The sequence below is a fragment of the Microbacterium lacusdiani genome, assembly GCF_054779895.1.
Genome location: NZ_BAAGXJ010000029.1, coordinates 111395 through 166940, shown reverse-complemented (window position 1 = coordinate 166940; position 55546 = coordinate 111395). Strand labels below are relative to the sequence as shown.

Annotated in this window: 54 protein-coding genes and 3 pseudogenes (2 of these 57 cut by a window edge); 17 read left to right on the top strand and 40 right to left on the bottom strand. The window is 71.5% G+C overall.

Features of this window, described 5'->3' with window-relative positions; all coding sequences use genetic code 11:
- Positions 1–86: the start of a cell division protein PerM gene (locus ACYVGN_RS13175; protein ID WP_460791292.1), read on the bottom strand. It extends 1198 nt beyond the left edge of the window; only the first 86 of its 1284 coding nucleotides appear in the window; it begins with the start codon at positions 84–86; its stop codon lies beyond the left edge, outside the window.
- A 140-nt stretch (positions 87–226) separates the two neighbouring features.
- The gene (locus ACYVGN_RS13170) at positions 227–667 is read right to left on the bottom strand and encodes a nitroreductase family deazaflavin-dependent oxidoreductase (protein WP_055992402.1); all 441 of its coding nucleotides are present in this window, start codon (positions 665–667) and stop codon (positions 227–229) included.
- A 76-nt stretch (positions 668–743) separates the two neighbouring features.
- Here ACYVGN_RS13170 and ACYVGN_RS13165 point away from each other — a divergent pair, with 76 nt between their 5' ends.
- Positions 744–1181 carry a nitroreductase family deazaflavin-dependent oxidoreductase gene (locus ACYVGN_RS13165; RefSeq protein ID WP_055992399.1) on the top strand — a complete coding sequence of 146 codons (438 nt, stop codon included), beginning with the start codon at positions 744–746 and terminating at the stop codon, positions 1179–1181.
- Positions 1182–1314: 133 nt separating this feature from the next.
- Here the strand turns inward: ACYVGN_RS13165 and sucD are convergent, their stop codons facing one another.
- The 3 genes from sucD to ACYVGN_RS13150 form a co-directional block, all read right to left on the bottom strand.
- On the bottom strand, positions 1315–2217 hold the full coding sequence (gene sucD, locus ACYVGN_RS13160; RefSeq protein ID WP_055992396.1) for a succinate--CoA ligase subunit alpha: 903 nt from the start codon (positions 2215–2217) through the stop codon (positions 1315–1317).
- Between the two features lie 27 nt (positions 2218–2244).
- Positions 2245–3411 (bottom strand): ADP-forming succinate--CoA ligase subunit beta, encoded by a 1167-nt coding sequence (gene sucC / locus ACYVGN_RS13155; RefSeq protein ID WP_055992393.1) that lies wholly within the window; start codon positions 3409–3411, stop codon positions 2245–2247.
- Between the two features lie 191 nt (positions 3412–3602).
- Positions 3603–3761, bottom strand: coding sequence for a hypothetical protein (locus tag ACYVGN_RS13150; protein ID WP_156377179.1), 159 nt, complete (start codon positions 3759–3761; stop codon positions 3603–3605).
- 135 nt (positions 3762–3896) lie between these two features.
- Here ACYVGN_RS13150 and ACYVGN_RS13145 point away from each other — a divergent pair, with 135 nt between their 5' ends.
- The gene (locus tag ACYVGN_RS13145) at positions 3897–5126 is read left to right on the top strand and encodes an acyl-CoA dehydrogenase family protein (protein WP_460791288.1); all 1230 of its coding nucleotides are present in this window, start codon (positions 3897–3899) and stop codon (positions 5124–5126) included.
- Positions 5127–5378: 252 nt separating this feature from the next.
- Positions 5379–6830 carry a phytoene desaturase family protein gene (locus tag ACYVGN_RS13140; RefSeq protein WP_460791286.1) on the top strand — a complete coding sequence of 484 codons (1452 nt, stop codon included), beginning with the start codon at positions 5379–5381 and terminating at the stop codon, positions 6828–6830.
- A 322-nt stretch (positions 6831–7152) separates the two neighbouring features.
- Here the strand turns inward: ACYVGN_RS13140 and ACYVGN_RS13135 are convergent, their stop codons facing one another.
- From ACYVGN_RS13135 to ACYVGN_RS13110, 6 genes are all read right to left on the bottom strand, one after another.
- On the bottom strand, positions 7153–8052 hold the full coding sequence (locus ACYVGN_RS13135; RefSeq protein WP_460791284.1) for a F510_1955 family glycosylhydrolase: 900 nt from the start codon (positions 8050–8052) through the stop codon (positions 7153–7155).
- Between the two features lie 76 nt (positions 8053–8128).
- A complete protein-coding gene (locus tag ACYVGN_RS13130) occupies positions 8129–8737 on the bottom strand; it encodes a DUF305 domain-containing protein (RefSeq protein ID WP_460791282.1) in 609 nt (202 codons plus the stop codon).
- Positions 8738–8806: 69 nt separating this feature from the next.
- Complete coding sequence (locus ACYVGN_RS13125) at positions 8807–9268, bottom strand: DUF6153 family protein (protein WP_067027609.1); 462 nt, start codon at positions 9266–9268, stop codon at positions 8807–8809.
- Between the two features lie 43 nt (positions 9269–9311).
- Entirely contained in the window at positions 9312–11447 is a 2136-nt protein-coding gene (locus ACYVGN_RS13120) for a heavy metal translocating P-type ATPase (RefSeq protein WP_083991031.1), read from the bottom strand.
- 172 nt (positions 11448–11619) lie between these two features.
- Positions 11620–11943: a heavy-metal-associated domain-containing protein gene (locus tag ACYVGN_RS13115; protein ID WP_067027614.1), complete on the bottom strand. Its 324-nt coding sequence runs from the start codon at positions 11941–11943 to the stop codon at positions 11620–11622.
- A gap of 25 nt (positions 11944–11968) precedes the next feature.
- Complete coding sequence (locus ACYVGN_RS13110; RefSeq protein ID WP_406917399.1) at positions 11969–12250, bottom strand: metal-sensitive transcriptional regulator; 282 nt, start codon at positions 12248–12250, stop codon at positions 11969–11971.
- Between the two features lie 113 nt (positions 12251–12363).
- Here ACYVGN_RS13110 and ACYVGN_RS13105 point away from each other — a divergent pair, with 113 nt between their 5' ends.
- Both ACYVGN_RS13105 and ACYVGN_RS13100 read left to right on the top strand, forming a co-directional pair.
- On the top strand, positions 12364–12768 hold the full coding sequence (locus tag ACYVGN_RS13105) for a four-helix bundle copper-binding protein (protein ID WP_067027657.1): 405 nt from the start codon (positions 12364–12366) through the stop codon (positions 12766–12768).
- On the top strand, positions 12765–13286 hold the full coding sequence (locus ACYVGN_RS13100; protein ID WP_460791279.1) for a DUF305 domain-containing protein: 522 nt from the start codon (positions 12765–12767) through the stop codon (positions 13284–13286). Before ACYVGN_RS13105 ends, ACYVGN_RS13100 begins: the two co-directional genes overlap by 4 nt.
- On the opposite strand, the pseudogene ACYVGN_RS13095 reads toward ACYVGN_RS13100, so the two are convergent.
- Positions 13276–14356 (bottom strand): annotated as a pseudogene (locus tag ACYVGN_RS13095) (ATP-dependent DNA ligase). The gene ACYVGN_RS13100 and the pseudogene ACYVGN_RS13095 sit on opposite strands and share 11 nt — an antisense overlap.
- A 362-nt stretch (positions 14357–14718) precedes the next feature.
- On the opposite strand from ACYVGN_RS13095, the pseudogene ACYVGN_RS13090 reads away from it, so the two are divergent.
- Positions 14719–15114 (top strand): annotated as a pseudogene (locus ACYVGN_RS13090) (transposase family protein); the annotation flags it as partial.
- An 8-nt stretch (positions 15115–15122) separates the two neighbouring features.
- A pseudogene (locus ACYVGN_RS13085) lies at positions 15123–16082 on the top strand (ATP-dependent DNA ligase); the annotation flags it as partial.
- A gap of 321 nt (positions 16083–16403) precedes the next feature.
- Here ACYVGN_RS13085 and rimK read toward each other — a convergent pair.
- Positions 16404–17597 (bottom strand): 30S ribosomal protein S6--L-glutamate ligase, encoded by a 1194-nt coding sequence (gene rimK / locus ACYVGN_RS13080; protein ID WP_460791277.1) that lies wholly within the window; start codon positions 17595–17597, stop codon positions 16404–16406.
- Between the two features lie 34 nt (positions 17598–17631).
- On the opposite strand from rimK, the gene ACYVGN_RS13075 reads away from it, so the two are divergent.
- The gene (locus ACYVGN_RS13075; RefSeq protein WP_055992378.1) at positions 17632–18174 is read left to right on the top strand and encodes an ATP-dependent zinc protease family protein; all 543 of its coding nucleotides are present in this window, start codon (positions 17632–17634) and stop codon (positions 18172–18174) included.
- Between the two features lie 14 nt (positions 18175–18188).
- Here ACYVGN_RS13075 and ligD read toward each other — a convergent pair whose 3' ends face one another.
- Positions 18189–19238: a non-homologous end-joining DNA ligase gene (gene ligD / locus ACYVGN_RS13070; protein WP_460791275.1), complete on the bottom strand. Its 1050-nt coding sequence runs from the start codon at positions 19236–19238 to the stop codon at positions 18189–18191.
- Positions 19239–19387: 149 nt separating this feature from the next.
- Positions 19388–20671 (bottom strand): SseB family protein, encoded by a 1284-nt coding sequence (locus ACYVGN_RS13065; RefSeq protein ID WP_460791273.1) that lies wholly within the window; start codon positions 20669–20671, stop codon positions 19388–19390.
- Between the two features lie 96 nt (positions 20672–20767).
- Between ACYVGN_RS13065 and ACYVGN_RS13060 the strand changes: the two genes are divergently transcribed.
- Positions 20768–21412, top strand: coding sequence for a YigZ family protein (locus tag ACYVGN_RS13060; protein ID WP_460791271.1), 645 nt, complete (start codon positions 20768–20770; stop codon positions 21410–21412).
- Between the two features lie 42 nt (positions 21413–21454).
- Here the strand turns inward: ACYVGN_RS13060 and ACYVGN_RS13055 are convergent, their stop codons facing one another.
- Positions 21455–23872, bottom strand: coding sequence for an ATP-dependent helicase (locus ACYVGN_RS13055; RefSeq protein ID WP_460791269.1), 2418 nt, complete (start codon positions 23870–23872; stop codon positions 21455–21457).
- A 449-nt stretch (positions 23873–24321) separates the two neighbouring features.
- Here ACYVGN_RS13055 and ACYVGN_RS13050 point away from each other — a divergent pair, with 449 nt between their 5' ends.
- A complete protein-coding gene (locus ACYVGN_RS13050; RefSeq protein WP_460791268.1) occupies positions 24322–24522 on the top strand; it encodes a hypothetical protein in 201 nt (66 codons plus the stop codon).
- 8 nt (positions 24523–24530) lie between these two features.
- Here ACYVGN_RS13050 and ACYVGN_RS13045 read toward each other — a convergent pair whose 3' ends face one another.
- A complete protein-coding gene (locus ACYVGN_RS13045) occupies positions 24531–25541 on the bottom strand; it encodes a glycerophosphodiester phosphodiesterase family protein (RefSeq protein ID WP_055992360.1) in 1011 nt (336 codons plus the stop codon).
- Between the two features lie 155 nt (positions 25542–25696).
- Between ACYVGN_RS13045 and ACYVGN_RS13040 the strand changes: the two genes are divergently transcribed.
- Positions 25697–26575, top strand: a complete 879-nt coding sequence (locus tag ACYVGN_RS13040) for a Bax inhibitor-1/YccA family protein (RefSeq protein ID WP_460791266.1) — start codon at positions 25697–25699, stop codon at positions 26573–26575.
- Positions 26576–26694: 119 nt separating this feature from the next.
- Here ACYVGN_RS13040 and ACYVGN_RS13035 read toward each other — a convergent pair whose 3' ends face one another.
- The 10 genes from ACYVGN_RS13035 to ACYVGN_RS12990 all read right to left on the bottom strand — a co-directional run bounded on the left by ACYVGN_RS13035 (position 26695) and on the right by ACYVGN_RS12990 (position 35775).
- The gene (locus ACYVGN_RS13035) at positions 26695–27978 is read right to left on the bottom strand and encodes an alpha/beta fold hydrolase (protein ID WP_460791264.1); all 1284 of its coding nucleotides are present in this window, start codon (positions 27976–27978) and stop codon (positions 26695–26697) included.
- A 33-nt stretch (positions 27979–28011) separates the two neighbouring features.
- Complete coding sequence (locus ACYVGN_RS13030) at positions 28012–28602, bottom strand: ClpP family protease (RefSeq protein WP_460791262.1); 591 nt, start codon at positions 28600–28602, stop codon at positions 28012–28014.
- A complete protein-coding gene (locus ACYVGN_RS13025) occupies positions 28602–29231 on the bottom strand; it encodes a ClpP family protease (protein ID WP_460791261.1) in 630 nt (209 codons plus the stop codon). Before ACYVGN_RS13025 ends, ACYVGN_RS13030 begins: the two co-directional genes overlap by 1 nt.
- Positions 29232–29309: 78 nt before the next feature.
- On the bottom strand, positions 29310–29561 hold the full coding sequence (locus ACYVGN_RS13020; RefSeq protein WP_460791260.1) for a helix-turn-helix domain-containing protein: 252 nt from the start codon (positions 29559–29561) through the stop codon (positions 29310–29312).
- Between the two features lie 172 nt (positions 29562–29733).
- Entirely contained in the window at positions 29734–30522 is a 789-nt protein-coding gene (locus ACYVGN_RS13015; RefSeq protein ID WP_460791258.1) for a hypothetical protein, read from the bottom strand.
- A gap of 92 nt (positions 30523–30614) precedes the next feature.
- Positions 30615–31292, bottom strand: coding sequence for a response regulator (locus ACYVGN_RS13010; RefSeq protein ID WP_055992339.1), 678 nt, complete (start codon positions 31290–31292; stop codon positions 30615–30617).
- The gene (locus ACYVGN_RS13005; protein WP_460791256.1) at positions 31280–32566 is read right to left on the bottom strand and encodes a sensor histidine kinase; all 1287 of its coding nucleotides are present in this window, start codon (positions 32564–32566) and stop codon (positions 31280–31282) included. The genes ACYVGN_RS13010 and ACYVGN_RS13005 overlap by 13 nt, the downstream gene beginning before the upstream one ends.
- Positions 32567–32640: 74 nt before the next feature.
- Positions 32641–33528 carry a formate/nitrite transporter family protein gene (locus tag ACYVGN_RS13000; protein WP_055992333.1) on the bottom strand — a complete coding sequence of 296 codons (888 nt, stop codon included), beginning with the start codon at positions 33526–33528 and terminating at the stop codon, positions 32641–32643.
- A gap of 124 nt (positions 33529–33652) precedes the next feature.
- A complete protein-coding gene (locus ACYVGN_RS12995) occupies positions 33653–34411 on the bottom strand; it encodes a 3-hydroxybutyrate dehydrogenase (protein ID WP_460791255.1) in 759 nt (252 codons plus the stop codon).
- Complete coding sequence (locus tag ACYVGN_RS12990; protein ID WP_460791253.1) at positions 34408–35775, bottom strand: MFS transporter; 1368 nt, start codon at positions 35773–35775, stop codon at positions 34408–34410. The genes ACYVGN_RS12995 and ACYVGN_RS12990 overlap by 4 nt, the downstream gene beginning before the upstream one ends.
- Positions 35776–35942: 167 nt before the next feature.
- On the opposite strand from ACYVGN_RS12990, the gene ACYVGN_RS12985 reads away from it, so the two are divergent.
- Positions 35943–36860, top strand: a complete 918-nt coding sequence (locus tag ACYVGN_RS12985; RefSeq protein ID WP_460791251.1) for a LysR family transcriptional regulator — start codon at positions 35943–35945, stop codon at positions 36858–36860.
- A 118-nt stretch (positions 36861–36978) separates the two neighbouring features.
- On the opposite strand, the gene guaA is transcribed toward ACYVGN_RS12985, so the two are convergent.
- The 6 genes from guaA to guaB all read right to left on the bottom strand — a co-directional run bounded on the left by guaA (position 36979) and on the right by guaB (position 43250).
- The gene (guaA, locus tag ACYVGN_RS12980; protein ID WP_460791249.1) at positions 36979–38592 is read right to left on the bottom strand and encodes a glutamine-hydrolyzing GMP synthase; all 1614 of its coding nucleotides are present in this window, start codon (positions 38590–38592) and stop codon (positions 36979–36981) included.
- On the bottom strand, positions 38589–39116 hold the full coding sequence (locus tag ACYVGN_RS12975; RefSeq protein ID WP_055992321.1) for a DUF3817 domain-containing protein: 528 nt from the start codon (positions 39114–39116) through the stop codon (positions 38589–38591). Before ACYVGN_RS12975 ends, guaA begins: the two co-directional genes overlap by 4 nt.
- Before the next feature lie 47 nt (positions 39117–39163).
- Positions 39164–39961: an SURF1 family protein gene (locus tag ACYVGN_RS12970; RefSeq protein ID WP_082543153.1), complete on the bottom strand. Its 798-nt coding sequence runs from the start codon at positions 39959–39961 to the stop codon at positions 39164–39166.
- A gap of 81 nt (positions 39962–40042) precedes the next feature.
- Positions 40043–41167, bottom strand: a complete 1125-nt coding sequence (locus ACYVGN_RS12965) for a GuaB3 family IMP dehydrogenase-related protein (protein ID WP_055992318.1) — start codon at positions 41165–41167, stop codon at positions 40043–40045.
- A gap of 100 nt (positions 41168–41267) precedes the next feature.
- Complete coding sequence (locus ACYVGN_RS12960; RefSeq protein WP_134746014.1) at positions 41268–41537, bottom strand: DUF2277 domain-containing protein; 270 nt, start codon at positions 41535–41537, stop codon at positions 41268–41270.
- A gap of 210 nt (positions 41538–41747) precedes the next feature.
- Positions 41748–43250 (bottom strand): IMP dehydrogenase, encoded by a 1503-nt coding sequence (gene guaB / locus ACYVGN_RS12955; protein WP_460791246.1) that lies wholly within the window; start codon positions 43248–43250, stop codon positions 41748–41750.
- 284 nt (positions 43251–43534) lie between these two features.
- Between guaB and ACYVGN_RS12950 the strand changes: the two genes are divergently transcribed.
- From ACYVGN_RS12950 to ACYVGN_RS12935, 4 genes are read left to right on the top strand one after another with little or no spacing between them, the layout of a single operon-like run.
- The gene (locus ACYVGN_RS12950) at positions 43535–44863 is read left to right on the top strand and encodes a branched-chain amino acid ABC transporter permease (protein WP_460791244.1); all 1329 of its coding nucleotides are present in this window, start codon (positions 43535–43537) and stop codon (positions 44861–44863) included.
- A 9-nt stretch (positions 44864–44872) separates the two neighbouring features.
- Positions 44873–45853: a branched-chain amino acid ABC transporter permease gene (locus ACYVGN_RS12945; RefSeq protein ID WP_055992523.1), complete on the top strand. Its 981-nt coding sequence runs from the start codon at positions 44873–44875 to the stop codon at positions 45851–45853.
- A gap of 19 nt (positions 45854–45872) precedes the next feature.
- Positions 45873–46865: an ABC transporter ATP-binding protein gene (locus tag ACYVGN_RS12940; RefSeq protein WP_055992309.1), complete on the top strand. Its 993-nt coding sequence runs from the start codon at positions 45873–45875 to the stop codon at positions 46863–46865.
- Positions 46862–47599, top strand: a complete 738-nt coding sequence (locus ACYVGN_RS12935) for an ABC transporter ATP-binding protein (protein WP_460791241.1) — start codon at positions 46862–46864, stop codon at positions 47597–47599. Before ACYVGN_RS12940 ends, ACYVGN_RS12935 begins: the two co-directional genes overlap by 4 nt.
- 55 nt (positions 47600–47654) lie before the next feature.
- Here the strand turns inward: ACYVGN_RS12935 and ACYVGN_RS12930 are convergent, their stop codons facing one another.
- The 4 genes from ACYVGN_RS12930 to groES form a co-directional block, all read right to left on the bottom strand.
- Positions 47655–49274 (bottom strand): NAD-dependent epimerase/dehydratase family protein, encoded by a 1620-nt coding sequence (locus tag ACYVGN_RS12930; protein WP_460791239.1) that lies wholly within the window; start codon positions 49272–49274, stop codon positions 47655–47657.
- 224 nt (positions 49275–49498) lie between these two features.
- Positions 49499–50764: an ABC transporter substrate-binding protein gene (locus tag ACYVGN_RS12925; RefSeq protein ID WP_460791237.1), complete on the bottom strand. Its 1266-nt coding sequence runs from the start codon at positions 50762–50764 to the stop codon at positions 49499–49501.
- A gap of 206 nt (positions 50765–50970) precedes the next feature.
- Complete coding sequence (gene rarD / locus ACYVGN_RS12920) at positions 50971–51930, bottom strand: EamA family transporter RarD (RefSeq protein WP_460791235.1); 960 nt, start codon at positions 51928–51930, stop codon at positions 50971–50973.
- Between the two features lie 212 nt (positions 51931–52142).
- Complete coding sequence (groES, locus tag ACYVGN_RS12915) at positions 52143–52439, bottom strand: co-chaperone GroES (RefSeq protein WP_017203655.1); 297 nt, start codon at positions 52437–52439, stop codon at positions 52143–52145.
- A 252-nt stretch (positions 52440–52691) separates the two neighbouring features.
- Between groES and ACYVGN_RS12910 the strand changes: the two genes are divergently transcribed.
- On the top strand, positions 52692–53897 hold the full coding sequence (locus ACYVGN_RS12910) for a class I SAM-dependent methyltransferase (protein WP_460791233.1): 1206 nt from the start codon (positions 52692–52694) through the stop codon (positions 53895–53897).
- On the opposite strand, the gene ACYVGN_RS12905 is transcribed toward ACYVGN_RS12910, so the two are convergent.
- The 3 genes in view from ACYVGN_RS12905 to rimI are tightly spaced (each overlapping or abutting the next) and all read right to left on the bottom strand, a layout consistent with a single transcriptional unit that may run on beyond the window.
- Positions 53898–54296, bottom strand: a complete 399-nt coding sequence (locus tag ACYVGN_RS12905; protein WP_460791232.1) for a hypothetical protein — start codon at positions 54294–54296, stop codon at positions 53898–53900.
- Positions 54293–55396: a tRNA (adenosine(37)-N6)-threonylcarbamoyltransferase complex transferase subunit TsaD gene (gene tsaD, locus ACYVGN_RS12900; protein WP_460791231.1), complete on the bottom strand. Its 1104-nt coding sequence runs from the start codon at positions 55394–55396 to the stop codon at positions 54293–54295. Before tsaD ends, ACYVGN_RS12905 begins: the two co-directional genes overlap by 4 nt.
- Positions 55393–55546: the 3' end of a ribosomal protein S18-alanine N-acetyltransferase gene (gene rimI / locus ACYVGN_RS12895; protein ID WP_460791229.1), read on the bottom strand. It continues 344 nt past the right edge of the window; 154 of the gene's 498 nt are visible here — the last part of the coding sequence; the start codon falls outside the window, past its right edge — the gene reads right to left on this strand; the stop codon is at positions 55393–55395. The genes tsaD and rimI overlap by 4 nt, the downstream gene beginning before the upstream one ends.

Genomic DNA, 55546 nt, shown 5'->3' with positions numbered 1-55546 from the left:
AGCGGCACGAGCACGGCCGCGAACCCCACGATCGCCGCCACGGCGGCATCCAGAGCGGCGAGCAGGGCGACGAGCAGGCGATGCATGACGGATCGACCCTACCCGCGGCGGCCTGCGTGAGCCCTGCGGCTCTCCGGGGTCGAGGCCGGTGGCGGCTTCGTGGGTTGCGACTCGCTTCGCTCGCTCAACCAGCACGGGGGGGAGCCAGCTCCCCCATGTCCGAGGCTCAGGCCTCGGTGGGCTCCAGCACGAACACCGCGATCCGGCGGTCGGTCTTCTTCTGGTACTCGGCGTAGTCGGGCCACACCTCGACGGCGCGCGCCCACCACTCGTCGTACTCGGCGCCGTCGAGCTCGCGCGCGACGTAGTCGCGCTTGACCGCGCCGTCCTGCAGCTCGACGTGCGGATTCGCGCGCAGGTTGTAGTACCACTGCGGCGGCTTCGGCGCGCCGCCCTTCGACGCCACGACCGCGTAGCGGCCGTCGTGCTCGACGCGCATGAGGGCGGTCTTGCGCAGGCCGCCGCTCTTGGCGCCGACCGTCGTCAGGACGATCACCGGCACCCCGCGCAGCGTGTTCGCCTCGGCGCCGTTCGTTGCTTCGTACGTCTCGGCCTGCGTGCGCGCCCACTCGGCGGTGCTCGGCAGGTACTCCCCGTTCAGCGGCATGGCACCAGGGTATTGCCGATCGCGGGGGCGGGGGCCGGGGTTACGCGGACGGACCGGCCCCGCCTAGCCTGGCGGCATGGCGGGCACGTACAAGACCACTCCCCTGCGCCGGCGGATCGACCGGATCATGGCGGCGCTCGGAAGGCGCGGCCTCGCGCCCGCCGGGATCTCGGCGCTCACCGTGGTGGGGCGCCGCAGCGGCCTGCCGCACACCGTGCCGGTCACCCCGATCACGGTCGACGGACGGCGCTACATCGTCGCGCCCTACGGCCCCGTGGGCTGGGTCAAGAACATCCGCGCGGCCGGCGAGGCGACGCTCGAGCGCGGGCGCCGTGCGGAGCGCATCCGGGTCGAGGAGCTCCCTCCGGAGGCCGCCGCCCCCGTCCTGCGCGAGTACGTCCGCCTCGTCCCGATCGTGCGCCCGCACGTCGCCGCGGCTCCCGACGCCGACCTCTCGGCCTTCGCGGCGGTCGCGCCGCGGCATCCGGTGTTCGCGATCACCCCCGTCCCCTGATCCCATGTCTCAGTTCGGGTCGGAATCCGGGCCGGATTCCGACCCGAACTGAGACATGCCGGGTCACGCGGGGCCCCGGGGACGACGAAGGCCCCGTCCGAGCGGACGGGGCCTTCGCGGGTGAAGCTGCTGCTTACAGGCTCGAGATGATCTCGCGCATGAGGGCGGCGGTCTCCGACGGGGTCTTGCCGACCTTGACGCCGGCGGCCTCGAGGGCCTCCTTCTTCGCCTGCGCGGTGCCGGCCGAGCCGGACACGATCGCGCCGGCGTGACCCATCGTCTTGCCCTCGGGGGCCGTGAAGCCCGCGACGTAGCCGACGACCGGCTTGGTGACGTTGGCCTTGATGAAGTCGGCCGCGCGCTCCTCGGCGTCGCCGCCGATCTCGCCGATCATCACGATCGCCTTGGTCTCGGGGTCGGCCTCGAACGCCTCGAGCGCGTCGATGTGCGTGGTGCCGATGACCGGGTCGCCGCCGATGCCGATGGCGGTCGAGAAGCCCAGGTCGCGCAGCTCGTACATCATCTGGTAGGTCAGCGTGCCCGACTTCGACACGAGGCCGATCGGGCCCTTGCCCGTGATGTTCGCGGGCGTGATGCCCACGAGCGCCTCGCCCGGCGTGATTATGCCGGGGCAGTTCGGGCCGATGATGCGGGTCTTGTTGCCCTTCGACTGCGCGTAGGCCCACGCCTCGGCGGTGTCGCCGACCGGCACGCCCTCGGTGATCACGACGAGCAGCGGGATCTCGGCGTCGATGGCCTCGATCATCGCGTCCTTCGTGAAGGCCGGGGGAACGAACGCGATCGACACGTCGGCGCCGGTCTTCTCGATGGCCTCGGCGACCGTGCCGAACACGGGCAGGTCCACCTCGCCCTCGTGCGCGGTCTCGTGCGTCACGGTCGAGCCGGCCTTGCGCGCGTTCACGCCGCCGACGATGTTGGTGCCCGCCTTGAGCATGAGCGCCGTGTGCTTGGTGCCCTCGCCGCCGGTGATGCCCTGGACGATGACCTTGGAGTCCTTGTTGAGGTAGATCGACATCTCTCTAGTCCTTATCCGATCCGGGGCTCAGGCGTTCGCCAGCTCGGCGGCCTTGTCGGCGCCCTCATCCATGCCGGAGGCGAGGGTGACGAGCGGGTGGTTCGCGGCGGCGAGGATGGCGCGGCCCTCCTCGACCTGGTTGCCGTCGAGGCGGACGACGAGCGGCTTGGTGGCGTGGTCGCCCAGGATCTCCAGGGCCTTGACGATGCCCTCCGCGACCGCGACGCACGACGTGATGCCGCCGAAGACGTTCACGAAGACGCTCTTGACCTGCTCGTCGCCGAGGATCACGTCGAGGCCGTTGGCCATGACCTGCGCGTTGGCGCCGCCGCCGATGTCGAGGAAGTTGGCGGGCTTCACGCCGCCGTGGTTCTCGCCGGCGTAGGCGACGACGTCGAGGGTCGACATGACCAGACCCGCGCCGTTGCCGATGATGCCGACCTGGCCGTCGAGCTTGACGTAGTTGAGGCCGTTGGCCTTGGCCTTCGCCTCGAGCGGGTCGGCCTCCTCCTTGTCCTCGAGCTCCTCGTGCTCGGGGTGGCGCACCTCGCTCGCGTTGTCGTCGAGCGTGACCTTGCCGTCGAGGGCGATGATGTCGCCGGCGCCCGACAGGATGAGCGGGTTCACCTCGACCAGGGTCGCGTCCTCGCCCTTGTAGACGTCGTAGAGCTTCACGAAGACGTCGGCGACCTTCTCGACGAGGTCCTCGTCGAAGTTCGCGGCCTTGGCGATCTCGATCGCCTTCTCCTTGTCGATGCCCGTGAGCGGGTTCACCTCGACGCGCGCGAGCGCCTCGGGCTTCTCGACCGCGAGCTGCTCGATCTCCATGCCGCCCTCGACGCTGCACAGCGACAGGTACGAGCGGTTGGCGCGGTCCAGCAGCACCGAGAAGTAGAACTCGCGGGCGATGTCCGCGCCCTGCGCGACCATGACGCGCTTGACGACGTGGCCCTTGATGTCGAGGCCGAGGATCGCCTTCGCCGCCTCGTACGCCTCGTCGGGGGTCTTGGCGACCTTCACGCCGCCGGCCTTGCCGCGTCCGCCGGTCTTGACCTGGGCCTTGACCACCACGACGCCGCCGATCTTCTCGGCCGCTGCCTTCACCTCCTCGGGGGTGTCGGCGACGATGCCGGCGAGCACCGGCACCTCGTACTTCTCAAAAAGGTCTCGAGCCTGGTACTCGTACAGGTCCACGTTGCAATCCTTCGGTGGGGCCACGGGAGGAGACTGGACGTCTCGACGTCGAGAGATCTCGACCGAGATCCCAGCCTACTACCGCGTTCCGGGCGCCCGAGCCGGGAAGGGCCCGGCCCATGCGGTCCCCGGATACGGCGAACGCGGCCCCGGATCATCCCGAGCCGCGTTCGCGAAGTCTGTGCGGGCCGCTACTTCGAGGTCTTGCTGAAGTGCATCGGCAGCGCCATCGCCAGGCAGATCGCCAGGATGCCCGCCGTGAAGACGACACCCTGCCAGGCCTCGATGTTCAGCGCGACGCCGAACAGCGCCATGCCGCCGAGGAAGAGCAGCAGCGAGATGATGAACATTGAGGACCTCCGTGAAGGCGCTGTCGGGAACCGCGTCCAGTCTAGGGCAATCCGCACCCCGGATCCGGCGGCTCCGGATGGCGGAGACCTCCAAACGACGTGTGCCGCGCGGCCGCTCGTGCCTAGCCTGGCGGCATGGCATCGGAGCTCTTCCCGGGCGAGAACGTCCTCGCCTACGACGTGACATCCCCTCTCGACACCGACTACTACGCCGTGTTCGCCGACGTCGGCGGACCCGACCGGGCGCAGTGGTCGCGGGCCCGCGAGGTCGGCGAGGCGCTCGCGCCCCGCATGGCCGAGGCGTGGGACCGCGCCGAGTACCCGCTCGAGGCGCTCACGGCGCTGGGCGAGGCCGACCTCTACGCCGACGGGGTCGATCACCCGGGCGTCACGCCCATGTCGCCGCTCGCGGCCGGCCTCGTGAACATGGAGCTCTCGCGCGTGGACGGGTCGCTCGGCACGATCCTCGCCGTGCAGGGCGGGCTCGCGCTGCGGACGCTCGCGCTGTTCGGCAGCCCGGAGCAGCAGGAGCGCTGGATGGGCCCGCTCTCGCGCGGCGAGGTCCCCGGCGCGTTCGCGCTGACGGAGCCCGACCACGGCTCGGACTCCACGTCGCTCGAGACCACGGCGCGCTGGAGCGACGACGGATGGGTGATCCGCGGCGCCAAGAAGTGGATCGGCAACGGCGCCTCGGGCGGCGTGACGTTCGTGTGGGCCCGCATCGACCGGGCGGACGACCCGGATCACGGGCAGGTGCGCTGCTTCCTGGTGGAGCAGAGCACCCCGGGCTACGCGGGCACGGTGATCACTGGCAAGCTCTCGCTGCGGGGCATCCATCAGGCGCACATCACGCTCGACGACGTGCGCCTGCCCGCCGACGCCGTGCTGCCCGGCACGCATTCGTTCAGGGACACCTCGACCGTGCTGTTCGCGACGCGATCGGGCGTCGCCTGGTCGGCGCTCGGCCACGCGACCGCCTGCTACGAGGCGGCGCTGGCGTACGCCGGTCAGCGCGTGCAGTTCGGCCGCCCGCTCGCGCGGTTCCAGATGGTGCAGGAGCGGCTGACGCAGATGCTGTCGCAGCTCACGGCCATGCAGCTGTACTGCCGGCGCCTCGCCGAGCTCGAGGCGTCGGGCGCGCTGCGCCCCACCCAGGCGTCGCTCGCGAAGTACCACAACACCCGCACGGCGCGGGACATCGCGCGCACCGCGCGCGACCTGCTCGGCGGCAACGGCATCCTGCTCGAGAACCGCGTCATGCAGCACCTCGCCGACATCGAGGCGATCCACACCTACGAGGGCACGGAGAGCGTCCAGGCCCTCCTGATCGGCAGGGACATCACCGGCATGGGGGCATTCGTTTAGAAGCGTCTCGCACGCTCGCGCCGACGCTCCGCGCCGGACACTCGCGAGCGAGGAACGTCGCTGACGCTCCGTTCGGCAGCGCTTCGCGCTGCGATTGGTCGCTTCGCTCCACGCTCGCTTCGCTCGCACGACGGTCGATGACCCGGGCTCGGTGCCGGTCGTTGAGCGGAGCGAAGCGGAGCCGAAACGCCCGAAGCGTGCTCTCGGGTCAAGCCCCCGCCGCGGCGGCAGCGCGTCTGAAAGACTGAATCCATGACGCGCGCCACCGTGGTGGGGAGCGGGCCGAACGGCCTGGCGGCCGCGGTCGCGCTGGCGCGCGCGGGCTACGACGTCACGGTGCTCGAGGCGGCGAAGACGTTCGGCGGCGGCATCCGGACGGCGCAGCTGACGCTGCACGGCTTCCGCCACGACGTGTGCTCGGCCGTGCATCCGGCCGCGCTGACCTCGGAGTTCTTCCGGGCCTTCGGGCTCCACGAGCGGATCGGATGGGTCGTCCCCGACGCGTCGTACGCGCAGCCGCTCGACGGCGGACGCGCGGCCGTCGCGTGGCGCGACATCGACCGGACGGCCGCCGAGCTCGGCCCGGACGGCCGGGCCTGGCTCGCGATGGTCCGCCCGCTCACGCGACACATCGAGGGAGTCCTGGACTTCACGGGCAACCAGCTGCTGCGCGTGCCCCGCGAGCCCGTCACGGCCGTCCGGTTCGGCCTGCGCGCGCTCGAGGCGGGCACGCGGCTCGGTCACCGCACGTTCCGCACGTCGGAGGCCGACGCCCTCCTCAGCGGCGTGCTGGCGCACGCCAACACCCCGCTCCCGTCGCTCGCGAGCGCGGCCGCAGGGCTCATGCTCGCGGCGCTCGCGCACGCCCCCGGCGGCTGGGCCTATCCCATCGGCGGCGCGCAGGCGATCGCCGACGCGCTGGCGGCCGACCTCCACGCGCACGGAGGCCGCATCGAGACCGGGCACCGCGTCCGCGATCTCGCGACGCTCGACTGGGGCGATCCCGCCGCGGGCGACCTGCTGCTGCTCGACACGTCGCCGCGGCTCGCGCTGACGCATCCGGATGTGCCCGAGCGCTACGCGCGCGCCGTCCGCGGCTACCGCTACGGCCACGCGGCCGCCAAGGTCGACTTCGCGCTCGAGGGGCCGGTGCCATGGGCGAACCCCGACGTGCATCGCTCCCCCACCGTGCACCTCGGCGGCACGCGCGCGGAGGTGGAGGCGAGCGAGAACGCCGTGGCGCGGGGCGAGGTGAGCGACCGCCCGTACGTGCTCGCGGTGCAGCCCTCGGTGCTCGATCCGTCGCGGGCACCCGCCGGCAAGGCGGTGCTGTGGGCCTACATGCACGTGCCGCACGGATCGCGGCTCGACCCGACCGAGCACATCACGCGGCAGATCGAGCGGTTCGCGCCCGGCTTCCGCGACCGCATCCTCGCCACGCACGCGGTGCCGGCGTCGCGCCGCGAGGCCGAGAACCCGGCCGAGATCGGCGGCGACGTGCTGGGCGGCGACTTCACGCTGTGGCAGGCGGTGCGGCGCCCGGTCGTGTCGACCGCGCCGTGGCGCACGCCCATGAAGGGCGTCTACCTCGCGTCGTCGGCGACGCCCCCGGGCCCCGGCGTGAACGGGATGGCCGGCTGGCACGCGGCCCGCACCGCGCTCCGCGACGCGGGCGAGCCCGCCCGCCTGACCGACCTGTTCTGAGGCCCCGCGCCGGCGCCGCGCGCCCGGCGCCCCGCCCCGGCGCCGCGCGCCCCGCCCTCTATCCGCCGAGACTGGTCCCCGGCGACGAGACTGGTGTCGGCGAGACCAGTCTCGTCCCCCGGGACCAGTCGAAGCCGTGCGGCGGGTGGCCGGGGCGCTTACGGGGGCGGCAGGATGTCCCCATGAGCCACGACATCCCCGCGCCCATGCTCGCGAAGGCCGTGTCGGCCATCCCGGATCCGGCGAAGCATCCGGGCGGGCTGATCTTCGAGCCCAAGTGGGATGGGTTCCTTCACTGAACCCGGGAAGGCCCGGTTGGACGTCAAGTGTGCGGCTCCGGGCGGAAGATCTCTTCCCAGGTGGTACCGAAGTCACGTGTCGTGACCACGCCACGTTGGTCGACGAGGGCGATCTCGTCGCCCGGCGTGACGGTGAGGGCCTGGGCGGCACCTTCGTACTCGCCTCCGGTGGCCCACTCGCCGCTGGGGAGCTGGTAGACGAGTGTGTTGTCGAAGCTGGTGCCGACCAGTAGCCCCAGGCTGTTCGTCGCGATCAGAACCATCCGCGGCGCAGTCTCGTCGAGCTCGAACGTCGCACCCGCGTCACGGCTGACATAGAGCCCTTCGGGAGTGGTCGCGTAGACGGTGTCGGAATCGTCGGGGTCGGCGAGCATGTCGCGTGCGTCGACGCCGACTCCGTCGTTCCAGGTGCGCCCGCCGTCGTCTGAGCGGTAGACGATGCCGAAGTTGTTCGCGTAGATGCGATTCGGATCGGATTCGCTGATGGCGAGGTCGTGGAAGTCGGCCTCACCGGTGAATGCGACGTTCGTCCAGGTGCGGGCGTTGTCGTCGGAGCGGATGAGGCCGAGATTCTGGCCGGCGAAGTGGTCGGGGCTGTTCGGCCCGGGGTGTCCGGAGGCATAGAGCTGACCGTCGACGGCGGTGAACCCCATGGCGTCGAAGTCGTTGCCGGCGAGCGGCCCGGTCAACTCTGCTGTGGGAGTGAGTGCCTCGAGTTGATAGATGCCGCCATGGCTGGCGATGAGCAGCCCGCCCGTCTCCGGGTCTGAGGCCAGCCCATGGATGTGCTCGAGGGCCACCTGGGTGTCGTGATCGGGGTCCTCGGACCGGATCAGTGCGCAGCCGGCGAAGAGCGGCACGGTGAAGACAAGGGCGGCGAAGGCGGCCAGGCGCCGTCGGGGAACGGCAGTCGTGAAAGGCATGGAAGATCTCCGGGATGGTTGGGCAGGGCGGAGCCGGTGACCACCCGGGCGGGGGTGGCCACCGGCGTGGCGGGGCTCACAGCTGGGTGAGCAGCTCCTGCATCTCGGTGATCTCGGCGGTCTGGTCCTGGACGATCTTCTGCGCGAGCGCGACAGCGTCGGGGTTCTTACCGTTGTCGATCTGGGTCTGGGCCATGTCGATGGCACCCTGGTGGTGCATGATCATCTGCTTGAGGAACAGGCTCGATGCGGTTTCGCCGTCGGCGTCCTCGAGTGCTGCCATGTCCTCTTCGGACATCATGCCGCCGCCGTGTTCCATGCCACCCATCTCGGTGTCCTGTCCCCAGTCTTCGAGCCACTGGTTCATGGTCTCGATCTCCGGGCCCTGGGCGGCCTTGATGCGCTCGGCGAGGGCGACGACGTCCGGATGGACGCCGTCTTTCGCCAGCAGGGTGTCGGACATCTCGATGGCCTGCTGGTGGTGCATGACCATCTCCATCGCGAACGTCACGTCGGCGTCGTTGAACACCGCGTCGCCGGCTTCAGCGGAGGCGCTGGGCGAGCTGCTCGCGCTGCTGCCGTGGTCCATGCCTTCCATATCGGAGCCACCGGTGTCGCTGCAACCGGTCAGGACGAGCGCGGTCGCGAGGATGCCCGCGTGGAATGCAATCGTGCGGATCTTCATGAGGGTCTGTCTCCTAAGTCGTTGTTGAGGGGCGTGCCGAAGCACGGGATCTGCGACAGCAGATGACCCTCAGGTGCGACTGATGGAGAGGACGTTCAGATCGGGAGGAACCGGCGGCGCCTCCGTGAGCGTCGCCGTGGCATGTGGCGGCGCCTGAGCGCGCGCAATGGTGACGACCCGGCCGGGGCGAATGGCGAGGACGATGCTGACGGCGAGCAGGGCGAGCACGCACGCCATGAACGCCATCGCGTCCATGCCGCCCCCGCAGTCGCCCTCAGCGCAGGGATCCGCCGCGGAATGATCACCGGCTGTAGCCGCGTCCGGGCTCGCGACGTCAACCATCGCGGGCTCACCGCCATGGTGCGTGCTCTCGCTGATCACCACAGGAGCGTGGTGGGTGCTGCCGCTGCTGAGCACGTGCATGCCGACTAGGCCAATCAGCACCCCGATGACGGCCGCGGCGGTGAGTAGGAAGGTGCGCGCCAGTGTGGCGCTCGGACGCATCGCCTGGCGCAGCGTCATCACGCTCATCAGCGCACCTCCCTTCCCGCTCACAATCTACGAAACCCGCCTGTCAGGCACCACGCAAGACCGCTGCAGCGGTGATCTCGGGGCGCATGTCCAGCCGGCGCAACAGCTGCGCGTTCAGCGCGACGACGATCGTCGACAGCGACATCAGGATCGCCCCGACCGACATCGGGAGCACGAACCCGAACGGAGCGAGCACCCCGGCGGCGAGCGGGACGGCGATCAGGTTGTAACCGGCAGCCCACCACAGGTTCTGCTTCATCTTCCGGTAGCTTGCCCGCGACAGCTCCATCACCGACAACACCGATCGCGGGTCGTCGCTGGCGAGGATGACACCCGCAGAGGCGATCGCGACGTCGGTGCCCGCACCGATCGCTATACCCACGTCGGCCTGGGCGAGGGCGGGAGCGTCGTTGACGCCGTCGCCGACCATCACGACCTTGCGGCCCTCCTCCTGCAGCTGCTTGACCTTGGAGGCCTTGTCCTCGGGACGCACGCCGGCGAAGAACCGGTCGATGCCAAGCTCCTCGGCCACAGAGGCGGCGACCGCTTCCGCATCGCCGGTGATCATCACGACCTGGACGCCGCGGACGTGGAGCGCCTCGATCGCCTCCCGGGACTCGCTGCGGATCTCATCGGCCAAGCGAAGCGCCCCGGCGACCTGACCGTCGATCAGGATGTGCAGGATGATCGCCCCCTCGCGGCGCCACTCGTCCGCGACGGGCAACTCGGCGGATCCCTCCTGCTCGAGCAGGTAGGGGCCGCCGACCTGTACCAGGTGCCCGTCGACGGTGGCGCGCACGCCGACCGCCGGTGAGGACTCGAACCCGGAGGATCCCGGCACCGCCAGTCGCTTCTCGCTCGCGCCGTTCACGATCGCGCGTGCCAGGGGGTGCTCAGAGTCCGCCTCGGCCGCCGCAGCGAGGGCGAGCAGCCGATCGGCGTCGATCCCGCCGGCGGGGTGCACCGCGGTGACCGCCGGAGCGCCCTTCGTCAGGGTGCCGGTCTTGTCGAACAGGACCGTGTCGATGGTGCGCATACTCTCCAGCGCCAACCGGTCCTTGATGAGCACTCCGCCGCGCGCGGCCCGCTCGGTGGCGATGGACACCACCAGCGGGATCGCCAGGCCCAGAGCGTGGGGGCAGGCGATCACGAGGACGGTGATGGTGCGGACCACGGCCTGATCTGGGAGGCCCAGCAGCGTCCATACCAGCGCGGTGATGACGCCTGCGATCAGGGCGAACCAGAACAGCAGCGCCGCGGCGCGGTCAGCGATTCGCTGCGCGCGGGACGAGGAGTTCTGCGCTTCGGCAACCAGCCGCTGGATGCCGGCGAGGGTGGTGTTCTCTCCGATCGCGGTGATCTCCACGCGCAGGCCCGAATCGGTCGCGACGGTGCCGGCGACGACCTGGTCGCCCTCGGAGCGGCGGACCGGGCGGGATTCGCCGGTGATCATGGCCTCGTCCATGCTCGCGGAGCCCTGCACGACCCGCCCGTCTGCGGGCACGCGGCCGCCCGGGCGGACCACCACGACGTCCCCGACACGCAGGTCGGCGGGGGCGACGGTGACGGTGGTGTCGCCCTCGATGCGCTCGGCCTCGTCCGGCAGCAGCGCGGCGAGGGAGTCCAGCGCGGACGTCGTCTGGGCAAGGGAGCGCATCTCGATCCAGTGCCCCAGCAGCATGATGACGATCAGCAGCGCGAGCTCCCACCAGAAGTCGAGCTCATGGTGCAGGACGCCCAGGCTCGCGCCCCACGAAGCCAGGAACGCGACCGTGATGGCCAGACCGATCAGCAGCATCATCCCGGGCTTGCGGGTGCGCAGCTCGCTGACCGCGCCGGTGAGGAAGGGCGCACCGCCCCACACGTACATCACCGTGCCGAGCACGGGTGAGATCCAGCTCACCCATGCGGCGTCGGGCAGCGCGTACCCGAGCAGCATGGCGAACATGCTCGAGAACGCCACCACCGGCACGGCGAGGGCGAGCATGATCCAGAACAGGCGGCGGAACTGCCCCACGTGATCACCGTGACCGGCATGCCCGCCATGGCCGACGTGCCCGCCATGACCAGCGTGCGCGGCTTGACCGGGATGCGCGCCGTGATTGTGCTCCGCTTGATCGTGACCGCTGTGGTCCTGGCTGCCGTGCGCTGCCGGTTCGGTCGCGACGGCTTCGCGCATACCCTCGGCGGTTGCCTCGGGATCCGTGTGCTCCGTGGTGCTGTCGTGTCCGGCGCGGTTGTGGCCGGTGTGCCCGTGCATGGTGTGATCGTGCTGGCTCATCGGAGCCTCCTCTGCGAGTTGCCGCCGCTGGACGGCCGGGAGGGCAGGAGTGGGTGGATGCTCGGCCGTGTCAGGCGTCGCTGACGGTGTAGCCGGCCTCAGCGACGGCGACGCGCAGCGCATCGGCGTCGACGGGAGCGGAGCTTCGGACCGTGACGGTCGAGGTGCCGCCCGCGGTGAGCGCGACCGACACGTCGTCCACGCCGGGAACCGCGGACAGCTCTTCGGTGACGCTGGCAATGCAGTGCGCGCACGTCATCCCCTCCACCAGCAGCGTGGCCGACAGTCCCGCTTCCACGGGCAGCTGTTGCGTCGTCGAGGCGCTCGGGGCGGCGCAGCAGGCGCATCCGACGCCGGCGTCCTTGAGACCCAGCTCGACTCGTTCGATCGTCATGATGATGTCCTTCCGGTGACGTGGTTCACGAGCGCACCAGGCGCGCGATGGCGGCGTTGGCTTCGCGGATCTTCTCCTCCGCGACCGGCCCGCCCTGCGCGGTCGCCTCGGCCACGCAGTGGCTGAGGTGGTCGCCGAGCAGCGACAGTGCCACCGCTTCGAGGGCCTTCGTCGCTGCGGAGACCTGCGTGAGGATGTCGATGCAGTAGTCGTCGTTCTCGACCATCCGCCCGATCCCCGCGACCTGTCCCTCCGCGCGGCGCAGCCTCTTCAGCAGCGCTTCCTTGTTGTCCGCGTACCCGTGCACGCGCCAATGATACATACCCCCACGGGGTATGCAACCCGGTGGGGGAATCTGTGCCGAGGCCCTACCGTGCCGAGGGTCGGGGAAGCGCCCCGATCGAGGAGAAGGAGGACGATATGACTGTTGCAGAGCAGATGCTGACCACTCACCCCCGGGCGGGCGCCGGCGCCGACACCGCGGCCTTGGTGCGCTGTATCGAGGCGTGCGTGGAGTGCGCCCAGGCGTGCACCGCGTGCGCAGATGCCTGCCTGAGCGAAGAGATGGTGGCTGACCTGACCGCGTGCATCCGCAAGAACCTCGACTGCGCCGACGTCTGCGCGACGACCGCCGCGGTCCTGTCGCGCCAGACCGGCTCGAACACCGACGTCCTGCGCGCCCAGCTCGAGGCATGCCGCGCGGCCTGTGCGTCGTGCGCGGCCGAGTGCGAGACGCACGCCCAGATGCACGAGCACTGCCGGGTGTGCGCCGAGGCCTGCCGCCGCTGCGAGCAGGCGTGCGCGGAGCTGTTGGGGGCACTGTGAGCCAGGCCGGGCACCACTCCGAGCACGAGGGCATGCCGCACTCGAAGCAGGGCGAGATGCAGCACGGGGGGATGGCGAGCTACGGCAAGCTCGCCATCTCCCTCGCACTCAGCTTCATCGTGATGTACCTGCTCACCTTCGCGATGATCAACGTCTTCGCCGACTTCCTGCCCAACATCAGCAACCTCTACATGGCGCTGATGATGGTGTTCCCGATGGGGATCATCATGATCGCCGTGATGTGGAAGATGTTCCCCAACAAGCCACTCAACATCGGACTGCTCGTCGGCTTCGCCGCGCTGTTCGTGGTGGCGTTCCTCATGGGCCGAGCAGAAGCATTCGTCGGGGATGACCAGTTCCTGCGGTCGATGATCCCGCACCACTCCCGCGCGATCCTCGTCTGCGAGCAGTCCAACATCACCGACTCCGAGATCGTCACGCTGTGTGAGCAGATCGTTCAGTCCCAGCAGGAGGAGATCGACCAGATGAAGGACATCCTCGAGCGGCTCAACGATTAGGGGTGGTGTTAAGCACCTCCGTGAGGCGAAAATCGACCGGCTTCTCGAGCTGCTCGTACGTGCATGTCGTCGGGTCTCGGTCCGGACGCCACCGCCGGAACCTGGCCGTGTGTCGGAACCGGTCTCCCTGCATGTGGTCGTACGCCACTTCGACGACCAGTTCGGGGCGAAGCGGGACGAAGGAGAGGTCTTTGCCCTGGCTCCACCGGCTTTGAGTGCCCGGCATCCGGTCTTCCGTCGCAGTTCCAGCAGCGCCGGGCTGCACCCACGGATGGTCGTCCGTGCCGGCCTCCAGGTGCTTCAGTTCCTCGATCAGCGCCGCCCGCCGCGCTGTCGTGAACGAAGCGGAGACGCCAACATGCTGGAGTCGCCCGCCGTCGTAAAGTCCGAGCAGGAGTGACCCGAGGAGCGGCTTGCTCGGTGTCGAGCTCTTGTGAAGCCTGTAACCGGCGACCACGCAGTCGGCTGTGCGCTCGTGCTTCACCTTGAACATCACTCGCTTATCCGGCTGGTACACGGCATCGAGCGGCTTGGCGACGACACCATCCAATCCAGCGCCCTCGAACCGGGTGAACCAGTCCTGCGCGCGGGAGAGCTCGGACGTCTTCGGAGTCAGGTGGATGGGAGCGTCGGCATCGACGAGCGCATCCTCGAGCCGCTGACGGCGCTCTCCAAAAGGAAGCGCCATGAGGTCGTCGTCCTCCTCGGCGAGGAGGTCGAACGCGATGAAGGATGCCGGCGATTGCGCAGCGAGAAGCTTGACGCGGCTGGCTGCAGGGTGAATGCGTTGCTGCAGCAGATCGAAGTCCAACCGCTCACCGCGGATGATGACGATCTCTCCGTCCAGCACGCACCGTTCGGGCGTCGTGGTTCTTCAGTGCCTCGACCAGCTCGGGGAAATAGCGGGTCATGGGCTTCTCGTTGCGGCTGCCAAGGATGATCTCGTCGCCGTCGCGGAAGACTATGGTCCTGAATCCATCCCATTTGGGCTCGACGTGCCCCAGATCGGGGATCGACGAGACCGCTTTAGCGAGCATCGGCGCTACGGGCGGCATCACTGGCAGGTCCATGGAAACATCCTGGCCGCATCTGCAGCTTTCGTCGCGATACTCAGCTGCCCGGAACCGCTTCGCTGGCGCGCTGCTTGGCAAGAGCCTCGTCTCGGCGTCGACGGATGTGCACCAAGCTCTCCTCGAGGGCGGCTACCTCGCCGAGCCAGACGTGCCGTCTGGCTTCCTCGAGACGTCCCTCGGCGTTGACCGCCATCTCTTCAAGGCGCGGGCTCTGTCGCGGGTCCACGTCCAGGAAGCGGCATTTCGCGGCTCTTCGCAGTTGAGGGTGTAGCCCGGGACCGCCGGCTGGTTCGCGGATAGGCGTCGAGGTCTTCCAGGATGGAAGTTCTCACGCTCACCATCCGCCGGAAGACCTCGACTTGCACCACCCTACGTTCGCGACCCCTGACCTGACCACGTTCTGCCGTCTTGACGAGCTCGGCCTTCAAGCCGTCGGGCAGCTGCTCGAGCCTGATCGGGCGGTGCTGGAGTGCCGCGTCGTCGAGGACGACCCGTGGTGTCGGAAGTGCGGCGCGGAGGGCGTGCCGCGTGACACGGTGACGCGGCCGCTGGCGCATGAGCCGTTCGGGCATCGGCCGACGACGCTGCTGGTCCGGGTGCGCCGCTACCGGTGCACGCACTGCCGCCGGACCTGGCGGCAGGACACGTCGAAGGCGGCGGCGCCGAGGGCGAAGATCTCCCGCGGCGGGATCGGGTGGGCACTCACGGCGATCGTGGTCGACCACCTCACCGTCTCCCGCGCCGCAGCAGGGCTCAGTCAACGTACCGCGTGCTGGTGTCGTGGGACGACGAGAGCGTCGAGCTCGGCTCGCGCGGCGCGAAGCCGCTGACCCCGTACTTCCCCGAGCTGGTCGAGGCGCTGTCGCGCATCCTGCCCGGCCCGTGCCTGATCGACGGCGAGATCGTGATCGCGGTCGGCCCGGAGGGGTCGCAGCGGCTGTCGTGGGACACGCTCTCGCAGCGCATCCACCCCGCCGCGTCGCGCATCGCGAAGCTGTCGACCGAGACCCCGGCGATGCTGATCGCGTTCGACCTGCTGTCGGTCGGCGACGAGTCGCTCATGGACCTGCCCTTCCGCGAGCGCCGCGCGCGCCTCGAGGAGCTGCTGCAGGATGCGCCGCATCCGGTGCACCTGACGCGCACGACCGAGGACCCGGAGCTCGCGCAGCGCTGGCTCGAGCAGTTCGAGGGCGCGGGCCTGGATGGGGTGGTCGCCAAGCCCGCCGACCAGCCGTACGCGCCGAACAAGCGCACCATGCTCAAGGTCAAGCACGCCCGCACGGCCGACGTCGTGGCGGTCGGGTACCGCGTCCACAAGAGCGGGCGCGGGGTCGGATCGCTGCTGGTCGGGCTGCACGACGCGTCGGGGACGCTGCACAACGTGGGCGGCGTCTCGGCGTTCAGCGACAAGCGCCGCCTGGAGCTGATCGACGAGCTCGAGCCGCTCGTGGAGCGCGGCGAGTCCGGCGAGATCCTGCGGCGCGAGGGCGAGCGCAGCCGCTTCTCGGCGAGCAAGGACGTCTCGTTCGTGCCGCTGCGCCCGGAGCGCGTGCTCGAGGTGCGCTACGACCAGCTCGAGGGCGATCCCTCGCGCTTCGCCCGCTTCCGCCACACGGTGCAGTTCGAGCGCTGGCGCCCCGACCGCGACCCCGCCTCCTGCCGCTTCGACCAGCTCGAGATCCCCGCGAAGTACGACCTCGCCGACGTGATCAGTTCTTTCTAGGGACGTCTCGCACGCTGCGGGGGTCGCTTCGCTCCACGCTCGCTTCGCTCGCACGACTCTCGATGCCCGAGGGCCCGGTCGTTGAGCGGAGCGAAGCGGAGTCGAAACGCGCTGATGCTCCCCAGCCGGCCGGGATGATCCGGCCACGTTTCGACTCCGGCGCTGGCGCGCCTCCGCTCAACGACCTCAGGGGAGCACCCGGTCGTTGAGCGGAGCGAAGCGGAGTCGAAACGCGCTGATGCTCCCCAGCCGGCCGGGATGATCCGGCCACGTTTCGACTCCGGCGCTGGCGCGCCTCCGCTCAACGACCGGGGGTCGGGCTCAGTCGTCGTGGGGCAGGGGGTGCTTCGGGAGCTTCTTGACGCGCGGGCGGCGCTTCGGGCGCTCGGGGATCATCGAGCGCATCTCCTCGAGCTTGCCCCAGCAGAGCAGCCGGTCCTCGGACTCCAGGATGTACGAGCCCTTCGGGTTCGGGATCACCTGCGGGCCGCGGTGCAGCGTGAGCACCGTGATGTCCCGCTCGCGCAGGCCGGAGTCGGCGAGCTTCTTGCCGACCAGGTCGGCGTCGCCGTGCACGACGAGCTCGGCCACGCCGTAGCCGGTGGAGACCGACAGGCGCTCGCGCACGTCGATCTGCGGGAACGCGACCTGGTTCGCGATGTAGTCGACGATCGCGCCGGCCACGTCGAGCTTCGTCGCGGTCTCGATGCCCTCGAGGCCCGGCGAGGAGTTGACCTCCATGACGAGCGGACCCTCGTCCGACTCGAGCATGTCCACACCGGCGACCTTGAGGCCCATGATCTGCGCGGCGCGCACCGCGGTGCGCTCGTACTCCTCGTCCAGCTCGACGCGCTCCACGGATCCGCCGCGGTGCACGTTCGAGCGGAACTCGTCGCCCTTGGCCGAGCGGCGCATGGCCGCCACGACGCGGTCGCCCACGACGAGCGCGCGGATGTCGCGGCCCTTGGACTCCTTGATGAACCGCTGGATCAGCACGTTCTGCCGCGCCGACTGCAGCGTCTCGACGATCGCCTCGGCCACCTTGATCTCGGGCGCGAGGATCACGCCGATCCCCTGCGTGCCCTCGAGCAGCTTGATCACGACGGGTGCGCCGCCGACGCGCTCGATCGCGGGGATCACGTCGGCGCGGTTGCGCACGAACGCGGTCGCGGGCATGGCGATGCCGTGCCGCGACATGATCTGGTTGGCGCGCAGCTTGTCGCGCGAGTTCGCGATGCCGTTGGCGGTGTTGGGCGTGTAGACGTCCATCTGCTCGAACTGCCGCACGACGGCCGTGCCGTAGTAGGTGATCGAGTTGCCGATGCGCGGGATGATCGCGTCGTACTCCGACAGACGGCGCCCCCGGTACTGCAGGTCCGGATCATCGCTGGACAGATCGATCGCGAACCGCAGGGTGTTCAGCACCTTGACCTCGTGGCCGCGATCGAGGGCCGCGGCCTTGAGGCGCTGGGTGCTGTAGGCGCGCGGAGCGCGCGACAAGATGGCGATCTTCACGTGGGGATCCTGTGGTTCCTGATTGGATGGGGGCGTGTCCACTCATCTTCCCCCGTCGGAGAGCGTGCCGACGCACGCCCTCGTGGGATGGCGCGAGTGGGTGGGTCTTCCCGGCGTCGGGATCGAGTGGCTCAAGGCCAAGGTCGACACCGGCGCGCAGACGTCGTCGCTGCACGCGTTCGGCATGAAGGAGTTCACGCGCGGCGGCGCCTCGTGGGTGCGCTTCGAGGTGCACCCGTGGCAGCGCAGCGCGGACGACGCCGTCAAGCTCGAGCTGCCCGTGCATGACCGGCGCCGCGTGCGCAGCTCGTCGGGCCACGCCGAGAAGCGGGTCGTCGTGCTGCTGGATGTGCGCCTGCACGACCAGGTCATCCCGACCGAGATCACGCTGACGCGCCGCGACGCCATGGGCTTCCGGATGCTCGTCGGCCGCGAGCTGCTCGCCAAGGGGTTCCTGGTCGACTCCGCCGCCTCGTACCTGGGCGGCAAGCCGCCGCGGGCCGTGCGCCGCGCGAACAAGCGGCCCCCGGGCGAGGAGCACCCGCACTGGCCGCACCGCCGCCGCAGCGACGGCTGACGCGGCACCGCCGGTCAGTCGCCGATCCGATTACCCTCGGCGTCCCAGTTCTCGGCGACCTTCTTGCTGGGCTGCACGCGCGGCGGCTCCCCCGGCATCTTGGGGAACTCGGGCGGGAACGGCATCTCACCGAGCCCGTTCTCGAGGTCGCGCTCCCACCACTGGAGCAGCGTGTCGATGCGGCCGGGACTGTCCTGGATGCCCGCCCACGGATCGCCCTGCGCCAGCCGCTCCGGGATGGTGCGCACCGTGAACCGCTTCGGGTCGACGTCGTCGACCTCGTCCCAGTGGAGCGGCGTCGAGACCGGGGCGTGCGGCAGCGCGCGGGGGCTGTAGGCGCCCGCCATCGTGCGGTCGCGGTTGGCCTGGTTGAAGTCGACGAACACGCGCTCGCCGCGCTCCTCCTTCCACCAGGCCGTGGTGACGCGATCCGGCATCCGGCGCTCCAGCTCGCGGCCCGCCGCGATCACGGCGTGACGCACGTCGAGGAACTCCCACTCCGGCACGATCGGGCAGAACACGTGGAGCCCGCGGTTGCCGCTGGTCTTGATCCACGCCTCGAGTCCCGCCTCGCGCAGCACCTCGCGCAGCGCGTGCGCGGCCGGGATGGCCTCCTTCACGCCCGTGCCGGGCTGCGGGTCGAGGTCGATGCGCAGCTCGACCGGGTTGTCGGTCACCGGCACGCGCGACGCCCAGGGGTGGAACACGACCGTGTTCATCTGCACGGCCCACACGATCGCGGCGGGCTCCGTGAGGACGATCTGCGGATGCCGCCGCCCGCTGTTGTAGGTGACGGTCTCGGCCTCGACGAACGACGGCGTGCCCTTGGGCGGGTTCTTGGAGAAGAACATCTCGCCCCCGACGTCGTCGGGGTAGCGCTCGAGCGACACGGGCCGATGGCCGTTGTGCGCGAGGAACGCCTCGCTCACCGTCACCGCGTAGTCGGCGAGCTCGCGCTTGGTGATGCCGAGCTCGGGCCACAGCACGCGGTTCGGGCTCGAGAGCCCCACCTCGCGGTCGCCGTCCGGTCCGGGGATGGTCAGCGTGATGCGTTCGGACGCCATGCCGTCACCCTACGCAGAGGAGCGCCCCGCGCGGTACGGGGTTGACCTCGGCCCCTGACAACACGTGCTGTGAGCGGCGACACGTCGTCCGCGCGCTCAGATCGCGTGTCCCCGGTGACGACACGTGTTGTGAGGCCGGGGGCGGTGGCTCAGTCGCCGTCGGCGTCGGATGCCGGGGCGTCGGGCGCGGACGCCGGCTCGGCCGTCTGCGCCGACTCCCCGGCCTGCTCGGCGCCGGCCTTGCGCTCCGCGTCGGCGCGATCGGCCTCGGCGGCGAGCGCGATGACGGGCGCGAGCTCCTCGCGCGTGAGCGTCATGAGCGGGCCCGCGGGGTCGATGATGATCCCGCCGACTGCCTCGTGGTCGCGCAGGATCTGCCCGATCTTCGCGACCGAGAGCGGCAGGGCGCGCTCCTCGCGGCCCTGCGCGGCGACCTCGAGCGGGTGCGAGTACACCTGCAGCAGCCGCGTGCCGTCGGCGAGGCGCGCCTCGGCGATCCCGAGCTTGCCCTCGTCCTGCGGTGCCTTGCCGATCGCGACCCACAGCGGCACGCCCTCGGAGAGCAGCGTCGCGATGCGGTGCGGGGTGTCGGCCTCGCGCGGCGCGGCGATCGCGGCCTTCAGGCGCATGGCCGGGTCGGCCTGCTCGAGCGCCCGCACGAGCACCTCGCGCGGCAGCACGGCTCGCGCCGGCGCCGAGTTGTTGTCGACGATGATGCCCGCGAAGTCCTGCTCGACCAGGTGCTTCAGGATGGCGCCGACCGGCTGGCCGACCGCCGACGTGGAGGCGTCGCCGTCGGCCCGCACCGCGTCGTGCAGCGCCTTGCCCGAGCTGAACACGAGCATGTAGGTGCGGTCGCCGTCGCGCGCGATGCCGAACGACAGGCGCCCGTCGCCCTGCTGCAGCTGCTCGCGCGCATTGCCCTGCACGCGCAGGAACAGGTGGCCGTGCATCATCTGCCGCACGACGCCGATCAGCTGCGCGCCCGTCGGGTTCGCGGGCAGCGCCGCGAGCGCGTCGCGCAGCAGCGCGTTGTCGCGCAGGCCGGGGACCGTCTCGAGCTTCTCGGGCGGCGCGGCCGGCGCCAGCGGCAGCTCGCGCGGCGCGGGGGCGGCCGGCTTGGCCGTGCCGGGCTTCAGGGTGTCGTTCGGGGTCGGGATGCTCGGGTCGCGGCGCGGCTGGTCGGCGGGCGGCGGCGCGACCTCGGGCCCGGCGGGCCCGCCCAGTCCGCGGAACGACGACATCGAGATGCCGACCTGCGGCGCCGCGTCCGCGGCGGGCGCCTCGGACGCCTCTGCCGCGGGTGCCTGCGCCTCGGCCGCGTCGCCCGGGGCCTCCGGAGCCGGGGCCTGCGATTCGACCGCGCTGTCCTCGGCGGAAGCCTCGGCGGCCGTCTGGTCGTCGCTCTTCTTCTTCCTGGAGAACAGTCCCATGCGCTCAGCCTACGTGCCGCCCGCGGCGGCCTCAGGGGGTTGCGCTCCCCGTGCCGATGCGCAACGTCGCGCGGCCGCGCTGGGTAGCGTGGCAGGATGCCCACCTTCCCGTCGACGATCGCGCGCCCCATCTCGCACGAGCTGGAGATCAGGAAGTCGCGGTTCCTGACGCACGCGGCGCCCGTGGCATCCGTCGCGGAGGCCGAGGCCGTGATCGCGGATATCCGGAAGCGGCACTGGGATGCCAGCCACAACTGCACGGCGATGATCACCGGGCTGCGCGGCGAGCAGGCGCGGTCGAACGACGACGGCGAGCCCTCGGGCACGGCGGGCGTGCCGATGCTCGAGGTGCTGCGGCAGCGGCGGCTGACCGACCTCGTCGTGGTGGTGACCCGGTACTTCGGCGGCATCAAGCTCGGCGCGGGCGGGCTCGTGCGCGCGTACTCGTCCGCGGTGTCCGAGTGCCTGGACGCCGCTCAGCTCGTCGAGCGCCGCGAGCTCACCGAGGCGCTGCTCACGGTGGATCACGCCGACGCCGGCCGCCTGGACAACCTGCTGCGCGACTGGGCGGCCGGCCACGGCGGCACCCTGGGCGACACCGACTACGCGGGGCAGGCGACCCTGCGCGTCTGGCTCCCGGCCGACGCGCTGCCCGACCTGGCCGATGCGGCCGCCGCGTGGACGGCCGGCGCCCTCACGCCCGAGCGAGGGGCGACCCGGATCGTCGACGTCCCCGCGTAGCGCGCGCATCGACGCCGCTTCGCGGCATTGATCCGCACCGCGTCAAAGCTTGGTGATCGGGGCGATCTTGATCAGGAGCTTCTTGGCGCCCGCCGAGTCGAAGCGGACGTGGGCGATGCGCTTGGCGCCCTCGCCCGTGACGGCGTCGACGCGACCCTCGCCGAAGTCGTCGTGCCGGATGCGGTCGCCCGGCGCGAGCTCGAGGTCGCCGTTGTCGCGCACCTTGTTGGTGACCATGCCGGGGAACTTGTCCATCGCGGTCGACTTCGGCTTGAGGCCCGAGCCCGGCCCGAGAGGCTTGACGCCCCAGCGGTCCGACCCGCCGGGCCGCCGCGCGTTCAGCGCGCGCGACTGCGTGCCGCCGCGCGAGTTGACGTCGCCGGGCGACTGGCGCCAGTCGATCAGGTCGACCGGGATCTCCTGCAGGAACCGGCTGGGCATCGCGACCGACACCTCGCCGAACTGCGCGCGCGTCATGGCGAGCGACAGGTACAGGCGCTTGCGGGCGCGCGTGATGCCGACGTAGAACAGCCGACGCTCCTCCTGCGGGCCGCCCGGCTCGTTCGCCGAGATGCGGTGCGGGATGAGGTCCTCCTCGACGCCCGTGAGGAACACGGTGTCGAACTCGAGGCCCTTCGCGGTGTGCAGCGTCATGAGCGACACCGATCCCGACTCGTCGTCGAGGTCGTCGCTGTCGGCGACCAGCGCGACCTCGGTGAGGAAGTCGAGCACGGTGCCCTCGGGGTTGTTCCGCGCGAACTCGCGCGTCACGGCGACGAGCTCGTCGAGGTTCTCGACGCGGGCCTCGTCCTGCGGGTCGCGGCTCGCGCGCAGCGCATCCAGATACCCGGTCTTGTTCAGCAGCACCTGCAGGCCCTCGGCGACCGAGATCGGCTCGGGCTGCTCGCCCGACGAGGGCAGCAGGATCTCCTGCGCCTCGACCAGCACGTTGTGCAGCTGCGCGATCGCGCCCTGGATCTTCGGCCCGAACCCGAGGTCTGCGTAGTGCCCGAGCGCGTCGCGGAACGTGATGCCGTGCCGCTCCGCGAACGACGAGATGGTCTCGACCGTCACGTCTCCGATGCCGCGCCGCGGCTTGTTGATGATGCGGCGCAGCGCCATCTCGTCGGCCGGGTTGGCGACCGCCACGAGGTACGCGAGCGCGTCCTTGATCTCCTGGCGCTCGTAGAACTTCGTGCCGCCCATGATCTTGTACGGCACGGCCGAGCGGATGAAGATCTCCTCCAGTGCCCGGGACTGCGAGTTGGTGCGGTAGAACACCGCCATCTGGCCGTAGTCGACGCCCTTGCGGCGCAGCGCCTCGATCTCGTCGGCCACGAACTGCGCCTCGTCGTGCTGCGAGTAGCCGGTGAAGCCGACGACCTTCTCGCCGTCGCCCTGGTCGCTCCAGAGGCGCTTTTCCTTGCGGTCGAAGTTGTTCCGGATGACCGAGTTCGCCGCCGTCAGGATGTTCTGCGTCGAGCGGTAGTTCTGCTCGAGCAGCACGACCTTGGCGCCCGGGAAGTCGCGCTCGAACTCGCTGATGTTGCGGATGTCCGCCCCGCGGAACGCGTAGATCGACTGATCCGAGTCGCCGACCACCGTGAGCGAGGCGCCCTCGGCCTCGTCCATGAGCGCGAGCATGCCGCCGCCGACATCCGTCTGCGACGAGACGGGCCGCGTCAGCTCGTGGATGAGCGCGTACTGCGCGTGGTTGGTGTCCTGGTACTCGTCGACCAGGATGTGCCGGAACCGCTTGCGGTAGACGTCGGCCACCTGCGGGAACGCGCGGAACAGGTACACGGTCTGCGCGATCAGGTCGTCGAAGTCGAACGCGTTCGCCCGCTGCAGCTGCCGCTGGTAGTCCGCGAACAGCTCCACGAACATCCGCTCGACGGGGTCGCTCATGTTCGCGTCGCGCGCGTACGACTCGGCGTCGGCCAGCTCGTTCTTGAGCTTGGAGATCTTCGACTGCACCGCGGCCGGCGTGAGGCCGAGCGCGTCGGCCTCGTGCTCCTTGACGAGCCGCTTGATGAGCGCGCGGGAGTCGCCCGAGTCGTAGATCGTGAACGCCTTGGTGAAGCCGAACTGGTCCGCCTCGCGGCGCAGGATGCGCACGCAGGCCGAGTGGAACGTCGAGATCCACATGCCGCGCGCGCTGTCGCCGACCAGCTGCTCGACGCGCTCGCGCATCTCGCCGGCGGCCTTGTTGGTGAACGTGATCGCGAGGATCTGGCTCGGCCACGCCTCGCGGCTGCGCAGCAGCGACGCGATGCGGTGGGTCAGCACGCGGGTCTTGCCGGATCCGGCGCCCGCCACGATCAGGAGGGCGGGGCCGCGGTACTCGACCGCCTCGCGCTGCTGCGGGTTGAGGCCGTCGAGCAGCTCGTCGGCGCTGGATCGGGGGCCCTGGGGACCGGATCCGCCGCTGACGATGATGGGGGTGGGGGCGTCGGTCATGGCCCTTCGAGTCTAGGCGGCGCGGCCGACACCGAGCTGGGCCCGCCCACAGTGCGCGACCCGTTACGCAAGCGATACCGGCGCATGCGAAGCACGGCGCTCCCCCGGTGCAATACCTGTTGAACGGCCCCGCCGGGGCCCCGCACCGCAAGGGAACGCCATGAACCGCACACGCGCCGGTCTCGCGACCGCGTTCGCCCTCGTCCTGCTGCTGCCGGCGTGCGCGACGCCCGTCGGCGCCGGAGCCGCGCCATCCGGATCGCCGTCCGCGACCCCGGAGCCGACCGCCACGGAGCCGACCCCGGAGCCGACCCCGGACGCGCCCGCGGCCGAACCGACGTCCGCGCCCCGCGCAGACGATCGGCCTCCAGCTCACCGAGGGACGGGACGCCCCGGCCTCCGGCCCGCGGACCGCGGACGGCATCCGGCTCGGCACGGCGAACGCCGAGGTGGCGGCGATCCGCGGCCCGTACACCCACCCCTCGTTCGGCGGGGGCGGCGGCGTCACCTGGGAGCGGCGCGACGCGGACGGCGCGTCGCTCGCGATCAGCTGGGCCTTCGCCTCGGGCGACGAGGTGCCCGACGGCCGGATCGACCTCTTCCTGACGCACCGGCAGCCGGAGGGCGGCTTCCCGCCCTGCATCGACTGAGCCGGCGCCTACTCGCGGAAGAAGGCCATCCCGAGGTCCGGGTGATCCACGAACACGCCGTCGACGCCGGAGCGGCGGATGACGTCCCACTCGGCCTCGTAGTCGCCGTACGCCGCCTTGCCGCCCTTCGTGCGGAACTCCGGGGTGAGGAACGCGTTCTCCGGGCGGGCGGTCCACGTGTACACCTGCAGGCCGCGCTCGTGCGCGTCGGCGACCACCGGCGAAGGGCCCGTCGCGCGGCCCAGGCGATCCGGGGCGAGGATCATCCGCTTATCGACGCTGATGCCGTCGACCCTGCCGACCAGCTGGTCCAGGCCCCGCGGCCGCGCGGTCGCCGCGTACGTGGGGGCCGCGTCGCCGCGCGCCGCGATCAGGTCGAACGGCCTGCCCTTCGCCTCGAGCAGGTAGATGTAGGTCGCCGGCACGCCGCGCTCCCGCAGCCGATGCAGCACGGTCGACTCGAACGCCTCGATCGTGAGCGGCAGCTCGCCGGTCGCCCATCCCGTGGCGCGCAGGTCGGCCTCGATCAGCGGCACCAGGTCGAGGCCGACGGAGGAGAAGTACGTCGCGTGCTTGATCTCCAGCACCACGCCGATCTCGCGCCCCTGCGCGAGCGACGTCTCCCGCACGAGATCCAGCACGTCGGTCAGCCGCAGGACGGGCTGCGCGTCGTCGAACGTCGCGCTGCGCGGACGGATCTGCGGGATCCGCTCGCGCGTCGTCAGGGTCGACAGCTCCTCCCACGTGAAGTCCTCCGTGAACCAGCCCGTGAGCTTCACGCCGTCGACCGTCTTGGTGGTGCGGCGGTCGGCGAACTCCGGGCGGTCGGCCACGTTCGTGGTGCCCGAGATCTCGTTCTCGTGCCGGACGACCAGGACGCCGTCGCGCGTCGCGACGATGTCGGGCTCGACCGCGTCCACCCCGAGCTCGAGGGCGAGGTCGTACGACGAGCGCGAGTGCTCCGGGCGGTACCCGGGGGCGCCGCGGTGGCCGATCACGAGCGGACGGGGACGAGGCATGAGCCCAGCGTATTCACGGACCCGAGGCCCTCCCTGAGCGCCCGGCTCCCGTTCGCCGGGGGCGTAGAGATCACAGCCCAGCCATAGCGTGTCGTGGGTACTGTGGAACCACAGCCTTCACACCGCTGTCCCGCAACCATTTGGAGCTGACCATCATGGCCAAGTTCGGATTCACGGACCCCGCGTTCCACACTGACACGCGCCCGCCGCAGGCGCCGTCGTACGCCGCGCAGACCTACCCCGGCGGCCCTCTCGCGGGCCAGACCGGACTCGTGCCGCCGCCCGCCGAGCGCCTCGAGGGCATGTACGCGGCCCCGGCCGCGAGCTCGGTCGACACCGGCCGCATGACGGTCGAGGACACCATCCACAAGACGCTCGCGTCGTTCGGCGTCCTGCTCGTCACGGGCGTCGTCGGCTGGTTCGCGACCGCCTTCAACCCCGGCATGGGCATGGGCCTCGCGCTCGTCGGCCTGCTCGGCGGCCTCGCGCTCGGCCTCGTCAACGCGTTCAAGCGCATGCCCGGCGCCGCGCTGGTGCTCGGCTACGCCGCGTTCGAGGGCCTCTTCATCGGCGCCTTCTCCATGATCATGGAGTACGTCTACCCCGGCATCGTGCTGCAGGCCACGCTGGCGACCGTCGCGGTGGTCGGCGTCACGCTCGCGCTGTTCGCCAACGGCAAGGTGCGCACGTCGCCCCGCATGACCAAGATCTTCATGGTCGCGATGCTCGGCTACCTCGCCTTCAGCCTGCTGAACCTGGGCTTCATGGTCTTCGGCGGCCCGTTCAGCGACCTCGCCTGGGGCATGCGCTCGGCCGAGATCATGGGCATCCCGCTCGGCGTCATCATCGGCGTGCTCGCCGTGCTGATGGGCGCCTACTCGCTCGTCATGGACTTCGAGTTCGTGCAGACCGGCGCCCGCAACGGCGCGCCGCGCAAGCTCGGCTGGAAGGCCTCGTTCGGCATCGTCTCGACCGTCGTCTGGATCTACGTCGAGATCCTGCGCATCCTCGCGATCCTGCGCGGCAACGACTGACGCACCGCTTCACGAAGAAGGGCCGTCCCGGATGGGGCGGCCCTTCCTCGTGCCGCGGGGGCGCGCCCAGGGCGTGGGACCGTGGGTGCCCTCGCGGCCGCCGCGCGGGTGCTGAGGCGCTACTGCAGCGGCCCACCCTCGGCGATCACGCGGTCGATGAGCGTGCGGACGACGCGGGTGTCCTGGCGCAGGCCGTCGTGCTCGTACTCGTTCGTGACCCAGAGGTAGGTGTTCGGCATCGCGTCGGCGGTGTCCTTCGCGTAGCCGAAGTCGACGTACATGTCGTCGTAGTACATGGCCGCCGCGAGCGGCACCTCGTTTCGGCGCAGCCGGTCCGGGTCGTAGAGGCGCGGATGGTCCTCCCGCTCGGCGAGCGCGTGAGCGGCGTCGCGGAACGGCCGCAGCGACGCGATCTCGTCGTACTGCCACGGGAAGAACATCTCCCCCGTGAACGGCACGGGCGCGCCGGCCGCCTCGAATCCGCCGAGCTCGGCGCGCACGCGGTCGGCGGCCCACGCCGTGGCGCCCGGACCGTCGGCGTAGATCTCCTCCTGCAGCAGTGCGTACAGCGGTGCGCCCCAGTACTGGGTGTGCGCGTCGACCTCGGCGAGGAAGCTCTCGCTCAGCCGCCCCCGCACGCTGAACGCCTCGTCGAGCATCCAGTGCACGCGGTCATAGCCGGGCTGCATCCCGAACTCGATGCCCAGCGTCTGCAGGCGCCGCGCCGTGAGCCGGTCGCCGCTGGGCAGGCGCACGTCCGAGCCCTCGACGACGTCGACGATGCGCGCGACCGTTTCGGCGTCCTGCGGATAGCGCCGGTAGAACTCGGCGGTCTTGGCCGCCACGCGGGGCAGCGTGCGCCGGTAGACGTCGGTCGCGTCGGGCTCGAACGAGGTCAGGCCGCCCGTGACGTACGCGGCCGACAGCGCCTCCGGGTGCAGCGACAGGTACGTGAGCGTGAGGAACCCGCCGTAGCTCTGCCCGAGCGTCTCCCAGCGCACGCCGCCGTAGATCTCGCGGCGGATGTGCTCGAGGTCGCCGACGATCTGCTCGGCGCGGAACTTCATGAGGAGCTCCGCGCCCTCCTCCGGCGTCAGCCCCGCGACCGACGAGGTCTCGATCCGCGTGGAGCGGCCCGTGCCGCGCTGGTCGAGCAGCAGCACGCGGTGCGTGTGCAGCACCTCGTCGATCCAGTCGCCGCCGGGCATGGGCCGGGGCCCCTTGCCGCCCGGGCCGCCCTGCAGGAACACCAGCACGGGCGCGTCCGCGCGCTCGACGTCCGCCACCTCCCGCGCGAAGACCTCGATGGTCCGGCTGTCGTCCGGAGCGGACCAGTCGAGCGGCACGGTCACGGTGTGGTCCCGGATGATCCGGTCGCGCATCCGATAGGAGGTGGTCGTCATGCGACCATCCTGCCCCGCCGCCGCCGGGTGACGTCACTCGCGGCGCGCCAGCACCCGGTCGACGAGCCCGTACTCCACCGCCGCCGCGGCCGTGAACACGCGGTCCCGGTCGGTGTCGTGCCGCAGCTGCTCGCGCGTGCGTCCCGTGTGCGCGGCGAGGATCTCCTCCATGTCGCCCCGCACGCGCACGAGCTCGTCGGCGTGCAGGATCAGGTCCGGGATGGCTCCCCGGCTCTGCGCGCCGGGCTGGTGCAGCACGACGCGCGCGTGCGGCAGGATCGCCCGGCGCCCCGCGGCCCCGGCGGCCAGCAGCACGGCGCCCGCGCCGACCGCCTGGCCGACGCACGTCGTCGCGACGTCCGGCCGGATGTACCGCATCGTGTCGTGGATCGCGAGCATGGCCGAGGGATCGCCGCCCTCGCAGTTGAGATAGAGCTGGATCTCGCGGTCGGGGGCGTCGGCCTCCAGGTGGAGCAGCTGCGCGATGAGCGCGTTCGCGACGCCGGCGTCGATCGCCGTGCCGAGGTACACCACGCCCTCCGACAGCAGGTGCGAGTACACGTCGAGGATGCGCTCGCCGCGCGGGTCCCGCGCGATCACGTTGGGGATGGGGCAGGTGGACATCACGCGGCCTCCGTCCGCACGTCGGCGCCGATCCCGATGCGGGACCGCGGGCGCGGCATGATCTCGTCGAAGCGCTCCACGATCGCGTCGATGAACCCGTACTCCAGGGCCTCGCCGGCCGTGTACCAGTGGTCGTGGAGCGAGTCCTCGAACACGCGCTCGAGCGGCTGGCCCGTGTCCGCGGCCGTGATCCCGAGCACCGTGTCGCGCATGTGCCGCAGGTCCTCGGCCTGGAGCTCCACGTCGACCGCGGTGCCGCCGATGCCGGCCGAGCCCTGGTGCAGCAGGATGCGCGCGTGCGGCAGCGCGCGGCGCTTTCCCGGAGTGCCGGCGGTGAGCAGGAACTGGCCCGCGCTGGCCGCCATGCCGATCGCGAGGGTCGACACGTCGCACGGCACCAGCCGCATGATGTCGCGGATCGCGAGCATCGACGCGACCGATCCTCCGGGCGAGTGGATCCAGAGCGCGATGTCGGAGACCGGATCCTCCGCGGCGAGCGCGAGCAGCTGCGTCGCCAGCAGGGTGCCGTTGTCGTCGTCGAGCGGCCCGTCGAGCATCAGCACGCGGCGGTGCGCGAGCTCGCGGCGGGCCTCGGGGGTGAACTGCGGGATCTTCGGTTCGTCAGCCATGCGCCCAGCGTGCGCCGCGGCGGGCCGCCGCGGGGCCGGATCCGCCGTGGGCCGATCCGCCGTGGGCAGAGGCGCCGCTCAGGCGGCGAGCGCCAGCGCCCCGGCCGACAGCGCGACGCCGTGGATCGCGCGATCCGGGGCTGCGGCGCGCAGGTCCTCGGCGATGCCGGCCGTCAGGTCGAGCAGCGTGCCGCCCAGCGCCCCCAGCACGGCCGCGACCATCTCGCTCGAGGGCTCCTTGCGGCCCCGCTCGATCTCGGAGAGGTACTGCACCGAGATGCCCGCCCGGCGCGCGACCTCGGCGAGGGTCTCACCCCGCTCGCGTCGCATGCGCCGCAGCCGGTCGCCGCCAGGTGGCGCCACAGCGGATCCGGCTCCGCGGGCGCGACGGTCGGGGACTTCCGCAGGGGCAGCAGCTCGGCCATGGCCTCACGGTAGGCGCGGGCGCGGACGCGCGCATCCCGTTCCGCCGACAGCAGAACGGGATGCGCGCGGTGCGGCGTCAGTCGCCCTCGGTGAGCTGCACGCGGCCGGCGGAGACCTCGACCGTGACCTCGTGCGGCGCGGAGGCGGCGACGTCCAGGCCGTTGTCGAACGAGCCGGCCGACACGTCCGAGCGCACGTCGTACTCGTCGTCGGGCAGCTCGAGCTCGAGGGATCCGGCGCTGACGTCGATCGCGACCGCGTCCGGTGCGTCGCCCGTCAGGTCGCCGAACAGGCGCCCGGCCGACACCGTGAAGGTGGCCTCGGTCACGCCCTCCAGGTCGATCTGGGTCTGCCCCGCGCTCACGTCGGCGTGCAGCGTCTCGGCCGAGCCGGTCACATGCATCGCGCCGCCGCCGAGCTCGAGCGCCAGCCGGCCGAACTCGCCGTCGGCCCGCAGCTCGCCGGCCGACAGCGCGAGGTCGGCGTCGAGCCCGCTGTCGCGCAGGCTCTCGGGCAGCGTCAGCACGGCGGTCTCGCCGTCGTCGCCCCAGCCACCCCACGTCCAGTCGGGGCCCCAGCCGAACATCCGGTCCGGGCTGCGCAGCACGAGCCGGTCGCCGTCGCGCTCGAGCCGCCAGTCGCCGCGCCGCGCGTCGGTGACCTCGAGAACGGCCTCGTCGACGTCGCCGAACTCGATCGTCACGAGCGAGGCGGCCGCCTCGACGTCGAGCGATCTGACGCCGCTCGCGTCGGCGGTCCACGTGCCGCTCTGGCGCAGGGCGTCGCGGACCGTTCCCACCACGGCGCCGGTCACGGTGCCGAGCAGGATGAGCGCGCCCAGGACGATCGCGAGGATGGATACCACGCGGCCGGCGCCGCCGGGGCTCGTCCCGGACGGGGGCGGAGGCGTGGGGGCCGCGGGGGCCGCTGGGGCCGCGGGAGGGGTGAGCATGTCGTTCATCGTGCCGATCCTGTCTGCGGCGATCCGCCGCTCCGTTCGATGTGGGCCAGCGCCGCGAGCACGCGACGATTGCCGGATTCGTCGGGCTCGAGGCCCAGCTTCTGGAAGATCGAGGTGATGTGCTTCTCGATGCTCCCCTCGGAGAGGAAGAGCAGCGACGCGATGGCCTGGTTGGACTTGCCCTCGGCGATCAGGGCGAGCACCTGGCGCTCGCGCTCCGTGAGGTGCGCCATCCGGTCGTCCTGCCGCCGCCGCGTGAGCAGCTGCGCGACCACCTCGGGGTCGAGCACCGTGGCGCCCTGGCCGATGCGATCGACCGACTCGAGGAACTCGGACACGTCGGCCACGCGGTCCTTGAGCAGGTAGCCGAGCGCGCCTCCCGGGCTCGTGATGAGCTCGCTGGCGTAGCGCTCCTCGACGTACTGCGACAGCACGAGCACGGGAAGGTGCGGGCGGCGGGAGCGCAGCTCGAGCGCGGCGCGGATGCCCTCGTCGGTGAACGTCGGCGGGAGCCGCACGTCGAGGATGCACAGCTCGGGGTCGTACTCGTCGACCGCCTCGGTGAGGCCGGCGGTGTCGGCGAGCGAGGCGACGACCGTGTGGCCGCCGTCCTCGAGCAGGCGCACGAGGCCCTCGCGCAGCAGGACGGAGTCCTCGCAGATCAGGATGCGCACGAGACGCTCACCTCCAGAGCCGTCGGCCCGCCCTGCGGGCTGTCGAGGCGGAACGTGCCGCCGGCGGCGAGCACGCGGTTCGAGATGCCGTCGAGGCCGCCGCCGGGCAGGATGCGGGCGCCGCCCAGGCCGTCGTCCTCGACGCGGGCCCACAGCGTGCCGTCCTCGCGTCGGCGCACCGTGACGCGGCATCCGCCGGCGCGCGAGTGCTTGGCCGCGTTCGTGAGCGACTCGGCGATCGCGAAGTACACGGCCGCCTCGGCGTCGCGGCTGCAGCGCCCGTCGATGCGCACGTCGAGGTGCACGGGGATGTGCGAGCGGCCGGCGAGCGCGGACAGCGCCGCGTCGAGCCCCCGGTCATCGAGCACGGATGCGTGGATGCCGCGCGCCAGCTGCCGCAGCTCGGTGATGGCGGCCTTCGTGGAGGTGTGCGCCTCCTCGATGAGCGCGCGGGCGGCGTCCGGGTCGCTGGCGATCTTCTGCTGGGCCAGGCCCAGGGTCATCCCGACCGAGACGAGCCGGGGCTGCACGCCGTCGTGGAGATCGCGCTCGATGCGCGTGCGCTCCACCTCGGAGGCGCGCATGGCGCCGGCGCGCTGCGCGTCGGACACCCGGGCCTGCTCGGCCAGCTGCGCCTCGCGGGCCGGGACGATGATGACCCGCGCCAGCACGCCGTGCAGGAGAGCCAGCCCGACGACGGCCGCCGCGGCGGCGAGGAAGCCGAGGATGCCGACGAGCGGCGCCCACGCGGTGGGGATGTCGAGGTCGAGCAGGTCGAACACCGCGAGTCTCGCGACGCCCTCGGTCGCGTAGAGCGGCGAGAAGGCGAGCGCGACGCTCGATGCGAGCAGCGCCGCCACGGGGAGGAGCAGCATGCCGAGGATGGTGGCGACGGCCGCATTCGCGAGCGCGCGCCACATGGCCGGGTCGGTGAACTGCGCCCACACCATCCGCAGGAACCCGCCGAAGCCGGGGCGCGGCGCCCGCCGTACGCGCAGCGGGGGCAGGCCGGCCGCGTAGAGCCCGTCGATGCGGGCGGTCTCGAGGGCGGCGACGACGAACAGGCCGTAGACGAAGGCGAGGAGGAAGACGAGGCCGATGCCGAGCACGGGCAGCAGGCCCAGCCCGAGGCCGAACAGCGTGGCGAGGATCGTGGCGGCGATCGGACCGACGACGCCGAGCGCCGCGAGGTGGGCCGCGGCCCCGGCGAGCCGCGCCGGCGACGCGTGCGCGGGCAGCCGGCGGGCGGGAGCGGAGGTGGGCTGTGAGGTCATGCCTCCAAGCTAGGCCGGAGGCGTTCGCCGCACCGCCGAGGGAGCCCCCGCTCCCGTTCGGGTTATCCCGAAAGTCAGTCGCGCGCCTGGTCGGCCATGTGGGCCGGGACGCGGGTCGGCGACGCGGCGAAGCTCTTGCCGTTCGGGCGGGTGAGCACGACGCGCTTGGGCGCGGTGCGGCCGTGCGTGGCGAAGATCATCAGCCCCACGAAGCTCAGGCCCCCGACCAGGTTGCCCAGCACGGTCGGGATCTCGTTCCAGATCAGGTAGTCCATCAGCGTGAACTCGGCGCCCATCAGCAGGCCTACGGGGAACAGGAACATGTTCACGATCGAGTGCTCGAAGCCCATGTAGAAGAACAGCATGATGGGCAGCCACATCGCGAGGACCTTGCCCGTCACGGTGGTCGAGATCATCGCCGCGACCACGCCCATCGAGACCATCCAGTTGCAGAGCATCGCGCGGACGAACAGGGTCAGCATGCCGCCGAAGCCGTGCTCCGCGTAGCCGACGGTGCGGCCGTGGCCGATCTCGCCGATCGCCTGCCCGACGGCGCTCGGCTCGGTCGTGAAGCCGTACGTGAAGTAGATCGCCATCAGCACCGCGACCGTGAAGGCGCCGCCGAAGTTGCCGAGGAACACGAGGCCCCAGTTGCGCCCGATGCCGCCGAGCGTGACGCCGGGGCGACGGTCGAACAGCGCGAGCGGAGCCAGCGTGAACACGCCCGTGAGCAGGTCGTAGCCGAGCAGGTACAGCAGCACGAACCCGACCGGGAACAGCAGCGCGCCGATCAGCGGCTGCCCCGTGTTCGTCGACACGGTCACCGCGAACGCGGCCGCGATGGTCAGCGTCGCGCCGCCCATGAAGGCGCGGATCAGGGTGTCGCGCGTCGACATCAGGACCTTGGACTCGCCGGCGTCGATCATCTGCGTGATCAGTTCGGCGGGCTTCACGTACGACATGGCGGGACTCCTCGGGGGCTGGGTCGTCCCCCCCAGGATCGCCCACGGTCGTTACGCCCACGCGCGCCCGCACGTTACAGGCAGCGACAGATTCCCTCACCCGCCGCGGCGGCGGGGTGTGAGATCACTTGGCGCTCCAGCCCCCGTCCATGGTCCAGGAGCCGCCCGAGACCATCGCGCCGTCCGGTCCCGTCAGCCAGCCGACGAGGGACGCGACCTCGTGCGGCTCGACCAGGCGCTTGACGGCCTGCTCGGCCAGCAGCACGCGCTCCAGCACCTCGTCCTCGCCGATGCCGTGGACGGCGGCCTGATCCGCGATCTGCTTCTCGACGAGCGGCGTGCGCACGTAGCCGGGGTTGACGCACACGCTCGTGACGCCGTGCGGACCGCCCTCGAGCGCGGCGACCTTGCTGAGCCCCTCGAGGCCGTGCTTGGCCGACACGTACGCGCTCTTGTACGGCGAGGCGACCAGCCCGTGCACCGACGAGATGTTCACGATCCGCCCCCAGCCCCGCGCGTACATCCCCGGCAGCGCCGCCCGCATCAGCAGGAACGGCGCGACCAGCATGATCGCGTGCAGGCGCCGGAACGCGTGCGGCTCGAACTCCTCGAGGGGCCGGACGTGCTGGATGCCCGCGTTGTTGACCAGGACGTCCACGTCGAGCGACAGGTCGTCGAGCGCCGTCGTGTCCGACAGGTCCACGGCCCAGGCGGTGCCGCCGATCCGCTCCGCGACGCGCTCGGCGGCGTCGGCGGCGACGTCCGCGACCGTGACGTGCGCGCCGCGGGCCGCGAGCTCGGCGGCGACGGCCTCGCCGATGCCGGAGGCGCCGCCCGTGACGAGCGCCTTCCGGCCGGCGAGCGTCGCCGCGGGATCCGTCACGCCGGCACCCGCTCGCGCCGCGCCGCATCGGCGGCGTCGAGCTCGGTCAGGGAGGCCCCCTTCGTCTCGCGCAGCATCAGCACCGCGACGGCCGTGACGGCGCCCGCGACCAGCAGGTACACCGCTGTCGGCACCCACGACCCCGTGTCCCGCAGCCACGTGGTCGCGAGGATCGGCGCGAGCGAGCCCGCGAAGATCGACGTCACCTGGTACGAGATCGACACCCCGGAGTACCGGGTGCGGGTCGGGAACATCTCGGCCATGATCGCGGGCTGGCCGGCGTACATCATGGCGTGGAACGCGAGGCCCACGATGATCGCGCCGAGGATGAGCGGCGTGCTCATGGTGCCCAGCAGCGGGAATGCCCAGAAGCCCCACGTGCCGCCGAGGATGGCACCGGCGAGGTACACCGGCTTGCGGCCGAGCGCGTCGATCGCCCGCCCCGCGGCGAGGATCACGACGAAGTGGCTGACGTGCGCGATCGCGATCAGGCCCAGCACCGACGTGGTGTCCATCCCGAGCCCCTCCTTCAGGTACACGATCGAGAAGGCCACGACCAGGTAGTACATGATGTTCTCCGCGAACCGCAGGCCCATCCCGATCAGCACCTGGCGCGGGTAGCGGCGCAGCACCTCGACGACGCCGTAGCCGGCTGACTTCTCGGCGGACTGCTCGCTGCGCGCGGCCTCGAACAGGGGCGACTCGGACACGGTCGTGCGGATCCAGTACCCGACGAGCACGACGAGGGCCGAGAGCCAGAACGCGACGCGCCAGCCCCAGCCGAGGAACGCCTCCTCGCTGAGCAGGCCCGACATCACGCCCATCACGAGCGTGGCGAGCAGATTGCCGACCGGCACGGCGGCCTGCGGCCAGGCCGTCCAGGTCGCGCGCCGGTCGTCCGGGGCGTGCTCGCCGACCAGCAGCACCGCGCCGCCCCACTCGCCGCCGAGCGCCAGGCCCTGCACGAAGCGCAGCAGCACGAGCGCGATCGGGGCGGCGACGCCGATCTGCTGGTACGTGGGCAGGCATCCCATCAGCACCGTGGCGACGCCGATCAGCATGATGGTCAGCTGCAGGGTGTGCTTCCGGCCCAGGCGGTCGCCGATGTGGCCGAACACGATGCCGCCGAGCGGACGGGCCGCGAAGCCGACCGCGTACGTCACGAAGGCGGCGATGATGCCGTCGTAGACGTTGCCCATCTGCGGCAGCAGCACCTTCGAGAAGACCAGCGCCGACGCGGTCGAGTACAGGAAGAAGTCGTACCACTCGACCACGGTGCCCGCCATCGAGGCGGCCACCACCCTGCGCAGCAGGGAATGGTCGCGGGCGGGTGCGGATGTGGACGGCGCGCTGTCGGCAGCCATGGGATCCTCCTGGGTCGTCTTCATCGACGTCGCGCCGGCCGCTCTGCCGGTGCGCGGGTCACGGGTCGCGTGACGTCACGATCCTCGCGATCCCCGCATGTGCACACAATGGTCAACTCGGCACACGCGGTGAACGATTCTGCACATCCGCGGGTACCGTGGCCTCCATGCCCGCACCGTCGCCCGCGCCCTCCCCCGAGCACCTGCTCGTGCTGCTCGAGGTCGCTCGCTCCGGCCGGTACACGACCGCGGCGCAGGCGCTGGGCCTCACCCACACCACGGTGGCCCGCAACATCGCGGCGCTCGACCACGCCCTGGGCGGGCGCGTACTGGTGCGCGGCGCCGACGGCTGGGAGCTCACACGGCTGGGCGAGCGCGCGGTGCGCGCCGGCGAGACGATCGCCGCGGCCATGTCCGCGCTGGGCGGCGACGAGAGCGAGCAGGACATGGTGACGGGCGTCGTGCGGATGTCGACGACCGACGGCTTCGCCGCCTACATCGCGTCCCCGGCGATCGCCCGGCTGCGGGAGAGGCATCCGGATCTCTCGGTCGAGATCGTCACGGTCACGCGCCTGGCCGCGCAGCACCGCTCCGGCGTCGACATCGAGGTGGTCGTCGGCACCCCGCAGGTCAGCCGCGCCCGCGCGGTGAAGCTCGGCGAGTACGCGCTCGGGCTGTACGCGTCGCGCGACTACGTGGCGCGCCACGGCGCGCCCGCGTCGGTCGAGGAGGCGCTCGGGCACCGCCTGGTCTACTTCGTCGACTCGATGCTGCAGGTCGACGCGCTCGACGCGCCCCGCCGGCTGCTGCCCGGGATCCGCGACGCGCTGACCTCGACCAACGTGTTCGTGCACCTCGAGGCCACCCGCGCGGGTGCGGGGATCGGCTTCCTGCCCTGCTTCATGGCGTCGCGGCACCCGGATCTCGTGCGGCTGCTGCCGGATGAGGTGCACGACCGCCTCCCCTACTTCGCCGTGGTGCATCTCGAGAGCTGGCGGCGGCCCGCCGTCGCGGCCGTGATGGAGGCCATCGTGGCGGAGTCCGCCGCCCAGCGCGAGGTCCTCCTGGGCGAGCGCGCCCCCTGAGCCGCGGGCGCCCCTCCCCCGGCCCCTCACAACACGTGTTGTCAGCGACGACACGCCCTCTCGACGCAGAGAGCACGTGTCCTCGCTCAGGACACGTGCTCTCACGAAAGGGGCGGGATCACTCCCACTCGATCGTCCCCGGGGGCTTCGACGTGACGTCGAGCACGACGCGGTTGACCTCGCGCACCTCGTTCGTGATGCGGTTCGAGATCTTCGACAGGACGTCGTACGGCAGGCGCGTCCAGTCGGCGGTCATGGCGTCCTCGCTCGAGACGGGGCGCAGCACGATCGGGTGGCCGTACGTGCGGCCGTCGCCCTGCACGCCCACCGAGCGGACATCCGCGAGCAGCACCACGGGGCACTGCCAGATCTCGCCGTCCAGACCGGCCTTGGTGAGCTCCTCGCGGGCGATCGCGTCGGCCTCGCGCAGGATCTCGAGGCGCTCGCGCGTGACCTCGCCGATGATCCGGATGCCGAGGCCCGGGCCCGGGAAGGGCTGGCGACCGACGATCGCCTCGGGGATGCCGAGCTCGCGGCCGATCGCGCGGACCTCGTCCTTGAACAGCGTCCGGAGCGGCTCGACGAGCTCGAACTCGAGGTCCTCGGGCAGGCCGCCGACGTTGTGGTGGCTCTTGATGTTCGCGGTGCCGGTGCCGCCGCCCGACTCGACGACGTCGGGGTACAGCGTGCCCTGCACGAGGAACTTGATGGGCTCGCCCTCGGCCGCGGCCTCGCGGATGAGGTCCTTCTGCACCTTCTCGAACGCGCGGATGAACTCGCGGCCGATGATCTTGCGCTTCTCCTCGGGGTCGGTGACGCCCGCGAGGTGGCCGAGGAACGTGTCCTCGGCGTCGACCGTGATGAGGCGCACGCCCGTCGACTCGACGTAGTCCTTCTCGACCTGCTCGCGCTCGCCCTTGCGGAGGAGCCCGTGGTCCACGAACACGGCGGTGAGCTGGTCGCCGACCGCGCGGTGCACGAGCGCGGTGGAGACGGCCGAGTCCACGCCGCCCGACAGGGCCGAGATCACGCGCGCGGAGCCGATCTGCCGGCGGATGCGCTCGACCTGCTCGGCGATCACGTTGCCCGCGTTCCAGTCGGCGGGGAGGCCCGCCGCCTTGTGCAGGAAGTTCTCGATGACCTTCTGGCCGTAGTCGCTGTGCTTGACCTCGGGGTGCCACTGCACGCCGTAGAAGCACTTCTCCGTGTTGCCGAACGCGGCGACCGGGGTCGCGGCGGTCGAGGCGAGCACCTCGAAGCCCTCCGGAGCCTGGGCGACCTGGTCGCCGTGGCTCATCCAGACGTTCTGCTGCTCCGGCTGGCCGCCCAGCAGCACGCCGCCGTCGCCGACGAGCGCGGCATCCGTGGCGCCGTACTCGCGCAGGCCGGTGTTGGCGACCTCGCCGCCCAGGGCCTGGGCCATCACCTGGAAGCCGTAGCAGATGCCGAGCGTCGGGACGCCGAGCTCGAACACCTTCGGGTCGAGCGTCGGGGCGCCGGGCTCGTACACCGACGAGGGACCGCCCGACAGGATGATCGCCACCGGGTCGTGCGCGGCGATCTCCTCGGCCGTGGCCGTGTGCGGGATCAGCTCGCTGAACACGCCGGCCTCGCGCACGCGGCGCGCGATGAGCTGCGCGTACTGGGCGCCGAAGTCGACGACCAGCACGGGGCGCTGGGCGGTGTCGTCGGAGACGTCGCCCCCGGACGGGGCGGTGCGGGCTTCGGTCACGAAGCGACCTCCTGTGGGGATGCGGCCTTGGCAGCGGCCTTCTCGGCGGCCGCGGCTTCGCGCTCGGCCAGATAGCGCTTCACGTCGCGAGCGACGCGGACTTCCATGAAGAAGGAGAGGAAGGGGATCACGCCGCCGCCGGCGAGCAGGATGAAGCGGCCGAACGGCCACCGCATCAGGCTCCACACGCGGAAGCAGGCGAACAGGTACACGACGTAGAACCAGCCGTGGATGATCAGGATGCCGAGCGACAGGTTGATCCCGTCGCCGGTCGAGATCATCTCGCAGGCGGTCGAGCCGGGCACGAACTGCGAGTACCACACGCAGTCCTGCGCGATCACGTCGGCGAACCAGAGGAAGCCGCCCGAGCCGCCGAGGAAGAGCTCCACGTGCAGGGGCGTGTACTTCAGGATCATCTCGGCCACGAGCAGCAGCAGGCCGACGCCGGTGATGACGGAGCAGATCTGGTAGAACCGCAGCGCGCCCCGGATCTGCGGGAAGGTGGCGAGCTTGGGCTGCGGCATGGACACCAGTCTATCGGCGGCGGCTGGGCGTCCGATCCGCCCCGGGCCTACTCCTCGTCGAGGTCGACGTCGCCCTCGACCTCGCGCTCCCAGGCGTCCTTGGCGAGGCGGTACCAGAGGTAGAACGCGAAGCCCGCGAAGATCGCCCACTCGGCGGCGTAGAAGACGTTGAGCCAGTTGACCGGGCTGCCGAGCTCGGGCGCGGGCGACGAGATCTCGTCGAGACCGGCGTCCGCCAGGCCGCCGGTGGGGTCGGATGCCGTCAGGTAGGGCCGGTACACGTCGATCGGCGCGACGGGCGACCCGTCGGCCTCGTGCCAGCGGCTCAGCAGCGCGGCGGGCGACATCCGGGTCTGCTCGAGGGGGTCCGCGCCCGCGGGCGGCAGGGCAGGGCCCTCGTCGGAGATGATCCGCCCGGTCAGCGTGACGGCGCCATCCCCGGAGCGCGCGGCCGCGTCCAGGGCCGCGACGGCGGCGTCCGCCCGCTCGCGCGTCTCGGTCCATCCGATCGCCACCGCGAGCGAGGTGGGCTCGGCCGCACCCTCGACGCGCAGCTGCCCCGTGACCCAGAACCCCTCGACGTCGTCGTTGAAGCGCGACGACACGACGATGAAGTCGCGCGGCACCCAGCGGCCCTCGACCTCGACGCGCTGGCCGACCAGCGGCTCCTCGAGGTACTGCCCGGGCTCGACCACCTCGGCGATCGGGCGCACCTCCTCGGTCGCGCCGGCCGGCATCGGGTCGGTGTCGACCGCGCTGGACAGCTGCCACTGCCCGAGCCAGGCGAACACGCCCGCGACGGCCAGGCAGAGCGCGAGCATCGCGATCCACCGCGGCCGGAGCATGACCTCCCGCAGCGTGGGCGGGAAGACCAGTGCGTCGGCCTCGCCCGCGGCGTCAGGGTCGGTCACGTCGGGGGCGGCGGGTCAGGCGCGCTCGTACGGAGCCACGACGACCTCGACGCGCTGGAACTCCTTGAGGTCGGAGTAGCCGGTCGTGGCCATCGACTTGCGCAGCGCGCCGATCAGGTTCGCGGTGCCGTCGGCCTGCGCGGCCGGGCCGTACAGGACCTCCTCGAGGGTGCCGACCTGCGGCACCTTCACGCGGCGGCCGCGCGGCAGCTTCGGGTGGTGCGCCTCGGGGCCCCAGTGGAAGCCCTTGCCGGGGGCGTCGGTCGCGCGCGCGAGCGCGACGCCGAGCATGACCGCGTCGGCGCCCATCGCGAGCGCCTTGACGACGTCGCCCGAGGTGCCCACACCGCCGTCGGCAATCACGTGCACGTAGCGGCCGCCGGACTCGTCGAGGTAGTCGCGGCGCGCGCCGGCGACGTCGGCCACCGCGCTCGCCATCGGCGCGTGGATGCCCAGGGTGGTGCGCGTGGTCGAGGCGGCCCCGCCGCCGAAGCCGACCAGCACGCCCGCGGCGCCCGTGCGCATGAGGTGGAGCGCGGCCGTGTAGGTGGACGCGCCGCCCACGATCACCGGCACATCCAGGTCGTAGATGAACTTCTTGAGGTTCAGGGGCTCGGCCTCGCTCGAGACGTGCTCGGCCGACACCGTGGTGCCGCGGATCACGAACAGGTCGACGCCGGCCGCGACGACCGTCTCGTACAGCTCCTGCGTACGCTGCGGGCTGAGCGCTCCCGCGACCGTGACGCCGGCGGCGCGGATCTCGTTGATGCGCTCGGTCACCAGCTCGGGCTTGATCGGCGCGGCGTAGAGCTGCTGCATCCGGCTCGTGGCGACCTCGTCGGGCAGCGACGCGATCTCGGCGAGCAGGGGCTCCGGGTCCTCGTAGCGGGTCCAGAGGCCCTCGAGGTCGAGCACGCCCAGGCCGCCGAGCTGGCCCAGCATGATCGCGGTGCGCGGGCTGACCACCGAGTCCATCGGCGCGCCCAGCACGGGGATGCCGAAGTGGAAGGCATCGATCGACCAGTCGGTCGACACGTCCTCGGGGTTGCGCGTGCGGCGCGACGGCACCACCGCGATGTCGTCGAACGCGTACGCCCGTCGTGCCCGCTTGCCGCGGCCCAGCTCGATCTCCGTGGTCACCGCTCCAGCCTACCGTCGCCCGGGAACGGGGCCCGCGGCCTCGACTCGCTCCGCTCAACGACCGGGCTCGGACCTCCGGGGAGGGGGCGTGAGAAGAGAATCACGCCGCGTAGCGGCCGGCGGCGCGGGCGCGCGCCTTCTCCGCCTCGACCTCGCGGTTCTTCGGCGGCGCGGTGGTCACGAGCGCGTCGAGCAGGTGCTGCGTGATGTGCGCGATCTCGTGCACAGCGTGGTCGAACGCGTCCTTGTTCGCCTTCGACGGCTTGGTCGTGCCCGCGATCTTGCGCACGTACTGCAGCGCCGCGGCGTGCACCTCCTCCGAGGTCGCCTTCGGCTCGAAGTTGTGAAGGGTGTGGATGCTCCGGCACATGCCGGTCAGGCTAGTCCCGCCCCGCAGACTCCGGAACCCCTCCCCTGTGACTCCCGCATCGACCGTCGTGCGAGCGAAGCGAGCGTGCCGCGGATGCGGCCCGCGCGCGAAGCGCGCCCTCACGCCCGAACGGAGCGAAGCGACGTTCGTCGCTCGCGAGGGCGCCCGCTTGCGGGCCCCGAGCGTGCGACGGGCGTGAGAGAGAAAGTACTACCGCTTGTAGTTCGGCGCCTCGACCACGATCTGGACGTCGTGGGGGTGCGACTCCTTGAGGCCCGCCGAGGTGATGCGCACGAACTTGCCGCGCGCCTTGAGCTCCTCGATCGAGCGCGCGCCGACGTAGAACATCGACTGACGCAGGCCGCCGACCAGCTGGTAGACCACGGCCGAGAGCGGGCCGCGGTATGCGACCTGACCCTCGATGCCCTCGGGGATCAGCTTGTCGTCGCTCGGCACGTCGGCCTGGAAGTAGCGGTCCTTCGAGTACGAGGTCTGCTTGCCGCGCGTCTGCATCGCGCCGAGCGAGCCCATGCCGCGGTACATCTTGAACTGCTTGCCGCCCTGGAACACGATGTCGCCGGGCGACTCCTCCGTGCCGGCGAGCAGCGATCCGAGCATGACGGTGTCGGCGCCGGCGACGAGCGCCTTCGCGATGTCGCCCGAGTACTGCAGCCCGCCGTCCGCGATGACCGGCACGCCGGCCGGGCGCGCGGCGAGCGACGCCTCGTAGATCGCGGTGATCTGCGGCACGCCCACGCCCGCGACCACGCGGGTGGTGCAGATGGAGCCCGGGCCCACGCCGACCTTGACGGCGTCGACGCCCGCGTCGATGAGCGCCTGGGCGCCCTCGCGGGTGGCGACGTTGCCGCCGACGATGTCGATGTGCGCGAACGACGGGTCGGCCTTGAGGCGCTTGACGATGTCGATCACGCCCTGCGACTGGCCGTTGGCCGTGTCGACCACGATCACGTCCACGCCCTTGTCGCGCAGCGCCTCGGCGCGCTCCCACGCGTCGCCGAAGAAGCCGATCGCGGCGCCGACGCGCAGGCGGCCCTGCGGGTCCTTCGTGGCGTTGGGGTACTTCTCGCTCTTGTCGAAGTCCTTGATGGTGATGAGGCCGGCGAGCTTGCCCTCGTCGTCGATGAGCGGCAGCTTCTCGACGCGGTGCTTGGCGAACAGCGCGACGACCTCGCCCGACGTGATGCCGACGTGGCCGGTCACGAGGCCCTCGGCCGTCATGACGTCCTTCGCGAGCGTCGTGGTGCGCTCGAACTCCGACACGAAGCGCATGTCGCGGTTGGTGACGATGCCCACCAGGCGGCCGTCCGTGTCCACGACGGGCAGGCCCGAGATGCGGTACTTGCGGCAGAGGGCATCGACCTCGGCGATCGTCGCGTCGGGGTGCGTCGTGATCGGGTCGGTGATCATGCCCGACTCGCTGCGCTTGACGCGGTCGACCGCGGCGGCCTGGTCGTGGATAGACAGATTGCGGTGCAGGATGCCGATGCCGCCCTGGCGGGCCATGGCGATCGCCATGCGGGCCTCGGTCACGGTGTCCATCGCGCTCGAGAGGAGCGGAGCGGCGACGCGGATGTTGCGCGTCAGGCGGGATGACGTGTCGGCCTCGCTCGGGATCACGTCCGTGTGCCCCGGAAGGAGCAGGACGTCGTCATAGGTGAGTCCGACGAAGCCGAACGGATCGTGGTCAGTCATTGGGCCGCTTCTCCTGCCGATGCGAGTTGGGGTGCGCTCGTATCGCGGGAGGAGCCCGGGTATGACATCCTCCCCCGTATACGGATTCTAAGGCTCCGGACCCTGGAACTATTCCGCGGAGCAGAACGCTCGGAAGGTATCGGCCAGCCGGTAGCAGATCGCCCCCGAAGGTCACGGATCGCTATCAGGAAATGTTCAGGACACATTAGGGTCTTACGTTTGAACGACCCGTTCATACCACCCCGGGCGGCCCACCCCACCGCCGCCCGTGGACCGGAGGATCCATGAACCCCAGAACCGCCTCCCCGAGGCGTACCCGATCTGGCGCGATCGTCGCTCTCGCGACCGTCCTCGCCGCCCTCTTCGCGGCCCTGCTGCTGCCCACCGCCGCCCATGCGGCCGAGGGGGACCCGTACACGATCAGCGGAAACGTCCAGCTCGACGGCGAGCCCCTGGAGGGCGTGGCGCTGAGCATCGACGGACCCGGCGGCGTCCAGGACGTCGAGACCAACGACGAGGGCCGCTGGTCGGTCAAGGTGCCCGAGAAGGGCGTCGAGTACACGGTCACGCTCGACGAGCAGACCCTGCCCGAGGGCATCGCGGTGGTCGAGGACACGGACGGCGACGGCGCCCCGAACGTCACGACCGCCGAGATGGGCCAGGGCGGCCGCCTCACCGTGAACTTCTTCATCGGCGAGGGCGAGCGCAACGTCACGAGCTTCTTCGACCAGCTGCTGCAGCGTCTGCTGCTGGGCCTCAACTTCGGCCTCATGCTCGGCCTCGCCGCGGTCGGCCTCTCGCTCGTGTTCGGCACGACCGGTATCTCCAACTTCGCGCACGCGGAGATGGTGACGTTCGGCGCGGTGGCGGCCCTGTTCCTGGTGGGACCGGCGTCGCTCGCCCTCCCGGTCTGGCTGGGCATCCCCGTCGCGATCGTCCTGAGCGCCCTGCTCGGCCTCGTGCTCGACATCGGCATCTGGCGGCCGCTGCGCCGCAAGGGCGTCGGCGTCGTGCAGCTGATGATCCTGTCGATCGGTCTGTCGCTCGCGCTGCGGTACGTGTTCCAGTTCTTCATCGGCGGCGACACGCAGCAGCTCCCGGCGATGGTGCCGTCCGTGTCGATCCCCCTCGGCGGGGCCGTGAGCACCACGCTCAACGACCTGGTCTCGATGGGCATCTCGATCGTCGTGATCGTCGCGTTCGCGCTGTGGCTCACCCGCAGCCGCCTCGGCAAGGCGACCCGCGCGATCTCGGACAACCCGTCGCTCGCCGCCGCCAGCGGCATCGACGTCGACCGTGTGGTGCGCGTCGTCTGGATCATCTCGGGCGCCCTCGCGGGCCTCGCGGGCATCCTGTACGCGTACTACCGCCCCGGCATCCGCTGGGACATGGGAGCGCAGATCCTGCTGCTCGTGTTCGCGGCGGTCACGCTCGGCGGCCTCGGCACGGCGTTCGGCGCGCTCGTCGGCTCGATCATCATCGGCGTCCTCGTCGAGGCGTCGAGCCTCTGGATCCCGGCCGACCTGCGCTACGCGGGCGCGCTCGTGGTCCTCATCATCATCCTTCTGGTCCGGCCGCAGGGCATCCTCGGCCGCCGCGAGCGAATCGGATAGGTGCCGCTCATGAACTGGTCCCAGATCTTCGACAACACGCTGTCATCGATCCTCAGCCCCGCCACCATGGGCTACGCCCTCGCGGCGCTCGGCCTCGCCATGCACTTCGGCTACGGCGGCCTGCTGAACATGGGCGTCGCGGGCTTCATGGCGCTCGGCGCGTACGGCTACGCGATCTCGATCCTCACGTTCGGCTTCCCGTGGTGGCTCGCGGCGCTCGTCGGCCTCGCGGCCGCGGCCGTGTTCGCGCTCATCCTCGGCATCCCGACGCTGCGCCTGCGCGGCGACTACCTCGCCATCGCGACCATCGCGGCCGCCGAGGTGCTGCGCCTGCTGTTCCTGACGACGACGTTCGACGCCGTCACCGGATCCGCCGACGGCCTCGCCGGCTACCACGGCAGCTTCCGCGAGTCGAACCCGATCCCGGACGGCACCTACGGCTTCGGCCCGTGGGCGTACAACGAGACGCAGTGGTGGGTGCGCATCATGGGCATCCTGACGCTCGCGTTCGCCGCGCTCGTGGTGTGGATGCTCACGCGCAGCCCGTGGGGCCGCGTGATGAAGGGCATCCGCGAGGACGAGGACGCCATCCGCTCGCTCGGCAAGAACGTCTTCTCCTACAAGATGCAGTCGCTCGTGCTGGGCGGCGTGATCATGGCCGCGGGCGGCGTCGTGTACGCGCTGCCGTCGGCCGTGAGCCCCGGCGTCTACGTCACGTCGCTGACGTTCTTCGTGTGGACGGCGCTGCTGCTCGGCGGCGCGGCCACCGTGTTCGGGCCGCTGCTCGGATCGCTCATCTTCTGGGTGATCCAGACGTTCCTGTCCAACTTCCTGCCGGCGCTGACCAAGGCCGACATCATCCCCTTCATGACCGACGTCCAGGCGGGTACGCTGCGCTTCATCCTCGTCGGGGTGGCGCTGATGCTGCTGGTCGTCTTCATGCCGCAGGGCATCCTCGGCGACAAGAAGGAGCTGACCTTTGTCCGTTGAGAACACTCCCCGGCAGCCGGTGACCGCATCCGTGCCGCGGCCCAAGACCACGGGCCTGCACGTGGGCGAGGCGGCCCCCGGCGTCAAGAAGGTCGACCCGATCATCGTCGCGGACGGCGTCAAGCGCACGTTCGGCGGCCTCACGGCCGTGGACGTCGAGCACCTCGAGATCCCGCGCGGCGCGATCACCGCCTTGATCGGCCCCAACGGCGCGGGCAAGACCACGCTGTTCAACCTGCTCACGGGCTTCGACAAGCCCAACGCGGGCACCTGGTCGTACGACGGTCACGACCTCGCCCACGTCCCGGCCCACAAGGTCGCCCGGATGGGCCTGGTCCGCACGTTCCAGCTCACCAAGGCGCTGGGCCGCCTGAGCGTCATGGACAACATGAAGCTCGGTCAGCAGAACCACGTGGGCGAGCGCTTCTGGCACAGTCTGATCCCGGCGCTGTGGCGAAAGCAGGACGCCGACACCGAGGCGCGCGCCGAGGAGCTGCTGGTCAAGTTCAAGCTCGACGCCAAGCGCGACGACCTCGCGGCCGGGCTCTCGGGCGGCCAGAAGAAGCTGCTCGAGATGGCCCGCTCGCTCATGACCCAGCCGACGCTCGTCATGCTCGACGAGCCGATGGCCGGCGTGAACCCGGCCCTGACCGAGTCGCTGCTCGACCACATCCTCAACCTGAAGGACGAGGGCATGACCGTGCTGTTCGTCGAGCACGACATGCACATGGTCCGCCACATCGCCGACTGGGTCGTCGTGATGGCCGAGGGCAAGGTGGTCGCCGAGGGCGCCCCCGACGAGGTCATGAAGAACCCGGCCGTGATCGACGCGTACCTCGGCGCGCACCAGGAGCTCGACCTCGGCGTCGTGACCGGCCGCATCCCGGTCGTCGAGGCCGACCCGACCACCGACGCCGAGGCCTCCGCGGCCGTGGGCGCCGAGGTCATCGAGGCCGAGGCGGCGGCCGAGGCCGAGGCGGCCGCCGAGGCCGAGAAGGAGGACGACAAGTGAGCACGGACGAGACCCCGGTCGTCCTGGTCGACGACGTTCACGCGGGCTACCTGCCCGGCGTGAACATCCTGAACGGCGCGACCCTGACCGCCTACCAGGGCGAGCTCATCGGCATCATCGGCCCCAACGGCGCCGGCAAGTCGACGCTGCTGAAGGCGATCTTCGGCCAGGTGAAGATCCGCGGCGGCAGCATCTCGCTCGCCGGCGAGGACATCACGGGCCTCAAGGCCGACAAGCTGGTCGCGAAGGGCGTCGGCTTCGTCCCGCAGACCAACAACGTGTTCCCCTCGCTGACCATCGAGGAGAACCTGCAGATGGGCGCGTACCAGAACCCGAAGCTGTTCACCGAGCGCGTGGACTTCGTGATGGGCCTGTTCCCCGACCTCGCGAAGGGCGGCGGACTGAAGAAGCGGGCCTCGGGCCTCTCGGGCGGCGAGCGCCAGATGGTCGCCATGGGCCGCGCGCTCATGATGGACCCGAAGGTGCTGCTGCTCGACGAGCCGTCGGCGGGCCTCTCCCCCGTGCGTCAGGACGAGGCGTTCCTGCGCGTCTCGGAGATCAACCAGGCGGGCGTGACCTGCATCATGGTCGAGCAGAACGCGCGCCGCTGCCTGCAGATCTGCGACCGCGGCTACGTGCTCGACCAGGGCCGCGACGCCTACACGGGCACGGGCCGCGAGCTGCTCAACGACCCCAAGGTCACTCAGCTCTATCTCGGCACGCTCGGCGCCTGACGCCGCGCATCGCCATGGGAGGCCGGGGGTTCGCCCCCGGCCTCCCATCGTCTCGTCAGTCGACGTGCCCCGCGACGAACGCCTCGCGGACGATGTGACGGTGGAGCCGCCCGAGCACGGCCGCCTGCTCCTCGGCCCGCTCCGCGAGCACCGCGAAGGTCTCCGCCGGCAGGCCGAGGTCCGGCGCGAGCGCGGCCAGCGTCTCCCACGCGCCCTTCTTGCCCGTGACGGCGCCGCGCATGAGCTCGGTCTCGAGCACGGGCGTCATGGGCGACCCGAGCGGGCGCCCGTTCGTCTTGAGCCGGCCGGCCTTCTCGCCGAGCCAGGCGAGGGCCTGGCGATGCGGGCGCCGCGGCACCTCGAGCGTGTCGACGAGGTCCTTCAGGAAGACCCGCTCGCGGCCGACCTCCTCGGCCAGCCGCGCGAGGTCCGGGCCCAGGTCGGTGTCCGCGTACGCCTTGGCCATCCGCCGGAACCGGGCGACGCCCGCGGTCGCGCCCGTGAGGTGGTCGGAGAGATACAGCCCCAGGATGTCCCGCTGCAGGGTGGCGGGGAGCCGGTGCGCGGGCGAGTCCGCGGGCGGCTGAGCCGGCCCGTCGGGGAGGACGTCGCCGGGCGGCAGCTGATCCTGCGGCCAGTCGCGACGCGGCCGCATCGGAGCGCTCGCGGTGCCCGCGCCGTCGGCCATCCCCGTGAGCAGCTCGCGCAGGGCCGAGGTCGCGTCGTGCCGGGGCTGCCACCCCAGCTCGCGCCGCGCGCGCGAGCTGTCCATGATCGGCACGGTCATCGCCATGTCGAGCCACCCCGGGTCGGCCGCGACGGCGTGCAGCCGCCACGCCGCGTGGAGGAGCGGGCGCAGCACGCGCGCAGGCACCGCCAGCTGGCGCCCGTGCGCGAGCACCGCGGCGATGTCCCGGCCGCGCAGCACGGGGTCGGCCGCGATGTTGAACGCGCCCGTGGCGCCGCCCACGATGACGCGGCGGTACGCGTCGGCCAGGTCGGCGCCGTGCACGACCTGCATCCGCACGCCCGCCGGCAGCGGCACGACGGGCAGGCGCCCGGGGCGCAGCAGCGCGGGCGGCAGGAGGGCCCCGACGAACAGCCGCGTGATCTCCGCCCCGGCGTCGCGGTCGAAGACGAGTGCGGGCCGGAGGCGCGCGACGGCGAGGCCCCGGGCCTCGGCGTCGTCGAGCAGGCGCTCCTGCGCGGCCTTGTCGGCCGCGTAGTGCGAGGTGGGGATCCCCTCGGTCGGCCATGACTCGTCCCGCGCGTCGTCGTCGTCCACGCCCGTGTACGCGCCCACGGACGAGGCGCACACCAGGTGCCGCACGCCGGCGCGCAGGCACGCCTCGATCACGCGGCGCGTGCCGTCCACGTTCGCGCGGCGGATCAGCTCCCGCTTCCGGTTCGGCTGGATGAGCCAGGCCAGGTGCACGACGCAGTCCGCGCCCCGGAACGCCGCGGCGAGCCGGTCGATCACCCGCTCGTCCGCGGCCCGGTCGACGGCCGGCGCCGCGATGTCGATCCGCTCCCAGTGGGCCGCGTCGTAGGGCGGCGCCTTGTCCGGCGTCCGCCGCGCGACGCCCACGATCGCGTCGACCGCGGGCTCGTCCCTCAGGGCGTGCAGCAGCGCGGTCCCGGTGTTGCCGCTCGCCCCGACGATGGCGACCTTCATGAGATGCTCCCGTCCTCGCGCTCCCTTGGACGACCGACGCTAGCCGCCCCGGGCCGGGAGCCGCAGGGGCTTGCGCCCGGCCCCCAGCACGCTCCCTGCTGGTCGAGCGAGCGCGCCGGCGCGAGTCGAAACCCCTGAAGCCGCCGCCGTCCACGAGACCGCGCGAACGGGAATCGCCCCGCCTCCTCGAGGGAGACGGGGCGATCCGGGTCGCGCGAGGGGGATCAGCCCTCGTACGGGGTGTAGGTGTTGTCGGGGCCGTACTCGTAGATGTTGATCATGCCCTCGGTCGGGTCGCCGACCTCGTCGAACGTGACGGGGCTCGAGGCTCCGTCGTAGTCCGCGACGCCGCCGGCCAGGATGATGTCGGCGCACTCCGCGAAGGTGGTGCACTTCTCGCCGTCACCCGAGCCGCCCGAGACCTCGATCAGCTTCTCGGCGATCGCCGCCGAGTCGGTCGAGCCCGCGGCCAGCGCGGCCAGCGCGATCAGGTTGGTCGCGTCGAACGACTCCGGCGCGTAGGTGTAGTCGCTCAGCGGCTCGGCGCCCGACTCCTCCACGAAGGCGTCGAGACCGTCGATGAACTCCTGCACCTGCTCCGGCGTCGGACCGGGGTACGTGCCCTTGGCGCCCTCGAGCAGGCCCTCCGGGAAGTCCGGGTACGCGGCCATGTTGCCGTCGACCAGGAACAGGTCCTCGGCCGCGAAGCCCTTCTCGAGCAGGCTCGGGAGGATGGTCTTCGCCTCGTCGAACGAGATCACGGTGATCGCGTCGGGGTCGGCGGCGAGCACCTCCGAGATCTGCGAGTCGAACGACGTGTCGCCGGGGTTGAACGTCGGGGCCGCGACGACCTCGCCGCCCGCACCCTCGAACGCCTCGGTGATGTACTTGGCCAGGCCGGTGCCGTAGGCGTCGTTCAGCACGATCATGCCCAGCGTCTGGTAGCCGAGCTCGGCGACGAAGTTGCCGTGCACCTCGCCCTGCAGCACGTCCGACGGCGCCGTGCGGAAGTACAGGCCGTTGTCGTCGTACGTCGTGAAGGCGTCCGACGTGTTGGCCGGCGAGAACTGGATGACGCCCGCGCCGGTCACCTGGTCGATGAACTGCAGCGAGACGCCCGACGACGCGGCGCCGATGATCGCGGCCGGGTCCTCGCTGAGCAGGCGCGGGATCTCGGTCTCGTAGGCCTTGTTGTCCAGGTCGCCCGAGTCGCCGTGCACGACCTCGAGCTCGAGGCCCGTGGTCTCGGCGTACTCGTTGATCAGCGACTGCGCGTAGTCGACACCCGCGATCTCGGGCGGGCCGAGGAACGCGAGCGAACCGGTCACGGGCAGGGCCGTGCCGATCTTCAGCGCGAGGTCGCCGGCCGGCGCGGCCGGGGCCGACTCGCTGGGCTCGGCGGTTCCACCGCCGCTGGCGCAGCCGGCGAGGGTGAGAGCTGCGGCGCCCGTGAGGGCCAGTGCGCCGATCAGCTTCCGGGATCGAACCATGAGGTTCCGTCCTTTCATCAGGACCCGCGGTTTTCGGGGACTGGTGGTGCATCAGCACACCGCGGGTAATGGACGGAAATCTACCCGCGATTTGTTTCATCCGGGTTTTCGCGTGTTGCGCAGACCGGACCCTGGGATCAAATCGTTACCGGCCGCGCCGGCAGGCGATGCAGTATGTCGCGTGCGACCCCTTCTCGGGCGTCGTTCTACGCTCCGCCGTCGATCGCGACGGCCGGCAGGGGCCGCGCCCGGCGCGCATGGCGCACCTGGTCGAGCATCAGCAGGATGCAGGCGAGCCACACGATCCCGAAGCCGATCCAGCGCGCGGTCGGCATCGGCTCATGCAGCACGGCGGCGCCGATGATGAACTGCAGGATGGGCCCCGCGAACTGGAGCATGCCCATGGTCGCGAGCGGGATGCGGCTCGAGCCGGCGGCGAACAGCAGCAGCGGAACCGCGGTGACGACGCCGGCGCAGAGGAGGAGCACGGTGTGGCCGGCGCCCGCCGCGCCCATCGTGATGCCGGTGGTGACCGCGACGATCGCCAGCTGCACGACCGCGACCGGCACGAGCCACAGCGTCTCGAGCGCGAGGCCGCTGATCGCGTCGACCGAGCCGCCGACCTGCTTCTTCACGAGGCCGTACACCCCGAAGGTCGCCGTGAGCCCCAGCGCGTACCAGGGCACGGCGCCGTAGCCGATCACGATCACGATCACCGCGACCGCCGCGACGCCGATCGCGATCCACTGCAGGGGCCGCAGCCGCTCTCGCAGCACCAGCACGGCGAGCAGCACGGTCGTGATGGGGTTGATGAAGTATCCGAGGCTCGCCTCGATCACGGCGTCGCTCTGGGTCGCGATCACGAAGATCTGCCAGTTGCCGTAGATCAGCACGCCCGCGAGCGCCATCAGCAGCGCGAGGCGCGGGTTGCGCAGCACGGCGAAGAAGCGCCCCCAGCCGCGCATCACGGTGAGCAGCAGCGCGCAGAACACGAGCGACAGCAGCACCCGCCAGGCGACGACCTCCCACGGACCGGTGGGCGCGAGCACCACGAAGTAGAGCGGCAGCACGCCCCACAGCACGTACGCGCCGAGGCCGTAGAGGGTACCCGCGGCCTCCGTCCCGATCCGGCCGGGCCGTTCGATCGAGGGGGCGGGTGCGGTCACCGATTCAGCCTACGCTCGCGGCGAGCGCGCCGGGCCCGGTGCGCCCTGCCATCCGCGGTCCGATTCCTGCCAGGTGCGTCCGCTCGACGACCGGTCGTTGAGCGGAGCGAGCGCCAGCGAGCGGAGTCGAAACGTCACGAAGCCGCCCACTTGGGCATGCGAAAGGGCCCGGATGCCGAGCATCCGGGCCCTTTCGGGGCGTGTCGCTGGGATCAGCGGACGACGACCGCGAGGACGTCGCGCGCCGAGAGCACGAGGAACTCGTCAGCGCCGAACTTCACCTCGGTGCCGCCGTACTTGCTGTACAGCACGCGGTCGCCGACGGCGACATCGAGCGGAACGCGGTTGCCGTTGTCGTCGATGCGGCCGGGGCCCACCGCGACGACCTCGCCCTCCTGGGGCTTCTCCTTCGCGGTGTCGGGGATGACCAGACCGCTCGCGGTGGTCTGCTCGGCCTCGACCTGCTTGATGACGATGCGGTCCTCGAGCGGCTTGATGGAAACCGACACGGTGTACCTCTTCTTTCGTGTGCTTCGTACGGGAAGACTCTTCGCACTCTCCCGGGGAGAGTGCTAACAGCAAGTGTAGGAGGGATGCTGGCACTCCCGCAACGCGAGTGCCAACGGCTTCCGCCCGTCGCCGACACAATGCAGGACCTGTGCCGGCTGCATGGCGTGTCGCCGTCCGAGATGACCCGCACACGCCCGAGATCCCGCTCCGCTCCTGCGTTGTGTCGTAGGAGCCGCCCGTAGGCTGGGCGGATGGATTCGGCCGAGCTCGACGCCCTCCTCACCCGCGAGGGCCTGGCCCTGCTCGACGCGCTCGGCGACGTCGACAGCGCCGACGACGTGGCGCGCACCGTGTCCCGGCTGCGGGCGGCGGGCCACTCCCCCGAGCTCGTGTCCGCCGTGGTCGGCCAGGCGCGGCTGCGGCAGCGCGCGACTGCGAAGTTCGGCGAGTTCGCCGACCGGATGCTGTTCACGCGGGCGGGCCTCGAGCAGGCCACCCGGATGAGCGTCTCGGTGCACCACGCGCGCCGCATGCGGCAGGCGGGCATCGAGCGGGTCGCGGATCTCGGCTGCGGCATCGGCGGCGACTCGCTCGCGTTCGCGGCGCTCGGGATGGGCGTGCTCGCTGTCGACGCCGACCCCGTCACGGCGGCGCTGGCCGCGTACAACCTCGCGCCGTTCCGCGCGGAGGGCGCGGGCGTCGAGGTGCGCGCGGCGCGGGCCGAGGAGGTGCCGCTCGACGAGGTCGGCGCGGTCTGGCTCGATCCGGCGCGCCGCACGGCCGGACACGGCGAGACCGCGCGCGTGGCGGCCGCGGACTATTCGCCGCCGCTGGACTGGGTGTTCGACCTCGCGGGGCGCGTGCCCGCCGGCGTCAAGCTCGGTCCGGGCCACGACCGCGACGCCCTTCCCGAGCATGCCGAGACGCAGTGGATCAGCGTGGACGGATCCACGGTGGAGCTGGTCGTCTGGACCGGCGCCCTCGCGCGCGAGGGCGTCCGGCGATCCGCGCTCGTGCTGCGCGGCGACGACGCCCACGAGCTGACCGCGGCCGCCGACACGGCCGACGAGCCGGTGCGGGCGCTCGGCGCGTTCCTTCACGAGCCGGAGGGCGCGGTCATCCGGGCCCGTCTGATCGGCGACGTCGCCCGCGCGCTCGACGCCGGGCCGGTCGCGCAGGGCATCGCCTACCTCACCGGCGACGCAGCCGCGACGAGCCCCTTCGTCGCGTCGTTCCGTGTGCGCGAGACGCTGCCCGCCGACCCCAAGCCGCTGGCGAAGGCGCTGCGCGCCCGCGGGATCGGCACGCTCGAGATCAAGAAGCGCGGGGTCGACGTCGACCCCGCCGCGCTGCGCAAGCGCCTCGCCCTCAAGGGCGATCAGTCGGCGACGCTGATCCTGACGCGCGTCGACGGCAGGCGCACCGCGATCCTCGCGGACCGCGTCCCCCGCGCCTGATCAGGCCCCGGCGGCCTCCTGCACCGCGCGCACGACCCACAGGATCCAGAACGCGCTGCACACGATCGAGCCCAGCCCGAGGCCCAGGCCCCACCAGGCGAGCTCGCGCTTCGCGCGGCGCCCGGCGAGCGCGATCACCGCGAGGACGACGCCGATCACGCCGAGCGGCAGCGCCCACGGCACGAACCAGGACACCACGAGCGCGAAGGTCGACAGGGTCATCGACCAGGTGGCCGTCCGCCCTCGGGAGAGGCGCATGCTCCGGATGGCGCGCGGCGCCGCGGCGGGCGCCGGCGCGGAGGGCGCGACCGCGCCGCCCTCGGGCGCCGGGCCGACCGGCCGCACGTCGCCCTCCGGGGCGGGAGCCTCGGGAGCATGCACGACCGCGCGCTCGTTCACGTCGACTCCACCGCCACCGGGTCGGCCACCGCCACCTGGATCTGCGTGACGGGAAGGGTCGAGTCGGCGCCGAACTCGAGCGTCGAGGGCGCGCGGCCCTCGGCGATCAGCTCGGCGGCGAGCGCCGCGATCATCGCGCCGTTGTCGGTGCACAGGCTCAGCGGCGGGATGCGCACGGTGACGCCCGCGGCCGCGGCGCGCTCGAGCGCGACGTCGCGCAGCCGGCGGTTGGCGATCACGCCGCCGCCGAGCAGCAGGCGCGGCACGCCGTGCTGCGCGCACGCATCGAGCGCCTTGGTCACGAGCACGTCGACGACCGCCTCGCGGAAGCTCGCGGCGACATCCGCGACCGGCACGGGCTCGCCGGCCGCCTCGCGCTGCTCGATCCAGCGCGCGACCGCCGTCTTGAGGCCCGAGAACGAGAAGTCGTAGCGGTGCTCGGCCATGTCGCTGGCCCGCGACAGACCGCGCGGGAACCGGATGGCGTTCGGGTCGCCCTCGGCGGCCGCCCGGTCGATCTCCGGGCCGCCCGGGTAGGGCAGGCCGAGGATGCGGGCGACCTTGTCGAACGCCTCGCCCGCCGCGTCGTCCACGGTCTCGCCGAGCAGCTCGACATCGCTCGTCAGGTCGCGCACGAGCAGCAGCGACGTGTGCCCGCCCGAGACCAGCAGGGCCACGGTGGGGTACTCGAGCGGAGGCGCGTCCGCATCCAGGATGTCCGCCGCGATGTGGCCGACGAGGTGGTTGACCGCGTACAGCGGCCTGCCGAGCGAGACGGCCAGCGCCTTCGCGGCGCCGATGCCGACCATGAGCGCACCGGCCAGTCCGGGCCCGCTCGTGACCGCGACCGCGTCGATCTCGGAGATCGTCACGCCGGCCTCGTCGAGCGCGCGCTCGATCGCGGGCTGCAGCGCCTCGAGGTGCGCGCGGGCCGCCACCTCGGGCACGACGCCGCCGTAGCGGGCGTGCTCGTCCATGCTGCTGGCGATCGTGTTGCTGAGCAGGATGTTCCGCTCGCCCGCGCGGGATCGCCCGCGGACGATGCCGATGCCGGTCTCGTCGCAGCTGGTCTCGATGCCCAGGATCAGGGGGCCGGTCATGTGCACACCCCCGCCTCGGCAGGGTCGGGCGTGCGCGCCGCGGCCCAGGCCTCGAGATCGAGGCGCATCACGACCGCGTCGACGTCGTCGGGCTGGTAGTAGCGGGGGCGGCGGCCGAGCTCGGCGAACCCCTCGGACGCGTACAGCGCC

Bases quoted from the DNA above. Each gene is read 5' to 3' on its own strand.
- sucD (WP_055992396.1), bottom strand. From the start codon at position 2,217: ATGTCGATCTACCTCAACAAGGACTCCAAGGTCATCGTCCAGGGCATC.
- ACYVGN_RS12945 (WP_055992523.1), top strand. From the start codon at position 44,873: ATGAACTGGTCCCAGATCTTCGACAACACGCTGTCATCGATCCTCAGC.
- ACYVGN_RS12950 (WP_460791244.1), top strand. From the start codon at position 43,535: ATGAACCCCAGAACCGCCTCCCCGAGGCGTACCCGATCTGGCGCGATC.
- ACYVGN_RS12970 (WP_082543153.1), bottom strand. From the start codon at position 39,961: ATGCTCCGGCCGCGGTGGATCGCGATGCTCGCGCTCTGCCTGGCCGTC.
- ACYVGN_RS13165 (WP_055992399.1), top strand. From the start codon at position 744: ATGGCGGGCACGTACAAGACCACTCCCCTGCGCCGGCGGATCGACCGG.
- ACYVGN_RS13170 (WP_055992402.1), bottom strand. From the start codon at position 667: ATGCCGCTGAACGGGGAGTACCTGCCGAGCACCGCCGAGTGGGCGCGC.
- ACYVGN_RS13040 (WP_460791266.1), top strand. From the start codon at position 25,697: ATGGCCAAGTTCGGATTCACGGACCCCGCGTTCCACACTGACACGCGC.
- ACYVGN_RS13060 (WP_460791271.1), top strand. From the start codon at position 20,768: ATGCCCACCTTCCCGTCGACGATCGCGCGCCCCATCTCGCACGAGCTG.
- ACYVGN_RS12930 (WP_460791239.1), bottom strand. From the start codon at position 49,274: ATGAAGGTCGCCATCGTCGGGGCGAGCGGCAACACCGGGACCGCGCTG.
- ACYVGN_RS13105 (WP_067027657.1), top strand. From the start codon at position 12,364: ATGACTGTTGCAGAGCAGATGCTGACCACTCACCCCCGGGCGGGCGCC.
- ACYVGN_RS13035 (WP_460791264.1), bottom strand. From the start codon at position 27,978: ATGACGACCACCTCCTATCGGATGCGCGACCGGATCATCCGGGACCAC.
- ACYVGN_RS12985 (WP_460791251.1), top strand. From the start codon at position 35,943: ATGCCCGCACCGTCGCCCGCGCCCTCCCCCGAGCACCTGCTCGTGCTG.
- guaB (WP_460791246.1), bottom strand. From the start codon at position 43,250: ATGACTGACCACGATCCGTTCGGCTTCGTCGGACTCACCTATGACGAC.
- ACYVGN_RS13065 (WP_460791273.1), bottom strand. From the start codon at position 20,671: ATGGGACTGTTCTCCAGGAAGAAGAAGAGCGACGACCAGACGGCCGCC.
- ACYVGN_RS13140 (WP_460791286.1), top strand. From the start codon at position 5,379: ATGACGCGCGCCACCGTGGTGGGGAGCGGGCCGAACGGCCTGGCGGCC.
- ACYVGN_RS12975 (WP_055992321.1), bottom strand. From the start codon at position 39,116: ATGCCGCAGCCCAAGCTCGCCACCTTCCCGCAGATCCGGGGCGCGCTG.
- ACYVGN_RS12910 (WP_460791233.1), top strand. From the start codon at position 52,692: ATGGATTCGGCCGAGCTCGACGCCCTCCTCACCCGCGAGGGCCTGGCC.
- ACYVGN_RS13005 (WP_460791256.1), bottom strand. From the start codon at position 32,566: ATGACCTCACAGCCCACCTCCGCTCCCGCCCGCCGGCTGCCCGCGCAC.
- ligD (WP_460791275.1), bottom strand. From the start codon at position 19,238: ATGGCGTCCGAACGCATCACGCTGACCATCCCCGGACCGGACGGCGAC.
- ACYVGN_RS13000 (WP_055992333.1), bottom strand. From the start codon at position 33,528: ATGTCGTACGTGAAGCCCGCCGAACTGATCACGCAGATGATCGACGCC.
- ACYVGN_RS13130 (WP_460791282.1), bottom strand. From the start codon at position 8,737: ATGAAGATCCGCACGATTGCATTCCACGCGGGCATCCTCGCGACCGCG.
- ACYVGN_RS13025 (WP_460791261.1), bottom strand. From the start codon at position 29,231: ATGGCTGACGAACCGAAGATCCCGCAGTTCACCCCCGAGGCCCGCCGC.
- ACYVGN_RS13030 (WP_460791262.1), bottom strand. From the start codon at position 28,602: ATGTCCACCTGCCCCATCCCCAACGTGATCGCGCGGGACCCGCGCGGC.
- ACYVGN_RS13020 (WP_460791260.1), bottom strand. From the start codon at position 29,561: ATGCGACGCGAGCGGGGTGAGACCCTCGCCGAGGTCGCGCGCCGGGCG.
- ACYVGN_RS13045 (WP_055992360.1), bottom strand. From the start codon at position 25,541: ATGCCTCGTCCCCGTCCGCTCGTGATCGGCCACCGCGGCGCCCCCGGG.
- tsaD (WP_460791231.1), bottom strand. From the start codon at position 55,396: ATGACCGGCCCCCTGATCCTGGGCATCGAGACCAGCTGCGACGAGACC.
- ACYVGN_RS13150 (WP_156377179.1), bottom strand. From the start codon at position 3,761: ATGTTCATCATCTCGCTGCTGCTCTTCCTCGGCGGCATGGCGCTGTTC.
- ACYVGN_RS13115 (WP_067027614.1), bottom strand. From the start codon at position 11,943: ATGACGATCGAACGAGTCGAGCTGGGTCTCAAGGACGCCGGCGTCGGA.
- ACYVGN_RS13125 (WP_067027609.1), bottom strand. From the start codon at position 9,268: ATGAGCGTGATGACGCTGCGCCAGGCGATGCGTCCGAGCGCCACACTG.
- ACYVGN_RS12925 (WP_460791237.1), bottom strand. From the start codon at position 50,764: ATGGTTCGATCCCGGAAGCTGATCGGCGCACTGGCCCTCACGGGCGCC.
- ACYVGN_RS13145 (WP_460791288.1), top strand. From the start codon at position 3,897: ATGGCATCGGAGCTCTTCCCGGGCGAGAACGTCCTCGCCTACGACGTG.
- ACYVGN_RS12990 (WP_460791253.1), bottom strand. From the start codon at position 35,775: ATGGCTGCCGACAGCGCGCCGTCCACATCCGCACCCGCCCGCGACCAT.
- ACYVGN_RS12960 (WP_134746014.1), bottom strand. From the start codon at position 41,537: ATGTGCCGGAGCATCCACACCCTTCACAACTTCGAGCCGAAGGCGACC.
- ACYVGN_RS13135 (WP_460791284.1), bottom strand. From the start codon at position 8,052: ATGCCTTTCACGACTGCCGTTCCCCGACGGCGCCTGGCCGCCTTCGCC.
- ACYVGN_RS13120 (WP_083991031.1), bottom strand. From the start codon at position 11,447: ATGCGCGAAGCCGTCGCGACCGAACCGGCAGCGCACGGCAGCCAGGAC.
- ACYVGN_RS13055 (WP_460791269.1), bottom strand. From the start codon at position 23,872: ATGACCGACGCCCCCACCCCCATCATCGTCAGCGGCGGATCCGGTCCC.